This window comes from Streptomyces sp. NPDC107500 (assembly GCF_055582785.1).
Genome location: NZ_JBVJPF010000011.1, coordinates 56,785 through 114,455 on the forward strand (window position 1 = coordinate 56,785; position 57,671 = coordinate 114,455).

A 57,671-nucleotide genomic window follows, 5' to 3' on the forward strand; every position below is an offset into this window, starting at 1 on the left:
CCTGCGCACCGGACGTCCCCTTCGCGCTGCTCCGCCGGGCGGGCGTCGCGGGCGTCTCCTTCGACTTCTCGCTCCTCACCGAGCGTGACGACGACGCGCTCGGCGAGGCGGTCGAGTCGGGCACCCGGCTCTTCGCCGGTGTCGTGCCCGGCACCGACGGCCCGTTGTCAGACCCTGCCGGTAGCGTCATGGGTGTCAGGACGCTGTGGCGCAGGCTGGGGCTGCGACCGGAGCTGCTCGCGGAGGCGGTCACCGTCACCCCGTCGTGCGGACTCGCGGGCGCTTCCCCCGCGTACGCCCGCCGGGCCCTCGCCCAGTGCGTCCGGGCGGCGAGATCCCTCGCGGACAACCCAGAGTAACGGGAGGACATGCCGGTGGCCGGCGACAAGCAAGCGGAGACGACAAGCGTGCCCGCCGAGGCGCGCGAGAAGCACGCGCAACTCGCTGAGCAGATCGAGGAGCACCGCTTCCGGTACTACGTGAAGGACGCCCCCGTCGTCAGCGACGCGGACTTCGACCGGCTGCTGCGCACCCTGGAGGAGCTGGAGGAGCGCCACCCCGAGCTGCGCACCCCCGAGTCCCCCACCCAGAAGGTCGCCGGCTCCTACGAGACCGAGTTCACGGCCGTCGCGCACCCCACGCGCATGCTCTCCCTCGACAACACGTTCAACGACGAGGAGCTGGCCGCCTGGACCGAGCGCATCGCCAGGGAGCTCGGCGAGCAGGAGTACCACTTCCTGTGCGAGCTGAAGGTCGACGGACTCGCCGTCAACCTCACCTACGAGCGTGGCCGCCTCGTCCGCGCGGCCACCCGCGGCGACGGCCGCACCGGCGAGGACATCACGCCCAACGTCCGCACCATCGCCGAGATCCCCGAGCGCCTCAAGGGCGACAAGGTCCCCGACCGCGTGGAGATCCGCGGCGAGGTCTACTTCCCGATGGAGAAGTTCCAGGAACTCAACACCCGGTTGAACGAGGCGGGGGACAAGCCCTTCGCCAACCCCCGCAACGCGGCCGCCGGTTCCCTGCGCCAGAAGGACCCGCGCGTCACCGCCACCCGCCCGCTGCACATGGTGGTCCACGGCATCGGCGTCCTGGAGGGCTACTCGGGCATGACCCGCCTCTCCCAGGCGTACGACCTGCTGAAGACCTGGGGCCTGCCCACCTCCCCGCACAACAGGGTGGTCGACGGCCTGGAGGGCGTCCGCGACTTCATCGCGTACTACGGCGAGAACCGCCACTCCGTGGCGCACGAGATCGACGGGGTCGTCGTCAAGCTCGACGAGATCCGCCTCCAGGGCCGGCTCGGCTCCACCGCCCGCGCCCCCCGCTGGGCCATCGCCTACAAGTACGCGCCGGAGGAGGTCAACACCAAGCTCGTCGACATCAAGGTCGGCGTCGGCCGCACCGGCCGGGTCACGCCCTACGCGCAGGTCAAGCCGGTCACCGTGGCCGGCAGCGAGGTCGAGTTCGCCACGCTGCACAACCAAGAGGTCGTGAAGGCCAAGGGCGTGCTCATCGGCGACACCGTGGTGCTCCGCAAGGCCGGCGACGTCATCCCGGAGATCCTCGGGCCGGTCGCCGACCTCAGGGACGGCAGCGAGCGGGAGTTCGTGATGCCGGCGGAGTGCCCCGAGTGCGGGACGCCGCTGAAGGCGATGAAGGAGGGCGACATCGACCTGCGTTGCCCCAACGCCCGCGCGTGCCCGGCCCAGTTGCGTGAGCGGGTCGCCTACCTCGCGGGCCGGGAGTGCCTGGACATCGACCACTTCGGCGGCGTCGTGGCGGCCGCGCTGACGGGGCCCCTGGAGCCCGCAAAGCCGCCGCTGGTGGACGAGGGGGACCTCTTCGACCTCACCCTCGAACAGCTGCTGCCCATCAAGGCGTACGTCCTCGACCAGGACAGCGGACTGCCCAAGCGCGACCCGAAGACCGGCGAGGAGAAGATCGTCACGGTCTTCGCCAACAAGCAGGGCGAGCCGAAGAAGAACACCCTCGCGCTGCTCCAGCGCATCGAGGAGGCCAAGACCACCCGCCCCCTCGCCCGCTTCCTCAACGGACTCTCCATCCGTCACGTCGGGCCCGTCGCCGCGCAGGCCCTGGCCCGCGAGTTCCGCTCGCTCGACCGCATCGAGCAGGCCACCGAGGCGGAGTTGGCGAACACCGACGGCGTCGGCCCGATCATCGCCACCGCCCTCAAGGAGTGGTTCGCCGAGGAGTGGCACCGCGAGATCGTGCGCAAGTGGAAGGCGGCCGGAGTTCCCCTGGAGGACCGGTCGAGCGGCGAGGACGAGGGCCCGCGCCCCCTCGAAGGGCTCACCGTCGTCGTCACCGGCACCCTGGAGAACTTCACCCGCGACGGCGCCAAGGAGGCCCTCCAGAGCAGGGGCGCCAAGGTGACCGGATCGGTGTCCAAGAAGACGTCGTTCGTCGTGGTCGGTGACAACCCCGGGTCGAAGTACGACAAGGCGATGCAGCTGAAGGTGCCGGTTCTGAACGAGGACGGTTTCACCGTCCTGCTCGAACAAGGAGCCGAAGCGGCGGCCGACGTCGCACTTTCGGCTGAGGAATAGCGGTTGAAGGCCACCCGATCGGCGCATATCAGATGCATAAGGGTGGCCGGGCCGCATTCGGGCAACCGTCGACGACCGGTGCCCCTGGAAGCCTTCCGCGGCCTACTGTTGAGGTGTGCACCTGCCGTGCCCAGCCGCGGTCGGGGCATCCCCCTGCCGCGAGGGACAGGGGCAGGGTCTTCCAACGCGGAGCCGTTGATGGTGGTCGAGGCGAGGACCGCGTGGCGTGGGCACCGCAGGCTGTGAGAGGGACGGGAATGGAACCGACCGAGAGCGCCGCCGCGGGCTCACGGCTGCGCCTGCGCCGCATGACGGACGCGTGGCACGCGGGCCGGTGGGCGGGGCTACGCGCGGATGGTGCCCCCTACCCCGCGGCGGGCGCCCGCGGGTCGGTGCCGCCGGGCCCGGGCCGCGCCCCCGACCCGTCCGGCGCCGAGGGCGAACGGCACCCGTCCTGGCCCGCGTTGCCCGCGGCCGTCGTCGCGACCGCCGCCCTCGTGCTGGGCGCCGGGTTCTTCCAGGCGTTCACCGGCGGTCACGCCCTCTTCCCGGCCGGCACCGCCGGCTGGTCCCTCGCCGTGCTGGCCGGCATCGTCGTCGGCCACCTCGTCATGCTCGGCCGCTCCCGCTGGTGGGGCGGCACCGGCTCCGGCGCCGCCCTCACCCTCGCCGTCCTGCTGCTGTACGGCTGGCTTCCGGCCGGCATGGTCAGCCTCACCGTCGTCGTCCTGGTCGGCATAGCCCGCCGGGGCCGCTGGCGGCAGGGCGTGCTGCACGGCGCGGTGGACATCCTCGGCGTCGCCGCGGGTGCCCTGCTGCTGGGCGTCTGCGGCTCCGTACCGTCGGTGGAGGAGCCCTGGAACCCCGACACCTGGGGCGTGTACGCGGCGCCCAAGGTGGTGCTCGTCGCCGCCGCCTATCTCGCCGTCACCCGCGGCCTGTTGTGGTATCTCCAGACGCCCCGCCCCGGTCTGACCACCGTTGCCCGCACCGTCCTGGTCAGGCACGGCCTGGTCGCCGTCGCCCTGCTCGGCATAGCCCCGCTGATCTGCGTCGTCGCCGTCGCCAAGCCGCTGCTGCTGCCGCTGTTCGCCATCCCGCTGATCGCCCTCGACTCCACCCTGTGGATCGCCCGCGCCCGCGCCGAGGAACAGCTCCGCGACCCCCTCACCGGACTGCCCAACCGGCAGTGGCTCCTGGAGCGGACCTGGACCGCGCTGGACGACGCCGAGCGCATCGGCGCCCGCACCGCCCTGATGCTGATCGACCTCGACCGCTTCCGTTCGGTCAACGACACCCTCGGCCACCTCGCCGGCGACCGGCTGCTGCTCCAGACCGCCGACCGGCTGCGGCAGGCCCTGCCGCGCGGGGCGGAGGCCGCCCGGCTCGGCGGCGACGAGTTCGCCGTCTTACTGCCCGTCGCCGACTCCACCACGTCGGCGACCCGGATCGCCCGGGGACTCGTCGCCGCGCTCAGCTCCCCGATGGACCTGGACGGACTCACCCTCGTCCTGGAGGCCAGCGCCGGCGTCGCCGTCTTCCCCGACCACGCCCTGGACGCCGAAGGACTGCTGCGCCGCGCCGACGTGGCGATGTACCAGGCCAAGCGGGACCGTACGGGTGTGGAGGTCTACGAGTCCAAGCGTGACTCCAACACCCCGGACCGCCTCGGCCTGCTGGGCGATCTGCGCCGGGCCCTGGACGCCCACGAGGTCCAGCTCCACTACCAGCCCAAGGTGCGCTTCGACGGTCAGGTCGCCGGCCTGGAGGCCCTGGTCCGGTGGGTGCACCCCGAGCGCGGCAAGGTCCCGCCGGACGAGTTCATCGCGATCGCCGAGTCCTCCGGGCTGATGCCCCACCTCACCGAGTACGTGCTGGAGACGGCGCTCGAACAGGTCGCCCAGTGGCGCTCGCAGGGACTCTTCGTGCCGGTCGCGGTCAACGTCTCCCCGCGCGACGTCCACACCCCCGGCTTCGCGGGCTCGGTGGCCGCCCGGCTGGCCCGGCACGGAGTCCCCGCGGGAGCGCTCCAACTGGAGATCACCGAGCACGTCCTCCTCGAGGACCCGCAGCGCGCCGCCGACACCCTCAACGCGCTCACCGGACACGGCGTGAAGATGTCCCTGGACGACTTCGGCACCGGCTACTCCTCCCTGGTCCACCTGCGCAGGCTCCCGGTCAGCGAGCTGAAGATCGACCGCTCGTTCGTGGCCCGGCTGGCCGTCGACGCCGAGGACGCGGCCATCGTGCGCTGCACCGTCGACCTCGCCCACTCGCTCGGCCTGCTCGTCGTCGCCGAGGGCGTCGAGGACGACGAGACCTGGGAGGGCCTGCGCGACCTGGGCTGCGACGCCGTACAGGGGTGGCTGGTCGCGGCGGCGATGCCGCCGGAGGAGACGACGGCGTGGCTGCGGGCGCGGGGGTCGCGGGGGTGGCAGCGACCTGCGCCGGCGCTGCCGGCCGCCGCCGGGGAGGACCAGGGGCGGGTCGGGTAGGTGTCACGTACGGCCGCCGACCGTCCGCGGCCTCGTCGTGGCTGGTCGCGCAGTTCCCCGCGCCCCTTCGGGGCGCTGACGGAAACCGTTTAACGACCACCCGCCCGCTCCCCATAGGATTGGGCCAAACCGACTTGCCCGAAGAAACACACTCACCCCAGAGGAACGCTGCATGCCTGGCATCACGCGCGAGGAGGTCGCCCACCTCGCCCGGCTGGCGCGTCTGGAGCTGAAGCCCGAAGAGCTAGAGCACTTCGCGGGACAGCTCGACGACATCATCGGCGCGGTCGCCCGCGTCAGCGAGGTCGCCGACCAAGACGTACCGCCGACCTCGCACCCGCTCCCGCTGACGAACGTCATGCGGCCGGACGAGGTCCGTCCGTCGCTCACGCCCGAGCAGGCGCTCTCCGGCGCCCCGGCCCAGGAGCAGCAGCGTTTCAAGGTGCCGCAGATCCTGGGGGAGGAGTAACCGCCATGAGCGACATCATCAGGCTCACCGCGGCCGAGATCGCCGCGAAGATCGCCGCCGGCGAGCTGACCGCCGTCCAGGTCACCGAGGCGCACCTGGCCCGCATCGAGGCCGTCGACGAGAAGGTGCACGCCTTCCTGCACGTGGACCGCGAGGGCGCGCTGGCCCAGGCCCGCGAGGTCGACGCCAAGCGCGAGCGCGGCGAGAAGCTCGGCCCGCTGGCCGGCGTCCCCCTCGCGCTGAAGGACATCTTCACCACCGAGGGCGTCCCGACCACCGTCGGCTCGAAGATCCTCGAAGGCTGGATCCCGCCGTACGACGCGACCGTCACCAAGCGCCTCAAGGCCGCCGACGTCGTCATCCTCGGCAAGACCAACATGGACGAGTTCGCCATGGGGTCCTCCACCGAGAACAGCGCCTACGGCCCCACCGGCAACCCCTGGGACCTCACCAAGATCCCCGGCGGTTCCGGAGGCGGCTCCTCCGCCGCCCTCGCCGCCTTCCAGGCCCCGCTCGCCATCGGCACCGACACCGGCGGCTCCATCCGCCAGCCCGCGGCCGTCACCGGCACGGTCGGCGTCAAGCCGACCTACGGCGGCGTCTCCCGCTACGGCATGGTGGCCTTCTCCTCCTCCCTCGACCAGGGCGGCCCCTGCGCCCGCACGGTCCTGGACGCGGCCCTGCTGCACGAGGTGATCGCCGGGCACGACCCGATGGACTCCACCTCCGTCGACGCCCCGGTCCCCGCGGTCGTCGAGGCCGCCCGCAACGGCAGCGTCGAGGGCATGCGCGTCGGCGTCGTCAAGCAGTTCCGCGGCGAGGGCTACCAGGCCGGCGTCATCCAGCGCTTCGACGAGTCCGTCGAGCTGCTGAAGTCGCTGGGCGCCGAGATCGTCGAGCTGGACTGCCCGTCCTTCGACCTGGCGCTGTCGGCGTACTACCTGATCGCGCCGTCCGAGTGCTCGTCCAACCTCGCCCGCTTCGACGGCCTGCGCTACGGCCTGCGGACCGGCGACGACGGCACGCACTCCGCCGAGGAGGTCACCTCCCTGACCCGCGAGGCCGGCTTCGGCCCCGAGGTCAAGCGCCGCATCATGCTCGGCACGTACGCCCTGTCGAGCGGGTACTACGACGCCTACTACGGCAGCGCGCAGAAGGTCCGCACCCTCATCAAGCAGGAGTTCGAGCGGGCCTTCGAGCAGGTCGACGTGATCGTCTCCCCGACGACCCCGACCACCGCCTTCCCGATCGGCGAGCGCGCCGACGACCCGATGGCGATGTACCTGGCCGACCTGTGCACCATCCCCACCAACCTGGCGGGCAACGCGGCCATGTCGCTGCCCTGCGGCCTCGCCCCCGAGGACAACCTGCCGGTGGGTCTGCAGATCATCGCCCCCGCCATGAAGGACGACCGCCTGTACAAGGTCGGCGCCGCCGTAGAGGCCGCCTTCGTGGAACAGTGGGGCCACCCGCTGATCGAGGAGGCACCGTCGCTGTGAGCGCACTGACCAAGGCAAAGGGCTTCAAGAAGTCCCGGTCCGGCCTGTACGTCTCGATGGCCACGTCGGCGTTCGGCGCCGTCGGGGTCTACAAGCAGATCAAGAAGGCCCGTGGTGACAACGACACGCTGCGGCTGCTCGACGCCGTCGTCACGGGCGCCGCGGTCGTCACCAACCTCGCCATCCTCTACCGCGAGCTGAAGCGGCTCGGCGACGACGACGTCCTGCTGGGCTGAGAGGGAAGTTTCACCGTGACCACCACGACCGACCTGGTGTCGTACGAGGACGCACTCGCGTCGTACGACCCCGTCATGGGCCTCGAGGTCCATGTCGAACTCGGCACCAAGACCAAGATGTTCTGCGGCTGTTCGACCGCGCTCGGCGCGGACCCGAACACCCAGACCTGCCCCGTCTGCCTCGGCATGCCCGGCGCCCTCCCGGTCGTCAACGCGACCGGCGTCGAGTCGGCGATCCGGATCGGTCTCGCGCTGAACTGCGAGATCGCCGAGTGGTGCCGCTTCGCCCGGAAGAACTACTTCTATCCGGACATGCCGAAGAACTTCCAGACCTCCCAGTACGACGAGCCGATCGCCTTCGACGGCTACCTCGACGTGCAGCTGGAGGACGGCGAGACCTTCCGCGTCCAGATCGAGCGCGCCCACATGGAGGAGGACACCGGCAAGTCGACGCACGTCGGTGGCGCGACGGGCCGTATCCACGGCGCCTCGCACTCCCTGCTCGACTACAACCGCGCCGGCATCCCGCTCATCGAGATCGTCACCAAGCCGATCGAGGGAGCGGGCGAGCGCGCCCCCGAGGTCGCCCGGGCCTACGTCCGTGAGCTGCGCGAGCTGATCCGTGCCCTCGGCGTGTCCGAGGCCCGCATGGAGATGGGCCAGATGCGCTGCGACGTCAACCTGTCGCTGCGCCCGCACGGCCGGGAGAAGTTCGGTACCCGCAGCGAGACCAAGAACGTCAACTCGCTGCGTTCCGTGGAGCGCGCGGCCCGCTTCGAGATCCAGCGGCACGCCGCCGTGCTGAACGACGGCGGCACCATCGTCCAGGAGACCCGCCACTTCCACGAGGACACGGGGTCCACCACCTCGGGCCGCGTGAAGGAGGAGGCCGAGGACTACCGGTACTTCCCGGAGCCCGACCTGGTGCCGGTGGCCCCCTCGCGCGAGTGGGTCGAGGAGATCCGGTCCGCCCTGCCCGAGCTGCCGCTGGTGCGCCGCAACCGGCTCCGCGAGGAGTGGGGCGTCTCCGGCAACGACATGCAGTCCATCCTCAACGCCGGAGCGCTGGACCCGATCGTCGCCACCATCGACGCGGGCGCCGACGCGACCTCCGCCCGCAAGTGGTGGATGGGCGAGCTGGCCCGCAGCGCCAACGAGTCGGGCAAGGCGCTCGACGAGCTGGCGATCACGCCGGTCCAGGTCGCGCGCGTCGCCGAACTGGTGACGAAGGGCGACCTGAACGACAAGCTGGCCCGCCAGGTCATCCTGGGCGTCCTCGCCGGTGAGGGCACGCCGGACGAGGTCGTCGACAAGCGCGGTCTGAAGGTCGTCTCCGACGAGGGCGCGCTGACCGCCGCCGTCGACGACGCCATCGCCGGCAACCCGGGCGTCGCGGACAAGATCCGCGGCGGCAAGGTGGCCGCGGCCGGCGCCCTGGTCGGCGCGGTCATGAAGGCCACCCGGGGTCAGGCGGACGCGGCCCGCGTCAAGGAGCTGATCCTGGAGAAGCTGGGCGTGACCGAGGGCTGAGCACCGCAGCACCGCAACACGCGAGCCCTGGGGGGACGCGCCGGCCACGGCGTGTCCCCCCAGGGCCGTTGTTGTGAATAAGCCCACTAAGTCCGCAAACGATCAATTCTGCCTGCAAGAGTGATTCCGCATTGCTCATGCGTTCTTTGCGGGCCGTTCACACCATGGACGACTGCCCCCGGTCAAAGATCCACAATCAGACACCTGGGAGCACGTTCGTGGCAGCCCTCGCACGCTGGTGTGTTCGACGTCGGCTCATCGCCGTCCTGCTGTGGCTGCTCGCCCTCGGCGGCGTGGCCACGGCCGCCGCCGTCACGGGCTCCGCCTACTCCAACGACTACGCGATCCCCGGCACGGACTCCGACCGCGCCTCCCGGCTGCTCGCCTCCGGCTTCCCAGGCCTCGACGGCGACAGCGACACGGTCGTCTGGCACACCGAGGACGGCACCGTCCGGGACCCCGCCGTCGAACAGGCCATGTCCGGCGCCCTCCAGCGCATCGCGGAACTGCCCGGGGTGGCCGCGGTGACCAACCCCTACGACGACCCCGACTCGCCCCACATCAGCGAGAGCGCCCGTACCGCCTACGCCACGGTGACCTTCGAGGACGCCTCGGGGGACATCGACGCGGCCGAGGCACGTGCCGTGGTGGACACCGCCGAGGCGGCCCGGGCGGACGGGCTCCGCGTCGAGATGGGCGGCGGCGCCGTCGCGCTCACCGAGTCGGCCGGCAGCCACCTCGCCGAGGCCGTCGGCGTGGCCGTGGCCGCGGTCGTGCTGTTCCTCGCCTTCGGCACCGTGGCCGCGGCCCTGCTGCCCATCGCCACCGCGCTGGTCTCCGTCGGCACCGCCTACGCCGGCATCACGCTCCTCGGCCACTTCATGACCGTCGCCGACTTCGCGCCCATGCTGGGCACCCTCATCGGACTCGGCGTGGGGATCGACTACGCCCTGTTCATCGTCACCAGACACCGGCGCGGACTGAAGCGCGGCCTGTCCGTCACCGAGGCCGCCGCCAGTGCCGTGGCGACCACGGGACGCGCCGTCGTCTTCGCGGGTGCGACCGTTTGCATCGCGCTGCTGGGCATGCTGATCCTCCGGCTCAGCTTCCTCAACGGCGTCGCCGTCGCCGCCTCGCTGACCGTGCTCCTCACCGTCGCGGCCTCCGTCACCCTGCTGCCGGCCCTGCTGTCGTACATCGGCCCGCGGGCGCTGAGCCGGCGCGAGCGGCGCCGCCTGGCGGAGCACGGGCCCGAACCCGAGGTGCCCACCGGGTTCGCCGCACGCTGGTCGGCCTTCGTCGAGCGGCACCCCAAGCTGCTCGGCGCCGTCGCCCTCGTCGTCATCACCGTGCTCGCGCTGCCCACCCTCGACCTGCGCCTCGGCACCTCCGACCAGGGCAACGACCCCCGCTCCACGACCACCCGCCAGGCCTACGACCTCCTCGCCGACGGCTTCGGCGCAGGCGTCAACGGCCCGCTCACCCTGGTCACCGAGGTCCGCGGCGCCGAGGACCGCCTCGCACTGGACAACCTCGACGCCACCCTGCGCACCACCGAGGGCGTCTCCTCGGTGACTCCGGTGATGTACAACTCGGCCGGCGACGCCGCGTACCTCAGCGTCGTACCCGAGTCCGCCCCGCAGTCCCGGGACACCAGCGACCTCGTCGAGCGGCTGCGCTCCGAGGTGCTGCCGCGTGCCGAGGCCGGCACCGCGCTCGACGTGCACGTGGGCGGCGTGACGGCCGGCTACGACGACTTCGCCGGGGTCATCGTCGGCAAGCTGCCCCTCTTCGTCGGCGTCGTCGTCGGGCTGGGCTGCGTGCTGCTCCTGCTCGCCTTCCGCTCCGTCGGCATCCCCCTCAAGGCAGCCGTCATGAACGTCGCCGCCGTGGCCGCCGCCTTCGGCGTCGTCGTGGCGATCTTCCAGTGGGGCTGGGGGAGCGAACTGCTCGGCCTCGGCAGCGCGGGACCGATCGAGCCCTTCCTGCCCGTGATCATGGTCTCGGTGCTCTTCGGGCTCTCCATGGACTACCAGGTGTTCCTGGTCAGCCGGATGTACGAGGAGTGGCTGGAGACGGGCGACAACCGCCGTGCGGTCCGGGTCGGGCTCGCCGAGACCGGCCGAGTGATCAACTCCGCCGCCGTCATCATGATCTCGGTCTTCCTCGCCTTCGTACTCAGCGGCGACCGGGTGATCGCCATGTTCGGCATCGCGCTCGCCGCCGCCGTCGCCCTGGACGCCTTCGTCCTGCGCACGCTGCTGGTGCCCGCCCTGATGCACCTCCTGGGCCGCGCCAACTGGTGGCTGCCGCGCCGCCTGGACGCCGTACTGCCGCGCATCAGCATCGAGCCGCCGGAGTGCCGGGACGCCCATGAGAGGCTGGCCGCTGCGACGGACGCCGAGGTGGCGGACGTTCTCGCGGAGGAGGAGCGGCAGCGGCATGTACGCGATATCACTGGGTGACGACGGCGCCGAACTGCGCCCCCTGGAGACCTGGCACGCCGAGGAGTTCCTGGCCCATCTGGACCGGGGCCGGGACTTCATCACCGAGCACATTCCCTTCGGGGCGAAGGCCACCGACGTCGACTCCGCGCGCGAGGTGCTCCAGGCGTACGCCGACCGGCACGCCGCCGACAGCGGCTTCCTGCACGGGCTGTGGCTGGACGGCAAGCTCGTCGGCGGCCTGCTCTACCGCGTCTTCGACGCCGCCACCGGCGTCTGCGAGATCGGCTGCTGGCTGGAGCCCGCCGGAACCGGCCGCGGCCTGGTCACCCGCGGCGCCCGCGTCCTGATCGACTGGGCCTTCGACGAGCGCGGCATGCACCGCGTGGAGTGGCACGCCTCCTCGGCGAACACCCCGAGTGTCAACGCCGCGCGGCGACTCGGCATGATGCGTGAGGGTGTGCTGCGGGAGAGCAACCTCTACCGGGGTGCCCGCCAGGACATGGAGGTGTGGGCGGTGCTCGCGCCCGAGTGGCGTGAAGCACGCGCGCGTGCCGCTCACAGGGATCATTAAGGGACCTCTCAGACAGCGTCCGTACGGTGCGAGGCATGGGAACGAAGACAGTGGACGAGACCGGCGTGAAGACCGAGGACAAGACGGACGCGGTGGCCGAGGCGCCCGAGAGCGCGGAGGCCGAGAGCGCGGAGGCCGAGAGCGCGGAGGCCGAGAACGCGGAGGCCGAGACCGCCGACGCCGTGAACGACGAGGCAGTGGAGGACGACGCCGTCACCGGTGCCACCGACAACGAGGGCCCCACCGGCGTCGGCCAGGGCGCGGGCGCCGTCGTCTCCGCCGGACTGGGCATCGTCTCCCTGACCGGCAGCTGGGTCGGCACCGTGGCCTCCGCGCGCGAGTCGCTGATCGGCCAGCTCCAGTCGACCTCGACCTCCGACGTCGGCGCGCTCATCGAGAAGGGCTACGGCAACGCCTGGCAGGCCACCGCGATGTGGGGCGGCATCTTCGCCCTGGTCGCCCTGATCGTCGGCGTCGTGGTGCTGGCCCGCCCCGCGTTCGGCGCGCCCGGCCGGCCGCAGGCCCCGTGGATCAAGTCGGTCGCCTGGGCGGGCGTCGGCCTCGGCGTCATCGGCCTGCTGCTGGCCGTCCTGAAGTACACGGACGTCCTTCTCGGCCTGCCGTCCGCCGGCTGACCCGGCCGACTGAGGGGTCTTAGGACACCGGCGCGCACCTGGCGCCGTTCCTAAGGCCCCTCACGCACGTCTAAGGCCCCGCCCGGCGCCGAAGATGCGGCACTTACCCGATGTGGCGGACCCCCCTGGGAGACGAAGGTTGAGGCATCGCAGAGAGCGAAGCCGAAACCGGCCTCACACCAGGGAAAAGGGACACACCATGTTCGAGTACGAGATCCACCGGAACCGTTCCGCCGAACTCATCCGCCGCGCCGACGAGGCCCGGCTGGCCCGCGAGGCCGTCCAGGCCCGTCGTGCCGAGCGCCGGGCCCGGCACGCCGCCGCCGAGACGGAGAGCCATACGCCGCGACAGCGCCGGCACGGGTTCGCCCGGGTCGCGTGAACGGGGGGACCGGGGAGGGAGGCCGCACGGCCTCCCTCCCCGCCGTCGTCTCCGAGGCCGTCCCGTCACCGAAAACCGATCCTCCGCCGTCGGACCCGCGTGCGATGCTCTGGTCCGTGGAGACCAGGTCCGTGAGTCCCGTGTTCGTCGGCCGCGCCGGTGAACTGGACACCTTGAAGGACGCGCTCGGGCGCGCCGACGCCGCCGAACCGCAGGCCCTGCTGCTCGGCGGCGAGGCGGGCGTCGGCAAGACCCGCCTCGTCGAGGAGTTCGCCGCCGCCGCCGGCCGGCAGGGCGCCGTCGTCGCGCTGGGCGGCTGCGTCGAGATCGGCGCCGACGGGCTGCCCTTCGCGCCCTTCTCCACCGCGCTGCGCGCCCTGCGCCGCCACCTGCCGACGGAGCTGGCCGCCGCGGCCGCCGGACAGGAGGAGGAGCTGGCCCGGCTGCTGCCCGAACTGGGCGAGGCCACCCCGGGCACCGGCGGCCGGCACGACGAGGAGAGCATGGCCCGCCTCTTCGAACTCACCGCCCGCCTGCTGGAGCGCGTCGCCGCCCGGCACACCGTCCTCCTCGTCCTGGAGGACCTGCACTGGGCCGACGCGTCCACCCGCCACCTGATCGCCTACCTCTTCCGCACCCTGCGCACCGGCCGCCTGGTGGTCCTGGCCACCTACCGCTCCGACGACATCCACCGCCGCCACCCGCTGCGCCCGCTGCTCGCCGAACTCGACCGGCTGCGCACCGTCCGCCGCCTCGAACTGGGCCGCTTCACCCGCGACGAGGTGGGCCGCCAGATCGCCGGCATCCTCGCCCAGGAACCCGACCCGCTCCAGGTCGACGAGATCTTCGAACGCTCCGACGGCAACGCCTTCTTCGTCGAGGAACTCGCCGTGGCCGCCCACGAGGGCAGCTGCGCCGGCCTCACCGACTCCCTGCGAGACCTGCTCCTGGTCCGCGTGGAGGCCCTCCCCGAGAGTGCCCAGCGGGTGGCCCGGATCGTCGCCGAGGGCGGTTCCACCGTCGAGTACCGGCTGCTCGCCGCGGTCGCCCGGCTCGCCGAGGACGACCTCATCGAGGCGCTGCGGTCCGCGGTGAACGCCAACATCCTGCTCCCCGCGCCCGACGGCGACGGCTACCGCTTCCGCCACTCCCTGGTCCGCGAGGCCGTCGGCGACGACCTGCTGCCCGGCGAGCGCTCCCGCCTCAACCGCCGCTACGCCGAGGCCCTGGACGCCGAGCCCACGCTGGTGCCCGCGACGGAGCGCGTGATGCGCCTGGCCAGCTACTGGTACCACGCCCACGACGCGGCGAAGGCCCTGCCCGCCGTCCTCGACGCCTCCGTCGAGGCCCGCCGCCGCCACGCGTACTCCGAACAGCTCCGGCTGCTGGAGCGGGCCATGGAGCTGTGGGACGCCGCCCCCGACGACGTACGCGACACGCTGCGCCCCGTCGACTACACCGAGGTCTACCCGCCCCGCGGCTGCGACCCGGCCACCACGCCCCTGCGCTACCTGGACCTGATGGCCGAGGCGGCCGTCGCCGGACGGCTGTGCGGGGAGCGCGAACGCGCGATGAAGATCACCAAGCGGGCGCTGCGGCTCCTGGAGGACGAGCCGGACACCGTGGCCGGGCCGGGCGCGACCGGCCGCGACCCGCAGCGCGCCGCCTGGTTCTGGACGCAGCGCTCCCTCCTGGTCCAGGCCCAGGGCCGCGGCGACGGCTGGCGCGAGCTGGGCATCGCCCAGGAACTGGTCCGCGGCCTGCCGCCCTCCCAGGTGCACGCCGAGGTCCTCGCCATGGCCGCCAACTGGCAGATGCTGCACAGCCCGGGCCCGGGCGCGGTGACCGCCGCCGAGCGGGCCGTGGAGTACGCGCGCATGGTCGGCGCCGACGACATCGAGCTGAACGCCCGGCTCACCCTCGGCGGCCTGATGGTGGACGCCGGGCACATCGAGGCCGGACTCGCGGAGATGTTCCAGGTCAGAGACTTGGTGGTGGCGCAGGGACGCTCCCCCGCGGTGGCCCGCAGCCACGTCAACCTGCCCTCGACGCTGGAGAGCCTGGGCCGGTCCGAGGACGCCATCGGCATCCTGCGGGAAGGCGTCGACCTCACGCGCCGGATGGGACTGCTGGACTCCGAGGCCTGGGTCTGGGGCAATCTCGCCGAGTCACTGATCTCCCTGGGCCGCTGGGACGAGGCGATGCGGGCCGCGGACATGGCCGCCGCCCCCGGCCGGGGCCCCGCACCCCGCGGCGGCGCCGCCCTGAAGCGGGCCGCCGTCAGCCTCGCCCGCGGCGAGCGTGCCGAGGCCGCCCGGCTGCACGCCGAGGCCCGCGCCGCCTACGGCAGCCACGACCCGATGCCGCAGCACCACCTGCCGCTGGCCGCCCTCACCGTCGGCATCGCCGCCGCCGACGGCCGCCTCCCGGACGCCCGCGCCGAACTCGGCCGCGTCCTGGAGGAGGGCTTCCCGCCCGGCACCCAGCGCTACGGCTGGCCGCTGCTGCTCTCCGCCGCCGAGGCGGAGGCCGACGCCCGCACGCTGCCGGCCGCCGAGGAGGGCCGGGCCGAGGTCCTCGACCGCATCGCGGCCGCCGCCAAGTCCCTGACCACCGGCGTCCCCGTCTGGGAAGCCCACGAGAAGTGGGTCCGCGCCGAACTGCACCGGGCCCGGGCCCGGGACACCCCGCAGACCTGGTCGGAGGCGGTCACCGCCTTCGAGTGCCTGGAGCGGCCCTACGATCTCGCCCGCGTCCGCCACCGGCTGGCCGGCGCCCTCCTGGCCACCGGCGGCGAGGACGAGCGCGCCCGCGCCACGGAGCTGCTCCGCCTGGCCGGCACCGTCGCCGAACACCTCGGCGCCCGCCCGCTGGCCGACGCCGTCGCCCAGCTCGCCCAGCGCGCCCGCCTCACCCTCGGCCACCGCACGGGCCCCGAGACCGCCCCCGCCGATCCGGCCGAGGCCCTGGGCCTCACCGGCCGTGAGCGCGACGTGCTGCGCCTGGTCTCAGACGGCCGCACCAACCGCCAGATAGCCGAGGAGCTGTTCATCTCGCCCAAGACGGCCAGCGTGCACGTCTCCAACATCCTGGCGAAGCTCGGCGTCTCCGGCCGCGGCGAGGCGGCGGCACTGGCCCACCGGCTGGCGCTGTTCCCCGCCGAACGGCTCACGTCCGGTTCGACGGAGTGACGCTTACGCTGTAAGGGACGCCGAACGACGGAGGCACGCGTGTTCAACGCATTCGACGAACTGTTCTCCCCCGGCCGCAAGCACACCCGCGACGAGCAGAACCGCCTGGAGCTGACCCGCGAGGACGTCGGCGACGGCGACCCCGGCCGGGGCCCGATAGACCTCGGCTCGGGCCGGGTCGTCGTCCACCCGCCGCACCCCGAGGAGGCCGCGAAGCCCGCGCCGTCCGAGGAGGAGTGACAGGCCGCCCTAGCTCACCTCCAGCTCCAGGATCCGGTCGTCGCCGCCCTTCGCGTCGCCCCGGCCGTCGGTGTTGCTGGTGACCAGCCACAGCTTGTCGCCGCCCGCCGGGGCCACCGTGCGCAGCCGGCCGTACTCGCCCTCCAGGAACGCCTGCGGGTCTGCCGAGGTCTCCGTGCCCTTCAGCGGAATCCGCCACAGCCGCTCGCCGCGCAGCCCCGCCATCCACACCGAGCCCGCCGCGTACGCGATGCCGCTGGGGGAGGCCTCGTCGGTGCTCCACTGGGTCACCGGGTCGTGGAACCCGGAGCCGCCGCCCTCGCCCTCCGCCTCGGGCCAGCCGTAGTTGTCGCCCGGCTTGATCGCGTTCAGCTCGTCCCAGGTGTCCTGGCCGAACTCCGAGGCGAACAGGCGCTGCTTGCCGTCCCAGGCCAGCCCCTGCACGTTCCGGTGGCCGTAGGAGTACACCGGGGAGTCGGGGGAGGGGTTGCCGGGCGCCGGTTCGCCGTCCGGTGTCATCCGGAGGATCTTGCCGCCGAGGGAGTCCTTGTCCTGCGACAGCCCGGTGTCGCCGCTCTCGCCGGTGCCCGCGTAGAGCATCCTGTCGGGGCCGAACGCGATCCGGCCGCCGTTGTGGATCACGCCCTTGGGAATGCCCCGGAAGACCGTGTCGGGCGCCCCCAGCTGCTCACCGGCCGGCTTCTTCTCGTCGTACAGCATGCGCACGATGCGGTTGTCCGAGGCGGAGGTGTAGTACGCGTAGATCATGTGGTCCGAGGCGTAGTCGGGGGAGAGCGCGATGCCCAGGAGGCCGCCCTCGCCCGACGCGGAGACCCCGGGCACCTCGCCCAGCTCCGTCTTGCCGCCGTTCTTCTCGGAGACGCGCGTGATCGTGGCGTCGTCGCGGGAGGAGACCAGCAGGTCGCCGCCCGGCAGCGGGGCCAGTCCCCAGGGGCTGTCCAGTCCCGTGGCGACCGTACGGAGCACCTTCACGGAGCCCTTCGCCGGGGGCGTCTCCTCGGCGGCCGGTCCGGACGGCGAGGACCGCGCGGTCGTGGTCGCGGAGGAGGCGCCGCCGTCCGTGTCCGACGGGTCCCCGTCGCCGGAGGAGCAGCCGGCCGTCAGCAGGAGGGCGGTGGCGGCCAACACGGCCGACACGGCTCGACGTTGCACGATCATGGTCCCTTCGACGCGGCGGGTTCTTCCCTGTCATACACCGCACGGGCCTTCCGAGTTCCCGATCGCCGCAACCCGAACCCGGGCGGCCCCGGCGCCGGTCAGTCCCAGGAGCCCCGCGCCGCCGGCAGCCCCCGCACCTCGGCCAGGTCCCGCTCGGTCAGCCGCAGCCCGGCCGCCCCGGCGTTCTCGCCCACCCAGCGCTCCCGCTTGGTGCCCGGCACCGGCACCACGTGCGGTCCCTGGGCCAGCACCCACGCCAGCGCCACCTGCGCCGGGGTGACCTCGTCGCCGTGCCGGGCCGCGATCCGGCGCAGGCCGGCCACGATCGGCTGGTTGGCGGCCATCATCTCCGCGGTGAAGCGGGGATGCCGGGCGCGCAGGTCCTCCGGCTCGAAGCCCTGCCCGGGCGTCAGCGTGCCGGTCAGATAGCCGTTGCCCAGCGGCATCGCGGCGAGGAAGCCCACGCCGCGCGAGACGCACCACGGCAGCAGCGTGCGCAGCGCCTCCGGCGACCACACCGACAGCTCGGCCTGCACCGCGCTCACCGGGAAGACCTGCTGCACCCGCTCCAGCTGCCTGATCGTCGCGTCGTGCAGCCGCGCCCCCGGCCGCCGGGCCGACCGCGCGCCGACCGCGCAGAGCCCGAGCGCCCGCACCTTCCCCGCCCGCACCAGGTCGGCCATCGCGCCCCAGGTCTCCTCGACCGGTATCTCGGGGTCGGCCCGGTGCAGTTGGTAGAGGTCGATGACGTCCGTCTGGAGCCGGCGCAGCGAGGCGTCGCAGGCCCGTCGCACATAGCCGGGGCGGCCGTTGGCCACGATGTGCTGCTCGCCCACGAGGAGTCCGACCTTGGTCGACACGAAGGCGTCGGAGCGCCGCTCCCGCAACACCCGCCCCAGCAGCAGCTCGTTGGTGAACGGGCCGTACATGTCCGCCGTGTCCAGCAGGGTGGCGCCCAGGTCGAGGGCCCGGTGCACCGCCCTGACCGACTCGTCACCCCGCTGCCGCGACGTGCTGTACGCCCAGCTCATCGGCATGCATCCCAGTCCGACGGCCCCCACCGCGAGCGCCGTCGCGCCGATCGTCCTGCGCTCCACCTGGTCGTGACCCTCCCTCGTCAGGCCACCCAACCTAACCTCTGCCCCTCCGCCTCCCTGACATAGCCTCCTGACCATGACTGCTGACGTGTGGCTGCCCATCCCGCCGGACGAGATCGAGGGCCTCCCCGAGGGCCCCGTGTACCGCCACTGGAACGGCGAGGAGACCTTCCCCGCCGACCCGGCCGACTGCGCGTACTACGTCGTCCCCTACATGAAGCCCAGCGGGGTCGGGACCCGCCCGCTGCCCGGCATGCGCTCCGTCCAGGTCGTCCAGACGCTCTCCGCGGGCATCGACCACGTGGAGCCCGGACTCCGGCACCTGCCCCCGGGCGTCCGGCTGTGCAACGCCCGCGGCGTGCACGAGGCCAGCACCGCGGAGCTGACCCTGGCCCTGATCCTGGCGTCGCTGCGCGGTGTCCCGGACTTCGTGCGGGCCCAGGACCGGGGCGAGTGGCTCGGCGGGTTCCGGCCGGCGCTCGCCGACCGGAAGGTGATGGTCGTCGGGTACGGGTCGATCGGCGCCGCGATCGAGGACCGGCTCGTGCCCTTCGAGGTCGCGCCGGTCGTGCGCGTCGCGCGCTCCGCTCGCACCACGGCGCGCGGTCCGGTGCACCCACTCACCGACCTGCCCGCCCTGCTCCCGGAGGCCGACGTCGTCATCCTCTCCACGCCGCTCACCGAGACCACCCGCGGGCTCGTCGACGCGGAGTTCCTGGCCCGGATGAAGGACGGCGCCCTGCTCGTCAACGTCGCGCGCGGGCCGGTCGTCGACACGAAGGCGTTGCTCGCCGAACTGGAGAGCGGACGCCTCACCGCCGCCCTCGACGTGACCGATCCCGAACCGCTGCCGCCGGGCCACCCGCTGTGGCATGCTCCCGGCATAGTCATCAGCCCGCACGCCGGCGGGCCGACCTCCGCCTTCCTGCCGCGCGCCAAGCGGCTGCTGGTGGACCAGTTGAACCGTTTCGTGAACCGGGAACCACTGCGCAACGTGATCCTGACGACGGGCGAGTAATCCGTTTCGGGCACCCTCCGCAATCCCCTGGATGCGGTGGGTGCGGGCATATCCGCTGGTCGTCACGGAGCGTAGAGAACCTATGTCCCTGAGTGACGATCCTGGTGTATCGTCCGACAGGGGACGCGCCGCGCACCGTTCGGCGCCGGGGATGGACATCTCAGACTGTGAGGGGGGCGACGGGCGATGCACGGCCTATGGACGAACGACCCGACGCGGCGGAGCCGCCGCCGGCGACCCTGGCGCACGGCCACGACCGCGCGCAGACGGGGCCGGCACAGCCTTCCCGCCCAGTGCGGCCCTCACCTCCGCCGGCCGGGCGGCCGCGGCAGGCCCCGGTGAGCCCGCCGCCCGCGCCCACGCTGGACGGAGCGCTGCGCGCACAGCCGACCCCGGGACCGCTGCTGCCCCGGCCCTCGGCCGCCTCCCGCGGCCCCACGTTCGTCCGCCAGCTCGTGCTGGCCCTGGTCTGCGCGGTCTACGCCGTCGGGTCCGCGCTCGGCTGGGGTTCGGAGTACGCCGCCAAGGTCATGGGCGACTTCGGGCTGAGCGCCGCCGCGGGCGCCGCCGCCGTCTCCTGCTTCCTCTACGCCCGCGGACGCCGCGTCCGCTTCCGGCCGGCGTGGCTGCTCTTCGCCCTCTCCTCGGCCATGGCGTCCCTGGGCAACCTGGTCTGGGGGTGGTACGAGGTCGTCCTGCGGGTGCCCGTGCCCAGTCCCAGCTACGCCGATCTGTTCTTCCTGTGCTTCGCGCCGCCCGCCATCGTGGGGCTGCTGGTCCTGGCCAAACGGCCGGTCACCAAGGCCGGCTGGATCTGCCTGGGCCTGGACGCCTGGCTGATCGGCGGCTCGCTGCTGACGCTGGCCTGGAGCCTCGCGCTCGCCCAGGCGGCCAAGGCCGAGGGCGGGTCCAGCGTGGCCCACTCCGCGCTCTCGGTGGCGTACCCGCTGCTCGACATCGCGCTGGTCAGCATGGTGCTGGCGCTGCACTTCAGGCGCTCGCCCGTCTGCCGCTCGGCCGTCAACACCGCCATCGGCGCGCTCGCCCTGACGGTGATGTGCGACGCCCTCTTCACCTCACCGCTGTTCCACAACAACTACCGCTCCGGCCAGCTGCTCGACGCGGGCTGGTTCGCCGGCTCCCTGCTGCTCGCCTACGCCCCCTGGGCCGCGACCCGGCGCGGACCGGCCCCGGACACGGAGAGCGCCGGCGGGCACACACGCGTGGTGCGCGAGCACGTGCCCGGACAGCGCGGCTCCGGCCACCCGCAGGCGCCACCGCCCGTGCCGGCATCGGGCGGTGAGCGGGGGCGCTATCCGACCGCCCGGCCCATCGCCGGATCCCTGGCCGCGCTCACCCCGTACCTCGCCGCCGCGGTCTGCACCCTGGGCATCCTCTACAACGTGCTCAACGGCCGCAGCGTCGACCGCGTGGTGCTGCTGACCGGCGGCACCGTGGTGCTCGCACTCGTCGTCCGGCAGGGCATCATGCTGCTCGACAACATCGTCCTCACCCAGGAACTGGCCCAGAAGGAGAACCACTTCCGCTCCCTGGTGCAGGGCTCCAGCGACGTCATCATGATCGCCGCGCCCTCCGGCATCCTCCGCTACGTCTCCCCGGCCGCAGCCGGTGTCTACGGCCGCCCCGCGGAGGAACTGGTCGGCAGCGAACTGGCCGGGCTCATCCACCCGGAGGACCTCGGCTGCGTGATGCACGAGGTGCGCAGGTTCCTCGCCGCCAGTCCCGTCGAGGAACCGACCGCGCGCATCGAGTGCCGCTTCCGCTCCGGGGGCGGCGGCTGGCTCAACGTCGAGTCCACCGTCAACCGCCACCACGGCGGCCTCATCTTCAACAGCCGGGACGTCACCGAGCGCGTGCGCCTCCAGGCCCAGCTCCAGCACAACGCCGAGCACGACCCGCTCACCGACCTGCCCAACCGCGCCCTGTTCACCCGGCGCGTCCAGCAGGCGCTCTCGGGCCGGCGTGCCATGGACCGGGGCGCCGCCCTGCGGGGCACCGCGGTGCTCTTCATCGACCTCGACGGCTTCAAGGGCGTCAACGACACCATCGGCCACCAGGCCGGGGACGAACTGCTGGTGCAGGCCGCCCGCAGACTCCACGAGGCCGTCCGCAAGGGGGACACCGCCGCCAGACTGGGCGGCGACGAGTTCGCGGCCCTGATCGTCGGCGACGGGGCCCGGGACCGGGCCGCCCGCGAGGGCCACATGCGGGAACTCGCCGACCGCCTGCGGATGACCCTCTCCCAGCCCTACCTCATCGACGGCAACGATGTCCGTGTCAACGCCTCCATCGGTGTCGCCTTCGCCGAACCCGGCCTCGGCGCAGGCGAGTTGCTGCGCAACGCCGACCTCGCGATGTACCGGGCCAAGGCGAGCGGCAAGGGCCGCGTCGAGCTGTACCGGCCGCAGATGCAACAGGACGTCGTGCGTAAGGCCGAGCTGGCCACCCGGCTGCGGGTCGCGCTGCACGACGGCGAGTTCGCGCTGCTGCACCAGCCCGTGGTCTCCCTGACGGACGGCCGGATCACGTCGGTCTGCGCCCAGGCGCGATGGCGCTCCTCGCAGGGCGTGCTGTTCACCCCCGCCGAGTTCCTGCGGGTCGCCGAGGACGCCGACAAGACCGCCGAACTGGACCGCTGGGTGCTCCAGGAGGCCGTCGAGCAGGCCGCCGAACGCGCGGCGACCGGGCTGCCGGTCACCGTGGCCATACGCATCGGGGCCCGCCGCCTGCTGGACCGCTCGATGCCGCTGGGGTCCGTGGAGGCCCAGCTGACCCGGCACGGACTCCCGCCGGGTTCTCTCCTGATCGAGCTGTCGGACATCGACCCACGGGTCGGCCTGGACGAGCTGGACCGCCGGCTGAACGCGCTGCGCAGGGTGGGTGTCCGGATCGCGCTGGACGGCTTCGGCAGCGGCTACGCGGCGATCACCGCGCTGCGGCGCCTGCCCGTGGACGTGCTCAAGCTCGACCGCGGGCTGATCGAGGGCGTCGTGGAGTCGGCGCGGCTGCACAAGATCACCAGCGGTCTGCTGCGCATCGCCACCGACCTCGGGCTGAAGTCCGTGGCCGACGGGGTGGACCTGCCCGAGCAGATCGTCGCCCTGCGGGCGATGGGCTGCACGCACGGACAGGGCATGGCGTTCTCCGGGCCGCTGGACGAGTACCGGCTGCGCAGAGCGCTGGGCACCGGCCACTACCCGGTGCCGCACGGACCGGCCGAACCGGCCTTCGCGGGCGGCGCCAAGGGGGTGTACGCCAAGAACGTCGGCACCACCGTCACCGGCCAGGTCCCCGGTGGACTTCCGCCGGGACTGCCGGCCGTCCTCGGTGGTGGTACGGCACTGCGCTCACATAATGAGACTCCCGTCCCACCCACTTGACAGTGGGTGCGCGCCGGGGGGAGGGTCAGTGCCATGCGCACCCGAATTCTCGTACTTGGAAAGCGCGTCGGCTGAAGCTGGTGATGTCCGGACCACCCGGACTCCCGGCGACCCACACCCGACGCGCTCCCCTCGCTTGCCTTATGGCACGAGGGGTTTTTTGTTGCACAGGCACCCGCCGAGCAGCAGCCGCAGACCGCACGAAACCTCGCAAAAACCCTCAGCATCGAGAAGAGAATGCCGATGACCGAGCAGGCCACCGGGGCCCATCACCCGCAGCCGCGGCCCCGTTCCGGAGGACAGCAGTCCGCCCCCGAGTCCGTCACGGGTGCGAAGTCCCTCATCCGCTCGCTTGAGGAGGTCGGGGTCGACACCGTATTCGGCATTCCCGGTGGCACGATCCTTCCCGCCTACGACCCGATGATGGACTCCAGCCGGGTGCGCCACGTGCTCGTCCGTCACGAGCAGGGCGCGGGCCACGCGGCCACCGGCTACGCGCAGGCCACCGGCAAGGTCGGCGTCTGCATGGCGACCTCCGGTCCCGGTGCCACCAACCTGGTGACGCCGATCGCGGACGCCAACATGGACTCGGTGCCGCTGGTCGCGATCACCGGCCAGGTCGTCTCCAAGGCGATCGGCACGGACGCCTTCCAGGAGGCGGACATCGTCGGCATCACGATGCCGATCACCAAGCACAGCTTCCTGGTCACCAAGGCCGAGGACATCCCGAAGACGATCGCCGAGGCCTTCCACATCGCCTCGACCGGCCGTCCGGGACCGGTCCTCGTCGACATCCCGAAGGACGTGCTGCAGACGCGGACGACCTTCTCCTGGCCGCCGGCCACCGACCTGCCCGGCTACCGCCCGGTCACCAAGCCGCACGCCAAGCAGATCCGCGAGGCCGCCAAGCTCATCTCCGCCGCGAAGCGCCCCGTGCTCTACGTCGGCGGCGGCGTGCTCAAGGCGCAGGCCACCGCCGAGCTGAAGGTCCTCGCCGAACTCACCGGAGCGCCCGTCACCACCACCCTGATGGCGCTCGGCGCGTTCCCCGACAGCCACCCGCTGCACGTGGGAATGCCGGGCATGCACGGTGCGGTCACCGCCGTCACCGCGCTGCAGAAGGCCGACCTGATCGTCGCCCTCGGAGCCCGCTTCGACGACCGCGTCACCGGCAAGCTGGACAGCTTCGCCCCGTACGCCAAGATCGTCCACGCCGACATCGACCCGGCGGAGATCGGCAAGAACCGCGCCGCCGACGTCCCGATCGTCGGGGACGCCCGCGAGGTCATCGCCGACCTCGTGCAGGCCGTCCAGAAGGAGCACGACGAGGGCAACAAGGGCGACTACACCGCCTGGTGGAAGGACCTGTCCCGCTGGCGCGACACCTACCCCCTCGGCTACGACCAGCCCGAGGACGGTTCGCTCTCCCCGCAGCAGGTCATCGAGCGCATCGGGCAGCTCGCGCCCGAGGGCACGATCTTCGCGGCCGGCGTCGGCCAGCACCAGATGTGGGCCGCCCACTTCGTCCAGTACGAGAAGCCCGCCACCTGGCTCAACTCCGGCGGCGCCGGAACCATGGGCTACGCGGTCCCGGCCGCCATGGGCGCCAAGGCCGGCATGCCCGGCAACGCGGTCTGGGCGATCGACGGCGACGGCTGCTTCCAGATGACCAACCAGGAACTGACCACCTGCGCCCTGAACAACATCCCGATCAAGGTCGCCGTCATCAACAACGGCGCCCTCGGGATGGTCCGCCAGTGGCAGACCCTGTTCTACAACCAGCGGTACTCCAACACCGTGCTCCACTCCGGCCCCGAGGACGTCAACCCGGACGCCCGCGGCACCCGCGTCCCCGACTTCGTGAAGCTGTCGGAGGCCATGGGCTGCTACGCCATCCGCTGCGAGGACCCCGCCGACCTCGACAAGGTCATCGAGGAGGCGAACTCCATCAACGACCGGCCCGTCGTCGTGGACTTCATCGTCCACGAGGACGCGATGGTCTGGCCGATGGTCGCCGCCGGCACCTCCAACGACGAGATCATGGCCGCCCGGGACGTCCGCCCGGACTTCGGCGACAACGAAGACGACTGAGAGCCGTCAGGACTTCAAGCAGAGGAAGCAGACCATGTCCAAGCACACGCTCTCCGTCCTGGTGGAGAACACCCCCGGCGTCCTCGCCCGGATCACCGCCCTCTTCTCCCGCCGCGGCTTCAACATCGACTCGCTCGCCGTCGGCGTCACCGAGCACGCCGACATCTCCCGCATCACCATCGTGGTGAGCGTCGAGGACTTCCCGCTGGAGCAGGTGACGAAGCAGCTCAACAAGCTCGTCAACGTGCTCAAGATCGTCGAGCTGGAGCCGGCCCAGGCCGTCCAGCGTGAACTCGTTCTGGTGAAGGTGCGCTCCGACAACGAGACGCGCTCCCAGATCGTCGAGATCGTCCAGCTGTTCCGCGCCAAGACCGTCGACGTCTCCCCGGAGGCCGTCACCATCGAGGCCACCGGCAGCAGCGACAAGCTGTCCGCCATGCTCAGGATGCTGGAACCGTACGGCATCAAGGAACTCGTCCAGTCCGGCACGATCGCCATCGGCCGCGGCGCCCGTTCGATCACGGACCGCTCGCTGCGCGCACTCGACCGGTCCGCATGACCACGGCGACGGGCGGCCGGCGCGACAGCCGGCCGCCCGTATGCCGAGACCCCGAAACTTCCCTTCCCCCCACCGGCATACGGTGGGACGCAACACCTGCACACAAGGAGAGAACCCAGTGGCCGAGCTGTTCTACGACGCCGACGCCGACCTGTCCATCATCCAGGGCCGCAAGGTCGCGGTCATCGGGTACGGCAGCCAGGGCCACGCCCACGCCCTGTCGCTGCGCGACTCCGGCGTCGACGTGCGCGTCGGTCTGCACGAGGGCTCGAAGTCCAAGGCCAAGGCCGAGGAGCAGGGCCTGCGCGTGGTGAGCCCGTCCGAGGCCGCCGCCGAGGGCGACGTCATCATGATCCTCGTCCCGGACCCGATCCAGGCCGAGGTCTACGAGAAGCACATCAAGGACAACCTGAAGGACGGCGACGCGCTGTTCTTCGGTCACGGCCTCAACATCCGCTACGGCTTCATCAAGCCCCCGGCCGGCGTGGACGTCTGCATGGTCGCCCCCAAGGGCCCGGGCCACCTGGTGCGCCGTCAGTACGAGGAGGGCCGCGGCGTTCCCTGCATCGCCGCCGTCGAGCAGGACGCCACGGGCAGCGCCTTCGCGCTGGCCCTGTCGTACGCGAAGGGCATCGGCGGCACCCGCGCCGGCGTCATCAAGACGACCTTCACCGAGGAGACCGAGACCGACCTCTTCGGCGAGCAGGCCGTCCTGTGCGGTGGCACGGCCGCGCTGGTCAAGGCGGGCTTCGAGACCCTGACCGAGGCCGGTTACCAGCCGGAGATCGCCTACTTCGAGTGCCTGCACGAGCTGAAGCTGATCGTGGACCTCATGTACGAGGGCGGCCTGGAGAAGATGCGCTGGTCGATCTCCGAGACCGCCGAGTGGGGCGACTACGTCACCGGCCCGCGGATCATCACCGACGCCACCAAGGCCGAGATGAAGAAGGTCCTGGCCGAGATCCAGGACGGCACCTTCGCCCAGCAGTGGATGGACGAGTACCACGGCGGTCTGAAGAAGTACAACGAGTACAAGAAGCAGGACTCCGAGCACCTGCTGGAGACCACCGGCAAGGAGCTGCGCAAGCTCATGAGCTGGGTCGACGAAGAGGCGTAGTCCTCACCGCCGGGGGCCGGAGCGACGTCGCTCCGGCCCCTTCGGCGAACCCGGGGTAACGTCGGGTGCACGGCGTTGTCCACCCCGTCCACCCACGGACGGGTGATCCTTCCGCAGAGGCGCGGGACGACGTCCGCCACGCCACTAGACTGCTGAACACATACGCGTCAGGCCCACAGCGTCGTGCGTCTTCCACGCGGCTTAGCGACACCGAATGCGGCCGTCGGGACGGCCGTCCGCATTGGACTTGTGAGGACTCACGTGAGCTCGAAACCTGTCGTACTCATCGCCGAAGAGCTGTCGCCCGCGACCGTGGACGCGCTCGGCCCCGACTTCGAGATCCGCCAGTGCAACGGCGCGGACCGGGCCGAACTGCTCCCCGCCATCGCCGACGTGGACGCGATCCTGGTCCGCTCCGCCACCAAGGTCGACGCCGAGGCCATCGCCGCCGCCAAGAAGCTGAAGGTCGTCGCCCGGGCCGGGGTCGGCCTGGACAACGTCGACGTCTCCGCCGCCACCAAGGCCGGCGTGATGGTCGTCAACGCGCCGACGTCCAACATCGTGACCGCCGCCGAGCTGGCCTGCGGCCTGATCGTCGCCACCGCCCGCAACATCCCGCAGGCCAACGCCGCGCTGAAGAACGGCGAGTGGAAGCGCAGCAAGTACACCGGCGTCGAGCTGGCCGAGAAGACCCTCGGTGTCGTCGGCCTCGGCCGCATCGGCGCCCTCGTCGCGCAGCGCATGTCGGCCTTCGGCATGAAGGTCGTCGCCTACGACCCCTACGTGCAGCCCGCGCGGGCCGCGCAGATGGGCGTCAAGGTGCTGTCGCTGGACGAGCTGCTCGAGGTCTCCGACTTCATCACCGTCCACCTGCCCAAGACCCCCGAGACCCTCGGCCTGATCGGCGACGAGGCGCTGCGCAGGGTCAAGCCGAGCGTTCGCATCGTCAACGCCGCGCGTGGCGGCATCGTCGACGAGGCGGCGCTGTACTCGGCGCTCAAGGAGGGCCGCGTCGCGGGCGCCGGCCTGGACGTGTACGCCAAGGAGCCGTGCACGGACTCGCCGCTGTTCGAGTTCGACCAGGTCGTCGCCACCCCGCACCTCGGCGCCTCCACCGACGAGGCCCAGGAGAAGGCCGGCATCGCGGTCGCCAAGTCGGTGCGGCTCGCCCTCGCCGGTGAGCTGGTCCCGGACGCGGTCAACGTCCAGGGCGGTGTCATCGCCGAGGACGTCAAGCCGGGTCTGCCACTCGCCGAGCGCCTCGGCCGGATCTTCACCGCGCTCGCCGGCGAGGTCGCCGTCCGCCTCGACGTCGAGGTCTACGGCGAGATCACCCAGCACGACGTGAAGGTGCTGGAACTCTCCGCCCTCAAGGGTGTCTTCGAGGACGTCGTCGACGAGACGGTCTCCTACGTCAACGCCCCGCTGTTCGCCCAGGAGCGCGGCGTCGAGGTCCGGCTGACCACCAGCTCGGAGTCCCCGGAGCACCGCAACGTCGTCACGGTGCGCGGCACCCTCGCGGACGGCGAGGAGGTGTCGGTCTCCGGCACGCTGGCCGGCCCGAAGCACCTCCAGAAGATCGTCGCCGTCGGTGAGTACGACGTCGACCTCGCCCTCGCCGACCACATGGTCGTCCTGCGCTACGAGGACCGTCCCGGCGTCGTCGGCACCGTCGGCCGCGTCATCGGCGAGGCCGGCATCAACATCGCCGGCATGCAGGTCGCCCGTGCGACGGTCGGCGGCGAGGCGCTGGCCGTGCTGACCGTCGACGACACGGTGCCCTCCGGGGTGCTGGCGGAGGTCGCGGCGGAGATCGGCGCGACGTCCGCCCGGTCGGTGAACCTCGTCTGAGGTGACCGTCCTCCGGGGGTGGCTGCCGCCCCCGGACCCCCGTTCGCCCTGAACGGGCTCGTCATCGAACGCCGGACGGGCTGAGTCGATCAGCCTGTTCGGCGATTTCCTTGGGCGCCTGCGGACGCACCCGGATGTGCCGCAGGCCCAGTGCCGCCAGCCCCGCCGCCCCGACGAGCAGCAGTGCCGCCGCGATCGAGGCTCCCCGCATCCCGTCGGTGAACGCCTCGCGCGCCGCCAGCGCCAGGGCGTCTCCCGCGCGCCCCGGCAGTTCGGCGGCGACGGCCAGCGCGCCGCCCAGGGTCTCCCGTGCCGGTTCGGGCGCGCTCGACGGCATGCCGTGGCGGTAGAGCGCGGTTCCGATGGAGCCGAGGGCGGCCATCCCCAGCGCGCCGCCGAACTCGGTGCCGGTCTCCAGCAGCGAGGAGGCCGAACCCGCCCTCTCGACCGGGGCCGAACTCAGCGCCAGGTCGGTGAGCTGGGACATGACGACGACGATGCCGGCGGCCAGGACCCCGCAGGCGGCCAGCACCAGCCAGAGCGAGTCGGTGCCGGACAGGGCCAGCAGCCCGTAGCCGGCCGCCGCCGTGCCGAAGCCGGCCGTCACGACGTAGGCGCGCTCCATGCCGCGCTGGACCAACTGGGCGGCGACCGGTGCGGCGACGCCGATGAGCACCGACGGCAGCAGGCTCCACAGCGCGGCCTCCAGCGCGCTCTTGCCCAGGACCGACTGGAGGTACTGGGTGGTGAAGTAGGCGGAGCCCATCATCCCGAAGGCCGACAGGGTGTTGAGGACCAGCGCCGGGGTGAAGCCGTGGCCGCGGAAGAGCACCGGCGCGATCATCGGCGACGCCGCGGTGCGCTGACGGTGCACGAACAGCGCCGCGAACAGCAGGCCGACGGTGATCGAGACGACGTAGCGGACGTTCCAGCCCTCGGAGGGCAGTTCCTTCAGGCCGTAGACCACCGGCAGCACGGCCGCCATCGACAGCGGGACGCTCAGCAGGTCGAAGCGGCCGGGGGAGGGGTCGCGGGACTCGGGGAGCAGCAGCGGGCCGAGGACCAGCAGCAGGACCATGGCCGGCAGGTTGACCAGGAAGACCGAGCCCCACCAGAAGTGCTCGACGAGGACGCCGCTCATCACCGAGCCGAGCGCGATCCCGGCCGTCATCACCCCCGACCACAGGCCGATCGCCTTCGCGCGCTGGGAGGGGTCGGTGAACATCGTGCGGACCAGCGCCATCGTCGACGGCATCAGGGCGGCGCCGCCGATGCCGAGGACCGCGCGGGCGGCGATCAGGGTCTCCGCGGTGTGCGCGTAGGCGGCGAGCAGCGAGGCGGCGCCGAAGGCCGCCGCGCCCAGCAGGAGCAGCCGGCGGCGGCCGATGCGGTCGCCCACCGCTCCCATCGTCATCAGCAGGCCGGCCAGCACGAAGCCGTAGATGTCGAAGATCCACAGCTGCTGGGTGCCGGTCGGGTCCAGGTCCGCGCTGATCTCGGGGATCGCGAAGTAGAGGACCGAGACGTCCATCGAGACCAGCAGCAGCGGCAGCATCAGCACGGTCAGGGCGGTCCACTCACGGCGGCCGGCCCGGGTCGGGTTCGGTGTCATGCCGATGACTGTACGCACGTCTTATACGCCTGTCTAGAACGACTGTGTAAGACGAATGTATAGCGAGACCGGTAAGGTGTGGCCATGGGACACCGTGAGGATCTGCTCGAGGGCGCCAAGCGCTGCCTGCTCGACAAGGGCTTCGTGCGCACGACCGCGCGCGACATCGTCCGGGAGTCGGGGACCAACCTGGCCTCCATCGGCTACCACTACGGGTCGAAGGACGCGCTGCTCGCGCAGGCCTACGTCGCGCTGGTGGAAGGCATGGGCGACGCCTTCGAGGGGGAGGGCGGGCTGGAGGAGACCCCGCCCGGCTCTCTCGAGCGGTTCGAGCGGGTGTGGTCGAACATCGCCGCCACCATGAAGGAGCCCGGGTCGCTGTGGCGGCTCAGCATGGAGGTCGTCGTCCTCGGCGACCGGCTCCCGGAGGTCCGCGCCCATCTGGCGGCGGCCCAGCGCGAGGCCGGACGCGGTCTGATCCCGTTGCTGATGGGCGGCCGGGAGGAGGACGTGACCGACGACGCGGCGGACACCCTCGGCATGTTCTACGTGACCCTGATGACGGGCCTCATCGCCCAGTGGACGTTCGACCCGGAGTCGGCACCCGACGGCGCGGTGCTCGCCGCCGGCCTGCGCCGGGTGATGGAGGCCGCTACAGGCGGTGCGCCTTGAGGGCCATGTGCAGCAGCAGCCGGTCCTCCCCGTCGTCCAGGTCCAGGCCGGTGAGCTGTTCGACGCGGGAGAGTCGGTAGTACAGGGTCTGGCGGTGGATGCCCAGCTCGGCGGCGGCGCGGCCGGCCTGGCCCGCGCGGTCGAGGTAGGTCTCGGCGGTGCGGACCAGCTCCCGGTGGGCGGGGGAGAGCAGGACCCGTAGGGCGGGGTCCTGCGCGGACCGCGGGGGCAACGCGGTCAGCAGGCGGAACGCCCCGATGGACGTCCACTCCGCGACCGGACCGAAGCGGGACTCCGCGCGTGCCGCCCGCGCCGCCGCCGACGCCTCCCACCAGGCCGCGCCCAGCTCCGCCAGTCCCGAGCGCGGCGCGGAGACCCCGGCCGCGGTCCCTTCGCCGCGGGCCCGTTCGAGGAGCCGGGCCGCCGCCGAGGTCGCCGGGGTCGGCACGTCCGCCGAGCGCAGCCGCACCAGCAGGGCCAGCGACTCGCCCGCGGTGCCCCACGGCACCGTGCACAGCGCCGTCGCCGCCGGCACGGTGCGGACCGAGGGCGCGTCCTCGGGACCGGCCGACGGCCAGGGCGCCACGCAGACCACCGCGTGCAGGGCGTCCGCGCGGGCACCCAGCGCGGTGCGCAGCTCCGCCACGGCCATGTCCCGCTGCCAGTCCCGATCCGAGGTCAGCACCGCCCGCAGCTCCCGGCTCAGGTCCGCGCCGTGCTGCGCCTCGTCCGCGAGCAGCGCGCCGATCCGGGTGGTCACCGCCATGGCCGCGGTCAGCTGCCGCTCCGTCGGACCGGGGTCGGTGTCCAGGAGCCACACATAGCCGAGGACCACGCCCCGATGGCGTACCGGCAGACAGGTGCGCCCCCGGTACACACCCGCCTCCGGGGTCGGCGGGATGCGGACCGGGCCGGTGGCGCGGGTGATGCCGAAGCCCTCGAACCAGGCCCGGACGGCGGCGGTGGAGCGGCGGGTCAGGATCGAGCGGGTGCGCACCGGGTCCAGGGCGGAGGGGTCGAGGTCGCCCTCGCTGTCGTAGGCACCGAAGGCGATCAGCTCGAAGTCGCGGTTCTCCAGGGTCGCCGGGGCGCCCAGCAGCTCGGAGATCTCGTCGACCAGCTCCTGGTAGTCACCCTTGGAATCCGTCGTCACCCGGGCATTCTGCCGCATTTGCGCGCCGCTTTCATACACATGTCTGAGATCTGCGGCACGGATGCGTGACAGCTGTCGATGGCCGACGATCGGGGGGATCCTTAGATTTCACGGTGGTTCTCCGTGCCGTCCCCGTCCGTCGGGCTACGGCCTCGTGTTGGTTGGTAAGTGGAGGTGCCCCGTGCTGGGTCCCGTGATTCTCGCCGCGTCGCGCAGCGACCGGATGCGTCGGCTGGTGTCGGCCGCGCCCGTGACCAAGCCGGTCGTCGACCGGTTCATCCCCGGCGAGACGGTCGACGAGATCGTGCCGATCATCCGGGACCTGACCGACCAGGGCCTGGAGCTGACGATGGACGTCGTCGGCGAGGACATCACGACCCCCGAGCAGGCCGAGGCCGCCCGCGACGCCTACCTGGAGCTGATCGACCGGCTGAAGCCGCTGGACCTCGGCACCCGCGCCGAGATGTCGGTCAAGCTGTCGATGTTCGGCCAGGCGCTGGACGGCGGCCACGAGCTGGCCCTGAAGAACGTCCGCCCGGTCGTCGAGGCCGCCGCCGAGATCGGCACCACCGTCACCCTCGACGCCGAGGACCACACCACTCTCGACTCGATGTTCGCCATCCACGACGAGCTGCGGAAGGACGTCCCGCAGACCGGCTGCGTCATCCAGGCGTACCTCTTCCGCACCGAGGCCGACGCGCGCCGCCTCGCCGACAGCGGCTCTCGCGTACGGTTGGTGAAGGGCGCCTACAAGGAGCCCGCAGAGGTCGCGTACCAGCAGCGCCACGAGATCGACAAGGCGTACGTCCGCATCCTGCGCACCCTGATGGAGGGCGAGGGCTACCCGATGATCGGGTCGCACGACCCGCGCCTGATCTCCATCGCCCAGGAGCTGGCCCGCACCGCCGGGCGCAAGCTCGACGAGTACGAGTTCCAGATGCTGTACGGCATCCGCGGCGACGAGCACCTGCGGCTGGCCGCCGAGGGCCACCGCATGCGCGTCTACACCGCCTACGGCACCGACTGGTACGGCTACTTCATGCGCCGTCTGGCGGAGAAGCCGGCGAACCTCCGGTTCTTCGCCCGCTCGATGGTCAGCAAGGGCTGAGCCCGCACCCGCTCGCAAGACCGCTCAGTAAGGAGTAACGGAAACCATGGACGCTGTGACCCAGGTCCCCACCCCCGTCAACGAGCCGGTGCACGGCTACGCCCCCGGCTCGCCCGAGCGTGCCCGTCTGGAGGTCAAGCTCAAGGAGCTGGCCGACAACCCGGTCGACCTGCCCTGCACGATCGGCGGCGTCAAGCGGATGGGCGGCGGTGAGCGCTTCGACGTCGTGCAGCCGCACAACCACAAGTCCCGCCTGGGCACCTACGCCAACGCCACCCAGCAGGACGCCCAGGACGCGATCGACGCCGCCCTGGCCGCGGCCCCCGCGTGGCGCGCGATGTCCTTCGACGACCGCGCGGCGATCATCCTGCGCGCCGCCGAGCTGCTGTCCGGCCCGTGGCGCGAGACCATCGCCGCCTCCACGATGCTCGGCCAGTCCAAGACGGCCCAGCAGGCCGAGATCGACAGCCCCTGCGAGCTGATCGACTTCTGGCGCTTCAACGTCCACTACGCCCGCAACATCCTGGCCGAGCAGCCCCCGGCCAACTCCCAGGGCGTGTGGAACCGCATGGACCACCGCCCGCTGGAGGGCTTCGTCTACGCGATCACGCCGTTCAACTTCAGCGCGATCGCCGCCAACCTGCCCACCGCCCCGGCCCTCATGGGCAACGTGGTGGTCTGGAAGCCGTCCCCGACGCAGACCCACGCCGCCGTGCTGCTGATGCAGCTCCTCGAGGAGGCCGGGCTGCCCAAGGGCGTCATCAACCTGGTCACCGGCGACGGCATCGCGGTCTCCGAGGTCGCCCTGGAGCACCGGGACCTCGCGGGCATCCACTTCACCGGCTCGACCAAGACCTTCCAGCACCTGTGGAAGACGGTCGGCAACAACATCGAGAAGTACCGCACCTACCCGCGCCTGGTCGGCGAGACCGGCGGCAAGGACTTCCTCGTCGCCCACCCGAGCGCCGACCGCGCCGTGCTCAAGACCGCCCTGACCCGCGGTGCCTTCGAGTACCAGGGCCAGAAGTGCAGCGCCACCTCCCGCGCGTACATCCCGGCGTCCATCTGGAACTCGGGCTTCAAGGAGGAGTTCGCCGCCGAGGTCGACTACCTCACCATGGGTGACGTCACCGACCTGTCGAACTTCGTCGGCGCCGTCATCGACGCGCGGTCCTTCGCCAAGAACAAGGCGGCCATCGACCGCGCCAAGGACGACGAGACCTGCACCATCGTCGCGGGCGGCTCCTACGACGACTCGGTCGGCTACTTCGTCCGCCCGACCGTCGTCGAGTGCACCGACCCGGAGAACGAGGTCTTCCGCACCGAGTACTTCGGCCCGTTCCTCGCCGTGCACGTCTACGACGACAGCGTGGACGGCGCGTACGACGAGATGCTCACCCAGATGGAGTCCGTCTCCGACTACGCCCTCACCGGCTCGGTCATCTCCAACGACCGTGCGGCGGCGGCGTACACGATGGAGAAGCTGCGCTACGCGGCCGGCAACTTCTACATCAACGACAAGTCGACCGGCGCCGTGGTCGGCCAGCAGCCCTTCGGCGGCGGCCGTGCCTCCGGCACCAACGACAAGGCGGGCGCCCCGCAGAACCTGATGCGCTGGACGCTGACCCGCGCCATCAAGGAGACGCTGGTCGCGCCGACCGACTACACGTACCCGCACATGGGCTGACGCCCTGTGAGTGACGCCCGGGGGGCCAGGTCGACCGACCTGGCCCCCCGGGCGTTTTCGCAGTTCGGGGGCGTGTGACCGAGGGCACCGTCTCAGATAGTAGGAAGTCCGAGTAATTGTGGAGACAGACGCTCCGCACTCCCTTAGCTTTGTAGGAGCCGAACGTACCGCTCGATCGAGCGGATGGCGGTCGTGAGCCGGGCCCCGCGCAGGCAACCCCTGCGGCACCGCGCTCCCCGCCCCTTCCGGCGTCTCTCCGTACCGCTCGCTCTCCGCGCTCCCTTAGTGCAGAAGGAGTCGATTCCCATGGCCGAGACGACCGTCCGCCGCCGAGTCCGCCACCTCTCCCGCAGCGCCGACTCCGACCGCAAGAACGCCGCGGCCGCCCTCCAGCGCGCCCTCGACCGCCGGGACAACGGCGGGTCCACCGGGCACTGAGCCGCGGGCAGCGGGGCGTCCGTATGCCGGACGCCTCGTGTCATCCCGTGGGACGAGGAGTAGGGTGCCGCACATGTCGGCAAGTTCTCGCAGCCTCAATCTCGCAGTGATTCCCGGTGACGGCATCGGCCAGGAGGTCGTGGCCGAAGGCCTGAAGGTGCTCTCCGCCGTCCTTCCGCAGGATGTGAAGCTGGAGACCAAGGAGTTCGACTTCGGCGCCCGGCGCTACCACGCCACCGGTGAGACCCTCACCGACGCCGACCTCGACGCCCTCAAGGGCCACGACGCCATCCTGCTCGGCGCCATCGGCGACCCGACGGTGCCGTCCGGCGTCCTGGAGCGCGGCTTCCTGCTCAAGCTCCGCTTCGCCTTCGACCACCACGTCAACCTGCGGCCGTCCAAGCTGCTGCCGGGTGTCGCCACCCCGCTCGCCGGCCAGCCGGAGATCGACTTCGTCGTCGTCCGCGAGGGCACCGAAGGCCCGTACACCGGCAACGGCGGCACCATCCGCAAGGGCACCGAGCACGAGGTCGCCACCGAGGTCTCCGTCAACACGGCCTTCGGTGTCGAGCGCGTCGTCCGCGACGCCTTCGCCCGCGCCCAGGCCCGCCCCCGCAAGAAGCTCACGCTGGTCCACAAGAACAACGTGCTGACCTTCGCGGGCCACCTGTGGACCGACGTCTTCAACAAGGTGGCCGCGGAGTACCCCGAGGTCACCACCGACTACATCCACGTCGACGCCGCGACCATCTACCTGGTCACCGACCCGGCGCGCTTCGACGTGATCGTCACCGACAACCTCTTCGGTGACATCATCACCGACCTCGCCGCGGCCGTCTCCGGCGGCATCGGCGTCGCCGCCAGCGGGAACATCAACCCGTCCGGCGACTTCCCCTCGATGTTCGAGCCGGTCCACGGCTCCGCGCCCGACATCGCCGGCCAGGGCAAGGCCGACCCGACCGCCACGGTCCTGTCCGTCGCCCTGCTCCTGCGCCACCTCGGGTACGAGGGCGAGGCGGCCCGCATCGAGGAGGCCGTCTCCACCGACCTCGGCGAGCGCGGCGACCTGCCCGCGCGCAGCACTTCCGAGATCGGCGACGCGCTCGCCGCCCGAGTAGCCGGCTGATCCGGCGCACTCGAAAATCCAACCTTTCGAAGCCGCCGGGTCCGAGAAACAAGGCACCCGGCGGCTTTCTCCTGCGTCCGCCAGGTGCGACCATCAGACCCTGGGCCGCATTCACCCCGTTTCATCCGTCACCGGTCGCGCGCGATAATCGAACGCGAAGCCGTGACATGAGGGAATGCTCGGACGTCCTAGCACCGGCCACCGGCCGTACGGGCGTGACAGCGGCCCGTCACAATCAAACCGGTGAAGGACATCAACCCATGACGACGCGCACGATCGAGCTCAAGCCCTCCGCCAACCCGCTCTCCGACGCGGAGCGGCAGGCGATCCTGGCCAACCCCGGGTTCGGCCGCCACTTCACCGATCACATGGTGACGATCAAGTGGACCGAGGGCCGCGGCTGGCACGACGGTCAGCTCGTCCCGTACGCCCCGCTCTCCCTCGACCCGGCCACCATGGTCCTGCACTACGCGCAGGAGATCTTCGAGGGCCTGAAGGCCTACCGCCGGCCCGACGGGAGCGTCGCCACCTTCCGGCCGGAGAAGAACGGCCGCCGCTTCCAGGCCTCCTCCCGCCGCCTGGGCATGCCCGAGCTGCCGGTGGAGACGTTCATCGAGGCGTGCGACGCGCTGGTCCGCCAGGACCAGGACTGGGTCCCGGCGCACGGCGGTGAGGAATCCCTCTACCTGCGCCCCTTCATGATCGCCACCGAGGTCGGCCTGGGCGTCAAGCCGGCCGGCGAGTACCTCTTCCTGGTCATCGCCTCCCCGGCCGGCGCCTACTTCCCGGGCGGCGTGAAGCCGGTCTCCATCTGGGTCTCCGAGGACCGCGTCCGCGCCGTCCCCGGCGGCATGGGCGACGCCAAGACCGGCGGCAACTACGCCGCGTCGCTGCTCGCGCAGGCGGAGGCGGCGGCCAAGGGCTGCGACCAGGTCTGCTACCTCGACGCGGTCGAGCACCAGTGGGTCGAGGAACTGGGCGGCATGAACCTGTACTTCGTGTACGGCGACAAGATCATCACGCCCTCCCTCACCGGTTCCATCCTGGAGGGCGTCACCCGCGACTCCCTGCTCACCGTCGCCCGTGACCTCGGCTACGAGGCGGAGGAGGGCCGGGTCTCGGTCGAGCAGTGGCAGCGCGACTCGGAGAACGGCACCCTCACCGAGGTCTTCGCCTGCGGCACCGCCGCGGTGATCACGCCGGTCGGCACGGTGAAGCGGGCCGGGGCCCAGTGGCAGCAGAGCGGGGGCGAGCCGGGTGAGGTCACCCAGCGCCTGCGCACCGCCCTGCTGGACATCCAGCGCGGCACCGCCGAGGACAAGCACGGCTGGATGCACCGCCTGGCCTGAGGCACCCCGCGTGGGGGCGGGCCCTGCCGGGGGCTCCGCCCCCGGGACCCCCCGCCTATGCCCGCCCGCCACCCGACTCCGTCGGAGAAGAGGCGGCCGTCGCCAGCTCCGCCCCGCTCGCCGCGGGCGCGACGGCACCCGGTACCGCGATCACGTACACCACCCCGCCCACCAGCCCCGACAGCAGGAAGCTGCAGTCCACCCCGCCCGTCAGGGACAGCAGGGGGCCCTCGTAGGACGGCAGGGACACGGCCAGGACGCCCACCGCCGCGCCCACCGCCCAGGCGACCGTCGCGGGGACGTTCCAGCCGGAGCGGTACCAGTAGATCCCGCCCCGCGCGCGGCGGTTGAAGACCTGGAGCGCGTCGGCGTCGTACACCCCGCCACAGCGGATCGCGCCGATCATCGTGATGACCGCCCACGGCGTGCCGATCGCCGTGAGCAGCAGCACGAACGACGTCATCGCCGACTGCGCGTCCCAGGCGTAGTGCCCGGCGAACACGCAGGCCGTCGCGACGACGGCGACGGCACAGGTGGCGCGGGCGCGGGAGGCGCGCGGCAGGATGGCGTCCAGGTCGAGGCCCATCGAGTAGAGCATCAGCCCCGCGTTGCCCACCGAGCCGGCCGAGGCGGCCAGCAGCAGCGGGACCAGGTACCAGGCGGGGGCGGCGTCGACCAGCGGGCCCGCGTAGTCGAGCGCGGCACGGGCGGCGTACGCCGTGAAGGTGCCGAAGAGCTGCGGCACGAGCAGCCCCAGCAGCAGCCCCAGCCAGGTCGCGTGCAGCACCCGGCGCGAGGAGAAGCGGGCCGGTGAGATGTAGCGGGTGTAGTCGCCGAGCAGCGTGATGAAGGCGATCGGCCCGGACAGTCCCGCGGCCACGGCGGCGAGCAGCCACGTCGGCCAGAAGCCGCCCAGCAGGTAGCCGCCGGCCTCCGGGAGCGCGGCGGTGGTGAAGTCGGGGGCGTAGGCGATCACGCCCAGGACCAGCAGGGCCGTCATGCCGTAGGCCAGCACCTTCGACATGGCGAGCAGCACCCGGTAGCCGTAGACCGCGCCCGCGACGGTCGCCGCGGCGAGCAGGCCGTAGACGACGGCGTACGCGGCCCCGCCCTGCGGGAGTCCGAAGAGGCGGCCGAGCACGCCCATCATCACGTCCCCGCCGATCCATACGGTCAGCGCCGTGTAGCCGAGGGCCAGCAGCAGCCCGACCACCGAGCCCACCAGCCGCCCGCGCACGCCGAACTGGGCGCCGGACGACGTGGACAGGTTGGTGCCGGTGCGCAGCGAGACCAGCGCGAGGGGTGCCGTGAACAGCGTGCCGACGACCGTGCCCGCCACCACCGCGCCGACCGACGCCCACCAGCCGAGGCCGAAGGACGGCGGCAGCCAGCCGAAGACGATCACGCCGAGGCAGAGGTTGGAGCCCAGCAGGATCGAGACGAGATCCCTGGGCCCGCTGGTGCGTTCCTCCTCGGGGATGGTGTCGACTCCGCGCTGTTCGATCGGCATGGCTGGTCTCCTTCGACGGCCGCCTGTTGGTTTAGAGCGACGTTCAATGTGACGCCTGCTTGTGCCGCCCGTCAATGGTTCCGTTCTGGGGATGCTCTGTTTAGAGTGGTGTTCTAACGTCGGGATGGCAAGGAGGTGCCGCGTCGTGAGACTGACCCCCACGGAACGTGACCGGCTGCTGCTCTTCGGGGCGGCCGAGCTGGCCCGGGCCCGCCGGAACCGCGGGCTCCGGCTGAACGTGCCGGAGGCGACCGCGCTGATCGCGGACACCGTGTGCGAGGCCGCTCGCGACGGTGCCCGTCTCGCCGAGGCCGTCGAGCGGGCCCGGTCCGTGCTCGGGCCGGACGACGTGCTGCCCGGTGTCGCGGACGTGGTCACCGAGGTCCATGTGGAGGCCGTCTTCGACGACGGCTCCCGGCTCGCGGTCGTCTCCGACCCGATCGGCGGCGGGGGACTGGGCCCGGCCGGCCCTGGGGCCCTGCTGCCGGGGCCCGACCACGCCGAACCCGAGGCGGCGCTCCGGCTGCCGGTCACCAACACCGCGACCGTGCCGGTCTCCGTGACCTCCCACTTCCACTTCTTCGAGGCCAACCCGCGCCTGGACTTCGACCGCGAGCGGGCCTACGGCATGCGTCTCGCGGTCCCCGCCGGGTCCTCGGTCCGCTTCGGCCCGGGCGAGAGCGCCGAGGTCGGCCTGGTGCCCATCGGCGGGCGGCGGGTCGCGATCGGGTTCGCCGGACTGGTCGACGGGCCGCTGGACGCGCCGGGCGCCAAGGAGGAGGCCCTGCGGCGGGCGGCGGCCTGCGGATACCTGGGCGTGCCCCCCGTAGCAGACGGATCACCGGAAGGAAGCGTGCGATGAGCCGCTCCAAGGGACGCGAGATCAGCGAGTCGATCCACATCGACCCCTACGCCTACGCCGCCACCCACGGCCCCCGTGCGGGCGACCGGCTGCGCCTCGGCGACTCGGGGCTGGTGATCCGCGTCGAGTCCGACGCCCAGCTCCAGGGCGACGAGTTCCTGGCCGGGTTCGGCAAGACCGCCCGCGACGGGCTGCACCTCAAGGCCGCCGCGGTGCGCGAGACCTGCGACGTCGTCATCAGCAACGTCGTCGTCATCGACGCGGTCCAGGGCATCCGCAAGGTGTCGATCGGCATCCGCGAGGGCCGCATCCACGCCATCGGCCGGGCCGGCAACCCCGACACCCTCGACGGCGTCGACGTGGTCGTCGGCACCGGCACGTCCATCGTCTCCGGCGAGGGCCTGATCGCCACCGCCGGAGCCGTCGACACCCACGTCCACCTGCTCTCCCCGCGCATCATGGAGGCGTCGCTCGCCTCCGGCGTGACGACGATCATCGGGCAGGAGTTCGGGCCGGTCTGGGGCGTCGGCGTCAACTCGCCCTGGGCGCTGAAGCACGCGTTCTCCGCCTTCGACGCCTGGCCGGTCAACATCGGGTTCCTGGGCCGGGGTTCCTCGTCCCACGAGGCACCGCTGATCGAGGCGCTGGCCGAGGGCGGCGCGTCCGGCTTCAAGGTGCACGAGGACATGGGCGCCCACACCCGCGCCCTCGACACCGCCCTGCGCGTCGCCGAGGAGCACGACGTCCAGGTCGCCCTGCACAGCGACGGCCTGAACGAGTGCCTCTCCGTCGAGGACACCCTCCGCGTCCTGGAGGGCCGCACCATCCATGCCTTCCACATCGAGGGCTGCGGCGGCGGACACGTCCCCAACGTGCTGAAGATGGCCGGCGTCCCCAACGTCATCGGCTCCTCCACCAACCCCACCCTGCCCTTCGGCCGGGACGCGGTCGCCGAGCACTACGGCATGATCGTCTCCGTCCACGACCTCAAGACCGAGCTGCCGGGCGACGCCGCCATGGCCCGCGACCGCATCCGCGAAGGGACCATGGGCGCCGAGGACGTGCTGCACGACCTGGGCGCCATCGGCATCACCTCCTCCGACGCGCAGGGCATGGGCCGGGCCGGCGAGACGGTCCGCCGCACCTTCGCGATGGCCGGCAAGATGAAGGCCGAGTTCGGCGCCCCCGACGACGACAACGACAACGAGCGCGTCCTGCGCTACATGGCGAAGCTGACCATCAACCCCGCCATCGCCCACGGCCTCGCCCACGAGGTCGGCTCCATCGAGGCCGGCAAGCTCGCCGACATCGTGCTGTGGCGCCCGGAGTACTTCGGTGCCAAGCCCCAGCTCGTCCTCAAGGCGGGGTTCCCGGCGTACGGCGTGGTCGGCGACCCGAACGCGGCCACCGACACCTGCGAACCCCTCGTCCTCGGCCCGCAGTTCGGCGCGCACGGTGCCACGCCCGCCGAGATCTCCGTCGCCTTCGTCGCCCAGGCCGCCGTGGACCAGGGCCACGACACGATGCCCACCCGCCGCCGCCGGGTCGCCGTGCGCGGCACCCGCGGCATCGGCCCGGCCGACCTGCGCCTGAACTCCCGTACCGGACAGGTCGACGTCGACCGGCGGACCGGCCTGGTCACCCTGGACGGCGACCCGCTGCGCTCCGAACCGGCCGACTCCGTCTCCCTCAACCGCCTCTACTTCCTGTGAACCCGCCTCGACGCCCCGTGAAGGTACCCGCCATGACCCCTGCCGCCGACGGTTTCCGCATGCCCGCCGAGTGGGCCCCGCACGAACGCACCTGGATGGCGTGGCCGGGCCCCAACCCCACCTTCGAGGATCCCGGGGACCTGGCCGCCGCGCACATCGCCTGGGCCGGTGTCGCCCGCGCCGTGCGCCGCTTCGAACCGGTGACCGTGGTGTGCGGTCCGGGCCGGTCCGCCGAGGCCCGCGCGCTGCTCGGCGACGGCATCGACACCGTCGAACGCGAGCTGGACGACGCGTGGATGCGGGACATCGGCCCCACCTTCCTCACCGGCCCCGACGGACTGGCGGCCGTCGACTGGACCTTCAACGGCTGGGGCGCCCAGGAGTGGGCCCGCTGGGAGCACGACGCGAAGATCGGCGCGCACGTCGCCGACGTCGCGGGCGCCCGGACCTACGCCTCGCCGCTCGTCAACGAGGGCGGCGGCATCCACGTCGACGGCGAGGGCACGGTGCTGCTCACCGAGACCGTGCAGCTCGGGCCCGAACGCAACCCCGGCTGGACCAAGGAGCGGGTCGAGGCGGAGGTGCACGCCCACCTCGGCACCAGCAAGGCGATCTGGCTGCCCCGCGGGCTCACCGGCGACTACCCGCCCAACGGCTTCGGCACCCTCGGCCACGTCGACATCGTCGCCGCCTTCGCCGCGCCGGGCGTCGTCGTCGCCCACCACCAGCCCGACCCGGCCCACCCCGACCACGAGGTGACCAAGGAGGCCATCGGCGTCCTGCGCGCCGCCACCGACGCCCGGGGCCGCCGGCTGGAGGTCGTCGAGGTGCCCGCCCCGACCGTCCTGGAGGCCGACGGGCACTGGGCCGACTACTCCTACATCAACCACTACCTGTGCAACGGCGGCGTCGTCCTGTGCGCCTTCGACGACCCGCGCGACGAGATCGCGGCCGGCATCTTCCGCCGCCTGCACCCTCGGCGGACGGTGACCCTGGTGGACGCGCGTACGATCTTCGCGGGTGGCGGGGGCATCCACTGCATCACGCAGCAGCAGCCGAGGATCAAGACGACCTAGGAGCGGGACATGGCCGGTGGTGGGCGCAGACAGGCGCCGCCGCGCGAGGACGTGCTCGCCGCCGCCATGGAGATGATCGCCGAGCGCGGCCTGGAGAAGCTGACCATGGCGGCGCTCGGCCGCGAGGTCGGCATGAGCAGCGGCCACCTCCTGTACTACTTCCACTCCAAGGACGAGCTGCTGCTGCGCACCCTGGAGTGGAGCGAGGGCCGCTTGGGCGTGGAACGCGGCCGGCTGCTCACCCGGCCCGGCACCGCCCGTGAACGCCTCCAGGAGTACGTCGACCTCTACGTCCCCGACGGCCACCGCGACCCGCACTGGACGCTGTGGCTGGAGGTGTGGAACCGCTCGCAGAACGCCGAGGACGACGCCCGCGACCGGCAGGCCGCCATCGAGGGCGCCTGGCACCGCGACCTCGTCGCCCTGCTCGCCGAGGGCGTCTCGCGCGGCGAGTTCCGCCCCGTCGACCCCGACCGGTTCGCCGCCCGGCTGCGGGCCCTCCTCGACGGCCTCGCCATCCACGTGGCGATCGGCCTGCGCGGGACCGACCGGGCGCAGGTCCTCGCCCACGCGCGGGAATTCCTGGCGGACTGCCTCCTCACGGACGTCTGACCAGCGCACCGCTCGCATCCTGAGACACCCGGTGAGCGGATGGACGGAATGTGCCAGACTGCCCCCGTGCTCTCGTTCGCCATGATTATTGGCAGCAGGCGCGCCGGTCCGCAGTGACCGCCACGTACGACCAGGTACGGGCGGACACCGTCGTCCTCGACCCGCGCGCAGACCTCTCGCACCCGCGAGGGGTTTTTCGTTTTCCTGGCCCACCCCAAGCCGGGAAGAGAGCGCGAGGGATCATAGACGGACGGTGGAACCGGTCATTCCGGTAGACCGAGATCCCATACAGGAGCCTTCAGATCATGACCGCAACCAGCGAACTCGACGATTCGTTCCACGTCTTCGACACCACCCTGCGCGACGGCGCGCAGCGCGAGGGCATCAACCTCACGGTCGCGGACAAGCTGGCCATCGCACGGCACCTGGACGACTTCGGTGTGGGCTTCATCGAGGGCGGCTGGCCCGGCGCCAACCCGCGCGACACCGAGTTCTTCGCCCGCGCCCAGCAGGAGATCGACTTCCGGCACGCCCAGTTGGTCGCCTTCGGCGCCACCCGCCGTCCGGGCGCGACCGCCGCCGAGGACCACCAGGTCAGGGCGCTGCTGGAGTCCGGCGCCCAGGTGATCACCCTGGTCGCCAAGTCCCACGACCGGCACGTGGAGCTGGCCCTGCGCACCACGCTGGACGAGAACCTGGCGATGGTGGCCGACACGGTCTCCCACCTGAAGGCCCAGGGCCGCCGGGTCTTCGTCGACTGCGAGCACTTCTTCGACGGCTACCGCGCCAACCCCGAGTACGCGAAGGCGGTCGTCCGCACCGCCTCCGAGGCCGGCGCCGACGTCGTCATCCTCTGCGACACCAACGGCGGCATGCTCCCGGCGCAGATCCAGGCCGTGGTCGCCACGGTGCTGGCCGACACCGGCGCCCGGCTCGGCATCCACGCCCAGGACGACACGGGCTGCGCCGTGGCCAACACCCTGGCCGCCGTCGACGCGGGCGCGACCCACGTCCAGTGCACGGCCAACGGCTACGGCGAGCGCGTCGGCAACGCCAACCTGTTCCCGGTCGTGGCCGCGCTGGAGCTGAAGTACGGCAAGCGGGTGCTGCCCGAGGGCCGGCTGCGCGAGATGACCCGGATCTCGCACGCCATCGCCGAGGTCGTGAACCTCACCCCCTCCACCCACCAGCCCTACGTCGGGGTCTCCGCCTTCGCGCACAAGGCCGGCCTGCACGCCTCCGCGATCAAGGTCGATCCCGACCTCTACCAGCACATCGACCCCGAGCTGGTCGGCAACACCATGCGGATGCTGGTCTCCGACATGGCCGGCCGCGCCTCCATCGAGCTGAAGGGCAAGGAGCTCGGCGTCGACCTCGGCGGCGACCGCGAACTGGTCGGCCGGGTCGTCGAGCGGGTCAAGGAGCGCGAGCTGGCCGGCTACACGTACGAGGCCGCCGACGCCAGCTTCGAGCTGCTGCTGCGCGCCGAGGCCGAGGGCAGGCCGCTCAAGTACTTCGAGGTCGAGTCCTGGCGGGCGATCACCGAGGACCGCCCCGACGGCAGCCACGCCAACGAGGCCACCGTCAAGCTCTGGGCCAAGGGCGAGCGCATCGTCGCCACCGCCGAGGGCAACGGCCCGGTCAACGCCCTGGACCGGTCCCTGCGCGTGGCGCTGGAGAAGCTCTACCCGGAGCTGGCCAAGCTGGACCTGGTCGACTACAAGGTCCGCATCCTGGAGGGCGTGCACGGCACCCAGTCCACGACCAGGGTCCTCATCTCCACCAGCGACGGCACGGGGGAGTGGGCCACGGTGGGCGTCGCGGAGAACGTCATCGCCGCCTCCTGGCAGGCCCTGGAGGACGCGTACACGTACGGGCTGCTGCGGGCGGGAGTGACGCCCGCGGCCTGACTCCGTCTTCCGTGGCGAATCTCTAACCCGCACTTATGTCTGATTGAGGCGTGTTCGGGTATTTTCGAAGGTATGAAGGACGCCCGCGCTCAAGTCCTCATACGCCTCCTGATCGCGCCGGTGATCGCCGCGCTGGCGGTGCTGATGGCCGGTGCGCCCGGCGCGCAGGCCGCCACCGACGTCTCCGAGATCGGGGCGGCCCTGCGCGAGAGTCCCGTGTACGTCGACCCGGCCGTCTCCGACCTGCTCTCCGACGCGGACGCCGACGCGCTCGCCGACAAGATCGAGGCCGCGGACGAACCGGTCTTCGTGGCGGTGCTCCCGGCCGGCTACCCGACGGACAACCTCTTCCAGAACCTGCGCACCGAGACCGGCATCACCGGCCTGTACGGCATCCGCCTCGGCGACCGGTTCGACGCCCGCGCCGACAGCAGCGTGCTGAGCCGCCAGGGCGTGAACAACCTGGTCACGGCGGCGCAGGGCGCGGGCGACACCAAGGCCCAGCTCAACGACTTCGTCGACGACGCGCTGCGCAGCGTACGCGGCTCGGCCCCCTCCTCCTGGGACTCCGGCGGCGCCACCGCGCCGACCGGCGCCCTGATCACCGCGGGCGCGGTCGTCGCGGCGGCCGGCGCGGGCGCCTACGCGATCGCCCGGCGCAACCGGCTGCGCCGCGAGGAGGAGCAGCGGGCGGCGCTGGAGAAGCTGCGCGTAGTGGTGGACGAGGACATCACCGCCTACGGCGAGGAACTGGACCGCCTGGACTTCCACCCCGGGGAGCCGGGCGCCGACGACGCGATGCGCGCGGACTACGAACACGGCCTCGACGCGTACGAGCAGGCCAAGACGTTCATGGGCAACGCCCGAAAACCGGAGGACGTGCGGGCGGTCACCCAGTCGCTGGAGGACGGCCGCTTCTCGCTCGCGCGGCTCGCCGCCCGCCGTGAGGGACGGCCGCTGCCCGATCGCCGCCCGCCCTGCTTCTTCGACCCGCGTCACGGCCCGTCCGTCGCCGACGCCACCTGGACCCCGCCGGGCGGCGCCACCCGCGAGGTGCCGGTCTGCGCGGCCGACCAGGCCCGGTTGTCCGACGGCCTGGACCCGATGGTCCGCGAGGTGGACACCGACCAGGGCCGCCGCCCCTACTGGGACGCGGGCCCGGCGTACGGCCCCTGGGCGGGCGGCTACTTCGGCGCCGGCATCCTGCCCGGCCTGCTGGTCGGCACCCTGCTCGGCAGCATGATGGCCGGCCCGGCCTACGGCGCCGGTTACGGCGACGGCTACGGCGACTTCGGCGGCCACACGGGCGGCGACGTCTCCGGCGGCGACTTCGACTCCGGTGACTTCGGGGGCGGGTTCGGCGACTTCGGCGGCGGCGGCGGATTCGGCGGCGGCGACTTCGGCGGCGGTTTCTGAGCGGCGGACCGTGGTCATCGGGAGGACGCCCGCACGGTTGCGCGGTCCACGTCCCGGTGTGTCCCGTCGGTCTCCTCGACCGGTTCCACCATCGCCGCCCGTGAGGGCTTCGCCCCGCGCCGCACGACGACCACCGCCGCGAGGCCGACCGCGAGACCCACGGCCGTCTGAGGACCGAAGTGCTCGCCGAACATCAGGGCGCCCCACACGGCGGTGACCGGAGCCATGAGGAACATCAGGGTGTTCACCTCGGTGACACCGGACCGGCGCATGATCAGCCAGTACAGCCCGTAGCCGCCGAACGTCGGCAGCACCACGAGCCAGGCCGTCGCCAGCCAGAAGGACGAGTCGGCGGGCGGCGCGGCGGCCCCGGCACCGAAGGCCAGGCCCGAGAAGAGGACGGCGCTGGTCACACAGTGGATCGTCAGCGCGGCCCGGGGTGCGACCGGGGCCCGCGAACGGCCCTCCAGGAAGGTGGCCGCCACCAGCGACAGCATGCCGAGGAAGGGCACGAAGTACGCCCACCACGGCACGTCCGCACCGGCCGCGGCGGCATCGGCCGTCGTGACCGTGGCGACGCCGGCCAGTCCCAGCCAGAGTCCGAGCCACTGCCGGCGTGAGACGTACTGCCGCAGCAGCGGACCGGCGAGCGCGCCGGCGACCAGCGGCTGCACGCCGTCGATCAGGGCGGTGGTGCCGCTGGAGACACCGAGCTGGATGGCGTAGTAGACGCTGAGCAGGTAGCCGCTCTGCGACAGGGCGCCGATCGCGACCTGCCGGCCGGCCTCCCGGCGGGTCAGCCCGCGCCACGCCGCGCGTGAGACGGCCGCGACGGCGATCAGGACCAGGGCGAGCGGCACGAAGCGCCACATCAGGAGCGTCGTCGCGTCCGCGGTCCCGGCGCCGAGCTTGGCGCCGATGAAACCGGAGCTCCAGCACAGGACGAAGGCGGCCGAGAGCAGGGCGTTCACGAGGAACCCCACCTTCCCATCTCGATGAGTAGACAGATCGGTTTACTCGTCTCGGGTGCCCACTATACAGATCTGTATACTTCTCGTCATGGAGTCTGTTCAGAAGCCGCACCGCGTCCGCATGACACCCGGTGCGCGACGTGTCCTGGAGGCGGCCGAGCGGTTGTTCTACGAGCGCGGCATCCACGCCGTGGGCGTGGACCTCGTCGCCGCCGAGGCGGGGGTCACCAAGAAGACGCTCTACGACCGGTTCGGCTCGAAGGAGCAGATCGTCGTGGAGTACCTGGCCGGCCGTGACGAGCGCTGGCGGGAACTCCTCGCCGGCCGCCTCGAAGCGGTCGCGGGACAAGGGCCGGACGTACGGGTCCTGGCGGTCTTCGAGGCGTCGCGCGCGTGGGCGGGGGAGTACGGCGCCAAGGGGTGCAGCATGATCAACGCGCACGCCGAGATCAGCGATCCGTCCCATCCGGCGCATCCGGTCATCACCGGGCAGAAGCGGTGGATGCTCGACCTCTTCACCGGTCTCGCCCGGGAGATCGACGCGGCCGGGGCGGACCGGCTGGCGCGCACGCTGATGCTGCTGCACGAGGGCGCGCTGGTCGCACACGGCGTGGGGGTCTTCCCGGACCCGTTCGGCCACGCCCTCGACCGGGTGCGGGAGCTGCTGGGAAATGCGGAGGCGGCCTGAGGTCCCGCGTCGCTACGGTGGGCCCATGCCGCCCCGCAGCGCACTCCTCGTGATCGACATGCAGAACGCCACGGTCGCGATGGCGCACCGGGGCGCCGAGACGGTCGCCGCGATCGCGGGGCTGAGTGAACGCGCCCGCGCCGCCGGGGTGCCGGTGGTGACGGTCCGGCAGCGGGACGAGGGCATGGTCTTCGGCACCGAGGGCTGGCAGGTCGTGCCCGAGCTGGCACCGCGGGCGGGTGAGCCGGTCGTCGACAAGACCACGCCGGACGGTTTCCTGGACACCGGCCTCGACGCGCTCCTGAAGGAACTCGGCGTCACCGAGGTGATCGTGACCGGGTTCGCCACCGAGATCTGCGTGGACACCACGGCACGGCAGGCCCTGAGCCGGGGGTACGACCTGGTCGTCGTCGCCGACGGGCACACCACGTCGGTCCGGGGCCCCGAGGACGACGATCTGATGCCGGCGGACCGTTCCGTCGCCCAGTACAACGCGATCTACCGGACGATCGGCTGGCCCGGCCGGCGTGTCCGCCTCCGGGCCGCCGCGGACGTGGACCTCAGCCCTGCTTGATCGCCGAGATGTCGAAGTTCAGCTTGATCTTGTCGGAGACCAGGACGCCGCCCGTCTCCAGGGTCGCGTTCCAGGTGAGCCCCCACTCCGAGCGCTTGATCTCGGCCTTGCCCTCGAAGCCGACGCGCTCGTTGCCGAAGGGGTCCTTGGCCGCGCCGTTGAACTCCAGGTCGATGGCGAGCGGCTTGGTGGTGCCGAGGATCGTGAGGTCGCCGGTGATGCGGTAGTCGTCGCCGCCGAGGGACTCCGCACCGGTGGAGCGGAAGGTCATCGTCGGGAACTCGTCCGTCTTGAAGAAGTCCGAGCTCTTCAGGTGGCCGTCGCGGTCCGGGGACCCCGTGTCGATGCTGTCCATCGTGACGTCCAGGGACGCCGTGGAGCGGCTCGGGTCGCCGCCGTCCAGGTGTAGCGTGCCGCTGAAGTCGAGAAACTTGCCCTTGACGTTGGTGACCATCGCGTGGCGCGCGGTGAAGCCGATCGTGGTGTGGGCGGGGTCGATCGTGTACTCGCCGGTCAGGGTGGCGAGGTCGGGGGTGCTGCTCATGATGTCCTCCTGGGGGTCCGGACGCTCGATGTTGAATGTTCAACCAATCCAACGGTGACGACTGTAGACCTATTCCATTGAACATTCAACGGATCTGCGCGGCGTGGCGCGCCGGATTCACCCGGACGGCCGCGAGGGACGTAGCGCCGTCGGCGGCGGGGAAGGGTCATGAGCATGACCTCCACGTGGCCGCACGCCCCCCGGCCCGGCGCCGGACCCACCCGACGCTCCCTCCTTCTGACGGCCGCCGTGGCCGCCGCGCTGCCCCCCGCTCTTGGCGCAACGCCCGCCGCGGCCGCCGCCGACCCCTACGACACCCTCCGCCGGCGCTGGCTCGACATCGCCCTCGGCACCGGCTACGACCCGGCCGCCGAGCCGTACGCGTCCCGCCTCGCGGAGACCGGTGAACGCGCCCGCGACCACCGCGCCACCATGGCGCCGACCTCCACCTCCCTGTGGCCCGGCCACCCCTTCGACCCGCCCGCCGGCATCACGTTCGCCTACGGCCGCCTGTGGACGATGACCGAGGCGTACGTGCAGCAGGGCACCGGCTCCACCGGCGACCCCGCGCTCCTCGCCGACATCCTGCGCGGCCTCGACCACCTGTCGGCCACCGTCTACAACCCAGGCACCACCCGCTACGGCAACTGGTGGGAGTGGCAGATCGGCAGCCCGCGCCTCCTGACGGGCATCACGGCCGCCCTGTACGACCACGTGGGCGCCGACCGGGTCGCCGCCGCCTGCGCCGCCGTGGACCATTTCATCCCCGACGCGATGCTCCGCGACTACTCCGGCACTTCCACCGGCGCCAACCGCGTCGACCTCTGCCGCTCCGTCGCCCTGCGCGGCGTCCTGGGCCGCACGCCCGACAGGATCGCCCTGGCCCGCGACGCCCTCTCGCCGGTCTTCCCCCACGTCACCCAGGGAGACGGCCTCTACGCCGACGGCTCGTTCGTGCAGCACACCTGGGTCGCCTACTCGGGTACGTACGGCCAGGTCATGCTGGACGGCCTCGGGCGGCTGTTCACCCTGCTCGCCGGCTCGCAGTGGGAGGTGACCGACCCCGGCAAGCAGATCGTCCTCGACAGCGTCGAGCACGCCTACGCCCCCCTCATCCACGACGGACTGGTGATGGACGCCGTCAACGGCCGTGCCATCAGCCGGGGTTACCTGGCCGGCGACGACCTGCACGTGATGCGCAGCGACCACTTCCACGGGCAGCAGATCATCGCCGCCATGGCCGTCCTCGCGGGCGGCGCGAGCGGGACCGAGCGCGACCGCTGGCACGCGCGGATCAAGGGCTGGATCGAACGGGACACCGTCACGCCCGTCCTCACGGCTCCCCAGTTCCCGGTCGCCGACCTGGCCCGGCTGCACGCGATCGCCGCCGCCCCCGTCGAGGCCGCGCCCGAGCCCACCGGCCACCGCCTCTTCGCCGCCATGGACCGCGCCGTGCACCGCCGCCCGGCCTTCACCGCGGGCCTCGCGATGGCGAGCGACCGCATCTCCTTCTACGAGTGCGGCAACGGAGAGAACCCGCGCGGCTGGCACACCGGCGCGGGCATGCTCAGCTGGTGGGCGAACGGGGCGGAATCCGGCCGGTCCGATCGGTCCGACCAGTACACAGACTGGTTCTGGCCCACCGTCGACTGGTACCGGCTGCCCGGTACCACCGTCTCCACCAAGCGCCTGGCCGACCGGGCCGGCGGCGAGTGGGGCGCCCCCAAGCCCGGCGTGCGCTGGGTCGGCGGCACCACCGACGGCGAGTACGCGGCCGTGGGCCAGCACCTGAAGGGCCTCGGCTCGACCCTGGAGGCCCGCAAGTCCTGGTTCTTCCTCGACGACGAGGTGGTCTGCCTCGGCGCCGGCATCACCTGTACGGACGGGGTCCCGGTCGAGACGGTGGTCGACAACCGGAACCTCGGCGAGGGCGGCACCCAGGCCCTCGTGCGGGGCCGGGACTGGGCCCATCTGGAGGGGCACGGCGGCTGGATCGTGCCCGGGGGCGGCCTGCGGACCCTGCGCGAGGACCGCACCGGAGCCTGGTCCGACATCAACACCACCAGCACCACCGAGCGCCGCACCCGCCGCTGGCAGACCCTCTGGCTGGACCACGGCACCGACCCCGCCGACGCCGGTTACGTCTACGTCCTCATGCCCGGTGCCTCCAGGGGCGCGGTCGCCCGCCGCGCCGCCGACCGCGGCCGGGTGCGGGTCCTCGCCAACGACGACGGGCGGCAGGCGGTCGCCGTCCCCTCGCTCGGCCTCACCGCGGCGAACTTCTGGCGGGCCGGCACGGCGGGCCCGCTCACCGCGACGGCCGGGGCGAGTGTGCTGGTCCGCCGCAGGGGCCGTACCGCTACCCTCTGCGTGAGCGAACCGCCGCGCTCCGGGGAGCCCCTGGAGATCGAATGGGACCACCCGGTGCGGGCCGCGGTGCGGTCCGACGAGACGGTCGAGATCCTGGCCACCGGCCGCCGTCTGCGCCTCCGCGTCACTCCAGGGGTGGTATGTACCACCCATGAATGTGAGGTGGCTCTCAGCTGACGACTTTGTGTGACCCCTACAAGGGAGAGGCCCTCTGAGCAGTCGAAACGGCTGCATGGCGCAGGGGTTCTGTTCGGTGCTACCAGGAAAACACGTCGGAGACTGTACGGAGTCGACGGCTCGCATTCGGCGGTCGGCTTCGTAGAGTCGCTACATGACCGTTTTGGATGAGGCGCCGGGTGAGCCGACGGACGCGCGCGGGCGAGTGGCCGAACTGCACGAGATCCGTGCGCAGGCGCTGGCCGGGCCGAGCGAGAAGGCCACGGCGGCGCAGCACGCCAAGGGCAAGCTGACGGCCCGTGAGCGCATCGAGCTGCTCCTGGACGCCGGCTCCTTCCGCGAGGTCGAGCAGCTGCGCCGGCACCGGGCGACCGGCTTCGGCCTGGAGGCCAAGAAGCCCTACACCGACGGTGTGATCACCGGCTGGGGCACGGTGGAGGGCCGCACGGTCTTCGTCTACGCCCACGACTTCCGCATCTTCGGCGGCGCCCTGGGCGAGGCCCACGCCACGAAGATCCACAAGATCATGGACATGGCCATCGCGGCCGGTGCCCCGCTGGTCTCCCTCAACGACGGCGCCGGCGCCCGCATCCAGGAGGGCGTGTCCGCGCTCGCCGGGTACGGCGGCATCTTCCAGCGCAACACGCGGGCGTCCGGTGTCATCCCGCAGATCAGCGTGATGCTCGGCCCGTGCGCGGGCGGCGCGGCCTACAGCCCCGCCCTCACCGACTTCGTGTTCATGGTCCGCGACACCTCGCAGATGTTCATCACCGGCCCGGACGTGGTCAAGGCCGTCACCGGCGAGGAGATCACCCAGAACGGCCTGGGCGGCGCCGACGTGCACGCCGAGACCAGCGGCGTGGCCCACTTCGCGTACGACGACGAGGAGACCTGCCTCGGCGAGGTCCGCTACCTCCTCTCGCTGCTCCCGCAGAACAACCGCGAGAACCCGCCGCGCCACGACTCCTCGGATCCGGTGGACCGCCGCTCGGACGTCCTGCTCGACCTGGTCCCGGCGGACGGCAACCGTCCGTACGACATGACCAAGGTCATCGAGGAGATCGTCGACGACGGCGAGTACCTGGAGGTCCACGAGCGCTGGGCCCGCAACATCATCTGCGCGCTGGCCCGCCTCGACGGCCAGGTCGTGGGCATCGTCGCCAACCAGCCGCAGGCCCTGGCCGGGGTCCTGGACATCGAGGCCTCCGAGAAGGCCGCCCGCTTCGTCCAGATGTGCGACGCCTTCAACATCCCGATCGTCACCCTTCTGGACGTACCCGGCTTCCTGCCCGGCGTCGACCAGGAGCACGGCGGCATCATCCGCCACGGCGCCAAGCTGCTCTACGCGTACTGCAACGCGACCGTGCCCCGGATCTCGCTCATCCTGCGCAAGGCGTACGGAGGTGCTTACATCGTCATGGACTCGCAGTCCATCGGCGCCGACCTCACCTACGCCTGGCCGACCAACGAGATCGCCGTCATGGGCGCGGAAGGTGCCGCGGGCGTCATCTTCCGCCGCCAGATCGCCGGTGCCGAGGACCCCGAGGCCATGCGGGCCCGCATGGTCAAGGAGTACAAGGCCGAGCTGATGCACCCCTACTACGCGGCCGAGCGCGGCCTGGTCGACGACGTCATCGACCCCGCCGAGACCCGCGAGGTGCTCGCCCGTTCCCTGGCGATGCTCCACACCAAGCACGCCGACCTGCCCTCCCGCAAGCACGGCAACCCGCCGCAGTGACCCGAGGAGCCACCCCCATGTCCACTCCCGACATCCGCGTCGAGAAGGGCCACGCCGAGCCCGAGGAGGTCGCCGCCATCACGGCCCTCCTCCTCGCCCGCGCCGCCGCCCGCCCCGCCGAGATCCCGCCGACCCACGGCGGCGGCCGCGTCCGCGCGGGCTGGCGCCGCCTGGAGCGCGAGCCGGGCTTCCGCGCCCCGCACAGCTGGCGCTGACGCCGAGACACACGTAGAGGCCCCCTCCGTCCAGGAGGGGGCCTCTACGCATGACGCGGGCCGGGGCAGCCCACCCAGGGGCGCGGGGAACTGCGCGACCAGCCGACAACTACCCGCACCCGGCAACGGAACAGCCCCCGGCAGCACGGTGGCCGCAGGGGGCGTGTCGCAACCCGGCGCAACGGGCTGCCGCCTGCGCCCACCCGTGCCGCCCCAGGCGGCACGCATGCCCGCAGGCTCGGCGTGGTTCAGCGAAGGCGAGCCATCAGCGCGTGCTCGACCAGGGTGATCAGCGCCGACTTCGCGTCGGCGCGGTGCCGCGCGTCCGTCGTGATGATCGGCGTGTCCGGCCCGATCTGCAACGCCTCCCGGACCTCGTCCGGGTTGTACGGCTGCTGCCCGTCGAACCCGTTCAGCGCGATGACGAACGGCAGCCCCGAGTTCTCGAAGTAGTCGACGGCGGGGAAGCAGTCGGCGAGCCGCCTCGTGTCGACCAGCACGATCGCACCGATGGCGCCGCGCACCAGGTCGTCCCACATGAACCAGAACCGGTCCTGGCCCGGCGTACCGAAGAGGTACAGGATCAGGTCCTGGTCGAGCGTGATACGGCCGAAGTCCATGGCGACCGTGGTGGTCGTCTTGTCCCCCGTGTGGGTGAGGTCGTCGATACCCGCGGACGCGGATGTCATGACGGCCTCGGTGCGCAGCGGGTTGATCTCCGAGACAGCGCCGACGAACGTGGTCTTGCCCACGCCGAAGCCGCCCGCCACCACGATCTTCGCGGAAGTGGTGGAGCGGGAAGGACCGCCGCTAGAGCTTGCGAAGTCCACTGAGCACCCTTTCGAGCAGTGTCACGTCTGGCTGGCCGCCGGCGTTCTCGTCGCCGCCGGGCTGATGGATGGCGACCAGTCCCGCCTCCGCCAAGTCGGCGACGAGGATCCTGGCCACGCCGAGAGGGATCGTCAGGAGGGCCGAGATCTCGGCCACCGACTTGATCTCCCGGCAGAGGTTGCAGATCCGCTGATGCTCGGGCAGCTGGCCCTGCATCTGGTGCGGCTGCGCGGTCGTGTGCACCAGCGCCTCGATGGCGAGCTGGTAGCGCGGCCTGGTGCGGCCGCCCGTCATGGCGTACGGGCGCACCAGGGGGTTGTTCGACGCCCCCGCGGGCGCCGGCTCAGGGGTGCGGCGCTGCGGCTGCACGGGCTGGATGCGCGGAGCCTGCGGCTGGTCGTACGGCGAAGGGCCGGGGCCCTGCGGCGCGTACGGCTGCCGGTGACTCGGCACGGAGGGGTAGCCGTATCCGTTCGCCGAGCCGTCGTTCTGGCCCTGACCAGGGCCGTACGACCAGTTGCCCGAAGACGGACCGCCTGGGGGTGTTGCCACTTTTTCCTCCTCCGACTGTGCCTGGCATCCAACGCTGTGGAGCCGCGTCCCGAAACTTTACGGCCACGGGACGCCAAAACGCACCGTCTGTCCTTTAGTTGAGAAGGCTGCCTTGGAGCTCAGCCCGCAGATCGGGCGTCAGAACCGTGCCCGCACGGTCCACCAGAAGGGCCATCTCGTACCCAATGAGGCCGATGTCCGCCTCGGGGTGTGCAAGAACGGCGAGGGACGAGCCGTCGGAAATGGACATGATGAACAGGAATCCCCGCTCCATCTCCACAACCGTCTGGTTCACGCTGCCGCCCTCGAAGATGCGCGAGGCACCGGCGGTCAGCGAGGTCAGACCGGAGGCGACGGCCGCGAGCTGGTCGGCACGGTCGCGCGGGAACCCCTCGGACATCGCCAGAAGGAGTCCGTCGGCGGAGACCACCACCGTGTGGGACACCCCCGGGGTGTTGTCCACGAAGTTGGTGATCAACCAGTTGAGGTTCTGCGCCGCCTGGCTCATCGGGCTCACACTAACGCTCCTGGTTGTAGGTGCTGTCAGGACCACGGTGTTCATTCCTTGTGTCCTGGCCGTTCGTTTCACTGCCTGCGTTGCGGCCTCGCTCGACACCGCGCCGCAGGTTGCTCAGCCTGCCCCGGACGTCCTCCGGAGCGCGGGAGACCTGGGGGCCTCCCTGTGGAGTGGTTTCGGCGGCGCCCTCGACCAGGTTGGCCTTGGGTACCCGCCGCGGCAGGCCCGACGAGGTCACCCCGCCCGCCTTGGGCTTGCGCAGCGAGGAAGCCTGCTGCCAGCGGTCGTCGTTGGCCGACCGCCAGTTGTCCCGGCCGTTCGCCCCCGGAGCGGCGGCGGCCGGCGTCTCGTGACCCGCAGGCCCCGCATCGCCCGCGCCGCTCGCGGTGGATCCGCGGCGGGGAAGACCGGCGTTGGTCATCTCGTGGGCGGCGGAGGGGGCCGGGCCCGGACGGTCGAAGCCTACGCGGTCCGGCTGGTTCACGTCAGCGGCCTGCACGGATTGCGCCTCGGGAGCACCCGTGGAGTACTGCTCGGGATAGCCACCCCGGTAGTCGTCCTGCTGCGGCCAGTCGTCCTGGGCACGGCGCTGCTCGAAGGGCGCGTACGTGTCCGCGGCGCCGGCCTGCTGCTGCCCGCCGTGGCCCTGCTCGGCGTACGACGACGGGTCGCCGTAGCCGCCGCCCTGCGGGTAGCCCTCGTCCTGCTGCGGGCCGCCGTTCGGCGCGTAGTACCGCTCGTCGTACGACGCCTGCTGCGGTTCCTGGTACGCCTGCTGCTGGTCGGTGTAGGCCTGCTGCTGGTCGTAGGCGCCGCTCTGCTGATCCGCGTACGCCTCGCGGGCTGCGTCGTAGCCCGGCTGCTGGGACTGCTGGGGCTGCTGACCGGTGAACTGGTCCTGGAACCCGGGCGTCCCGCCGTTTCCGGCGCCGTCGGGGCCCGCCGGGCCGGGCAGCTCGGGGTGCGACTGGGCCTCCAGGGCCGCCCTGCGCTCCTCGCGCATCAGCGAGCGGCCGACGGGGTCCAGCTCCCGTATGTCGTCGGGGACCTCGGAGTACCGGCTGTCGTCGAAGCCCAGTTCGGCGGCGGTGCGCATGGGCTGACCGGGCTGGGAGAAGTTCTCGCCCCGGAAGTTCTGCTCCGGGATGATCTGCGAGACGGTGAACTCGGTGCGCTGCTGGTCGCCGCCGCCACCGTGGGTGATGGCGTCCGGGAGCATGACCAGCGAGGTGGTGCCCGCCTGCTCGCCGGAGGGGCGCAGCTGGACCCGGATCCCGTGCCGGTCGGACAGCCGCCCGACCACGAACAGGCCCATGCGCTGCGAGATCGCGGCGTCCACGGTCGGCGGGTTGGCCAGCTTGTGGTTGATGTCGGCGAAGTCCTCGGCGGTCAGGCCGATGCCCTTGTCGTGGATCTCCACCATCACGCGGCCGTCGGGCAGCCGGGTCGCGGTGACGCGGACCTTGGTCTGCGGGGAGGAGAACGTGGTCGCGTTCTCCAGCAGCTCGGCGAGCAGGTGCACGAGGTCGGTCACGGCGCGGCCGTGGATCTCGGCCTCCGGCACGCCGGACAGCTCGATGCGCTCGTACTGCTCCACCTCGGAGGAGGCGGCGCGCAACACGTCGACCAGCGGGACCGGCTGGTCCCAGCGGCGGCCGGGCTCCTCGCCG

Annotated in this window: 47 protein-coding genes (2 of these 47 only partly in view); 36 read left to right on the forward strand and 11 right to left on the reverse strand. The window is 71.9% G+C overall.

Annotation, left to right across the window (positions count from 1 at the left end; translation table 11 throughout):
- The 13 genes from ACZ67M_RS35600 to ACZ67M_RS35660 form a co-directional block, all read left to right on the forward strand.
- On the forward strand, positions 1-359 hold the final stretch of the coding sequence (locus ACZ67M_RS35600; protein ID WP_361366926.1) for a methionine synthase. 649 nt of this gene lie to the left of the window's left edge; 359 of the gene's 1,008 nt are visible here — the last part of the coding sequence; the start codon falls outside the window, past its left edge; its stop codon occupies positions 357-359.
- Between the two features lie 9 nt (positions 360-368).
- Positions 369-2,573: an NAD-dependent DNA ligase LigA gene (gene ligA, locus ACZ67M_RS35605; protein ID WP_469854129.1), complete on the forward strand. Its 2,205-nt coding sequence runs from the start codon at positions 369-371 to the stop codon at positions 2,571-2,573.
- Between the two features lie 257 nt (positions 2,574-2,830).
- Entirely contained in the window at positions 2,831-5,068 is a 2,238-nt protein-coding gene (locus ACZ67M_RS35610) for a putative bifunctional diguanylate cyclase/phosphodiesterase (protein ID WP_469854130.1), read from the forward strand.
- A gap of 172 nt (positions 5,069-5,240) precedes the next feature.
- A complete protein-coding gene (gatC, locus tag ACZ67M_RS35615; RefSeq protein WP_003973500.1) occupies positions 5,241-5,537 on the forward strand; it encodes an Asp-tRNA(Asn)/Glu-tRNA(Gln) amidotransferase subunit GatC in 297 nt (98 codons plus the stop codon).
- 5 nt (positions 5,538-5,542) lie between these two features.
- The gene (gene gatA, locus ACZ67M_RS35620) at positions 5,543-7,036 is read left to right on the forward strand and encodes an Asp-tRNA(Asn)/Glu-tRNA(Gln) amidotransferase subunit GatA (RefSeq protein ID WP_361366934.1); all 1,494 of its coding nucleotides are present in this window, start codon (positions 5,543-5,545) and stop codon (positions 7,034-7,036) included.
- The gene (locus ACZ67M_RS35625; protein WP_055421828.1) at positions 7,033-7,272 is read left to right on the forward strand and encodes a hypothetical protein; all 240 of its coding nucleotides are present in this window, start codon (positions 7,033-7,035) and stop codon (positions 7,270-7,272) included. The genes gatA and ACZ67M_RS35625 overlap by 4 nt, the downstream gene beginning before the upstream one ends.
- A gap of 15 nt (positions 7,273-7,287) precedes the next feature.
- Positions 7,288-8,802, forward strand: coding sequence for an Asp-tRNA(Asn)/Glu-tRNA(Gln) amidotransferase subunit GatB (gene gatB / locus ACZ67M_RS35630; protein WP_385799909.1), 1,515 nt, complete (start codon positions 7,288-7,290; stop codon positions 8,800-8,802).
- Positions 8,803-9,020: 218 nt separating this feature from the next.
- Positions 9,021-11,267, forward strand: a complete 2,247-nt coding sequence (locus tag ACZ67M_RS35635) for an MMPL family transporter (RefSeq protein WP_361366938.1) — start codon at positions 9,021-9,023, stop codon at positions 11,265-11,267.
- Positions 11,245-11,820: a GNAT family N-acetyltransferase gene (locus ACZ67M_RS35640; RefSeq protein ID WP_469854131.1), complete on the forward strand. Its 576-nt coding sequence runs from the start codon at positions 11,245-11,247 to the stop codon at positions 11,818-11,820. The genes ACZ67M_RS35635 and ACZ67M_RS35640 overlap by 23 nt, the downstream gene beginning before the upstream one ends.
- A gap of 35 nt (positions 11,821-11,855) precedes the next feature.
- The gene (locus ACZ67M_RS35645) at positions 11,856-12,455 is read left to right on the forward strand and encodes a hypothetical protein (RefSeq protein ID WP_469854132.1); all 600 of its coding nucleotides are present in this window, start codon (positions 11,856-11,858) and stop codon (positions 12,453-12,455) included.
- Positions 12,456-12,654: 199 nt separating this feature from the next.
- Positions 12,655-12,837 (forward strand): hypothetical protein, encoded by a 183-nt coding sequence (locus ACZ67M_RS35650; protein ID WP_361366945.1) that lies wholly within the window; start codon positions 12,655-12,657, stop codon positions 12,835-12,837.
- 104 nt (positions 12,838-12,941) lie between these two features.
- Positions 12,942-16,028 carry a helix-turn-helix transcriptional regulator gene (locus ACZ67M_RS35655; protein ID WP_469854133.1) on the forward strand — a complete coding sequence of 1,029 codons (3,087 nt, stop codon included), beginning with the start codon at positions 12,942-12,944 and terminating at the stop codon, positions 16,026-16,028.
- 39 nt (positions 16,029-16,067) lie between these two features.
- Positions 16,068-16,268 carry a DUF6191 domain-containing protein gene (locus ACZ67M_RS35660; RefSeq protein WP_385799917.1) on the forward strand — a complete coding sequence of 67 codons (201 nt, stop codon included), beginning with the start codon at positions 16,068-16,070 and terminating at the stop codon, positions 16,266-16,268.
- Between the two features lie 9 nt (positions 16,269-16,277).
- Here the strand turns inward: ACZ67M_RS35660 and ACZ67M_RS35665 are convergent, their stop codons facing one another.
- Positions 16,278-17,447: a PQQ-dependent sugar dehydrogenase gene (locus ACZ67M_RS35665; protein ID WP_469854134.1), complete on the reverse strand. Its 1,170-nt coding sequence runs from the start codon at positions 17,445-17,447 to the stop codon at positions 16,278-16,280.
- A gap of 98 nt (positions 17,448-17,545) precedes the next feature.
- Complete coding sequence (locus ACZ67M_RS35670) at positions 17,546-18,544, reverse strand: aldo/keto reductase (protein WP_450733909.1); 999 nt, start codon at positions 18,542-18,544, stop codon at positions 17,546-17,548.
- 76 nt (positions 18,545-18,620) lie between these two features.
- Here ACZ67M_RS35670 and ACZ67M_RS35675 point away from each other — a divergent pair, with 76 nt between their 5' ends.
- The 6 genes from ACZ67M_RS35675 to serA all read left to right on the forward strand — a co-directional run bounded on the left by ACZ67M_RS35675 (position 18,621) and on the right by serA (position 28,581).
- On the forward strand, positions 18,621-19,562 hold the full coding sequence (locus tag ACZ67M_RS35675) for a 2-hydroxyacid dehydrogenase (protein ID WP_392103944.1): 942 nt from the start codon (positions 18,621-18,623) through the stop codon (positions 19,560-19,562).
- A 338-nt stretch (positions 19,563-19,900) separates the two neighbouring features.
- Positions 19,901-22,963, forward strand: coding sequence for an EAL domain-containing protein (locus ACZ67M_RS35680; protein ID WP_469854135.1), 3,063 nt, complete (start codon positions 19,901-19,903; stop codon positions 22,961-22,963).
- Between the two features lie 243 nt (positions 22,964-23,206).
- Positions 23,207-25,054 carry an acetolactate synthase large subunit gene (locus ACZ67M_RS35685; protein WP_361366962.1) on the forward strand — a complete coding sequence of 616 codons (1,848 nt, stop codon included), beginning with the start codon at positions 23,207-23,209 and terminating at the stop codon, positions 25,052-25,054.
- Between the two features lie 34 nt (positions 25,055-25,088).
- On the forward strand, positions 25,089-25,613 hold the full coding sequence (ilvN, locus tag ACZ67M_RS35690) for an acetolactate synthase small subunit (RefSeq protein WP_122617626.1): 525 nt from the start codon (positions 25,089-25,091) through the stop codon (positions 25,611-25,613).
- A gap of 118 nt (positions 25,614-25,731) precedes the next feature.
- The gene (gene ilvC / locus ACZ67M_RS35695) at positions 25,732-26,730 is read left to right on the forward strand and encodes a ketol-acid reductoisomerase (protein ID WP_361366966.1); all 999 of its coding nucleotides are present in this window, start codon (positions 25,732-25,734) and stop codon (positions 26,728-26,730) included.
- A 261-nt stretch (positions 26,731-26,991) separates the two neighbouring features.
- The gene (gene serA, locus ACZ67M_RS35700) at positions 26,992-28,581 is read left to right on the forward strand and encodes a phosphoglycerate dehydrogenase (RefSeq protein ID WP_307015237.1); all 1,590 of its coding nucleotides are present in this window, start codon (positions 26,992-26,994) and stop codon (positions 28,579-28,581) included.
- Positions 28,582-28,642: 61 nt separating this feature from the next.
- Here the strand turns inward: serA and ACZ67M_RS35705 are convergent, their stop codons facing one another.
- Positions 28,643-30,193, reverse strand: a complete 1,551-nt coding sequence (locus ACZ67M_RS35705) for an MFS transporter (protein WP_469854136.1) — start codon at positions 30,191-30,193, stop codon at positions 28,643-28,645.
- Positions 30,194-30,277: 84 nt separating this feature from the next.
- On the opposite strand from ACZ67M_RS35705, the gene ACZ67M_RS35710 reads away from it, so the two are divergent.
- Positions 30,278-30,865, forward strand: coding sequence for a TetR/AcrR family transcriptional regulator (locus ACZ67M_RS35710; RefSeq protein ID WP_361366972.1), 588 nt, complete (start codon positions 30,278-30,280; stop codon positions 30,863-30,865).
- On the opposite strand, the gene ACZ67M_RS35715 is transcribed toward ACZ67M_RS35710, so the two are convergent.
- Positions 30,846-32,036 (reverse strand): PucR family transcriptional regulator, encoded by a 1,191-nt coding sequence (locus ACZ67M_RS35715; protein WP_451854788.1) that lies wholly within the window; start codon positions 32,034-32,036, stop codon positions 30,846-30,848. The two genes, ACZ67M_RS35710 and ACZ67M_RS35715, sit on opposite strands and share 20 nt — an antisense overlap.
- 163 nt (positions 32,037-32,199) lie before the next feature.
- Here ACZ67M_RS35715 and ACZ67M_RS35720 point away from each other — a divergent pair, with 163 nt between their 5' ends.
- From ACZ67M_RS35720 to ACZ67M_RS35740, 5 genes are all read left to right on the forward strand, one after another.
- Positions 32,200-33,126 carry a proline dehydrogenase family protein gene (locus ACZ67M_RS35720; RefSeq protein ID WP_226486848.1) on the forward strand — a complete coding sequence of 309 codons (927 nt, stop codon included), beginning with the start codon at positions 32,200-32,202 and terminating at the stop codon, positions 33,124-33,126.
- A 46-nt stretch (positions 33,127-33,172) separates the two neighbouring features.
- Positions 33,173-34,813 (forward strand): L-glutamate gamma-semialdehyde dehydrogenase, encoded by a 1,641-nt coding sequence (gene pruA / locus ACZ67M_RS35725; protein WP_469854137.1) that lies wholly within the window; start codon positions 33,173-33,175, stop codon positions 34,811-34,813.
- 306 nt (positions 34,814-35,119) lie between these two features.
- The gene (locus tag ACZ67M_RS35730; RefSeq protein ID WP_107420291.1) at positions 35,120-35,251 is read left to right on the forward strand and encodes a hypothetical protein; all 132 of its coding nucleotides are present in this window, start codon (positions 35,120-35,122) and stop codon (positions 35,249-35,251) included.
- Positions 35,252-35,324: 73 nt separating this feature from the next.
- Entirely contained in the window at positions 35,325-36,377 is a 1,053-nt protein-coding gene (locus tag ACZ67M_RS35735; RefSeq protein WP_385799931.1) for a 3-isopropylmalate dehydrogenase, read from the forward strand.
- Between the two features lie 260 nt (positions 36,378-36,637).
- Positions 36,638-37,726 (forward strand): branched-chain amino acid aminotransferase, encoded by a 1,089-nt coding sequence (locus ACZ67M_RS35740; RefSeq protein ID WP_361366983.1) that lies wholly within the window; start codon positions 36,638-36,640, stop codon positions 37,724-37,726.
- A gap of 55 nt (positions 37,727-37,781) precedes the next feature.
- Here ACZ67M_RS35740 and ACZ67M_RS35745 read toward each other — a convergent pair whose 3' ends face one another.
- Entirely contained in the window at positions 37,782-39,236 is a 1,455-nt protein-coding gene (locus ACZ67M_RS35745) for a cytosine permease (protein ID WP_469854138.1), read from the reverse strand.
- Positions 39,237-39,381: 145 nt separating this feature from the next.
- Between ACZ67M_RS35745 and ureA the strand changes: the two genes are divergently transcribed.
- The 6 genes from ureA to ACZ67M_RS35775 all read left to right on the forward strand — a co-directional run bounded on the left by ureA (position 39,382) and on the right by ACZ67M_RS35775 (position 46,824).
- Positions 39,382-40,098, forward strand: a complete 717-nt coding sequence (ureA, locus tag ACZ67M_RS35750; RefSeq protein WP_469854139.1) for an urease subunit gamma — start codon at positions 39,382-39,384, stop codon at positions 40,096-40,098.
- Positions 40,095-41,810: an urease subunit alpha gene (locus ACZ67M_RS35755; protein ID WP_385799936.1), complete on the forward strand. Its 1,716-nt coding sequence runs from the start codon at positions 40,095-40,097 to the stop codon at positions 41,808-41,810. Before ureA ends, ACZ67M_RS35755 begins: the two co-directional genes overlap by 4 nt.
- Before the next feature lie 32 nt (positions 41,811-41,842).
- Positions 41,843-42,886, forward strand: a complete 1,044-nt coding sequence (locus ACZ67M_RS35760; RefSeq protein WP_469854140.1) for an agmatine deiminase family protein — start codon at positions 41,843-41,845, stop codon at positions 42,884-42,886.
- 9 nt (positions 42,887-42,895) lie between these two features.
- Positions 42,896-43,498, forward strand: coding sequence for a TetR/AcrR family transcriptional regulator (locus tag ACZ67M_RS35765; RefSeq protein ID WP_361366997.1), 603 nt, complete (start codon positions 42,896-42,898; stop codon positions 43,496-43,498).
- A 305-nt stretch (positions 43,499-43,803) separates the two neighbouring features.
- Positions 43,804-45,408: a citramalate synthase gene (cimA, locus tag ACZ67M_RS35770; RefSeq protein ID WP_392016574.1), complete on the forward strand. Its 1,605-nt coding sequence runs from the start codon at positions 43,804-43,806 to the stop codon at positions 45,406-45,408.
- A 72-nt stretch (positions 45,409-45,480) separates the two neighbouring features.
- Positions 45,481-46,824 carry a hypothetical protein gene (locus tag ACZ67M_RS35775; protein WP_469854141.1) on the forward strand — a complete coding sequence of 448 codons (1,344 nt, stop codon included), beginning with the start codon at positions 45,481-45,483 and terminating at the stop codon, positions 46,822-46,824.
- A 14-nt stretch (positions 46,825-46,838) separates the two neighbouring features.
- Here the strand turns inward: ACZ67M_RS35775 and ACZ67M_RS35780 are convergent, their stop codons facing one another.
- A complete protein-coding gene (locus ACZ67M_RS35780; protein ID WP_361367004.1) occupies positions 46,839-47,795 on the reverse strand; it encodes a DMT family transporter in 957 nt (318 codons plus the stop codon).
- Positions 47,796-47,883: 88 nt separating this feature from the next.
- Here ACZ67M_RS35780 and ACZ67M_RS35785 point away from each other — a divergent pair, with 88 nt between their 5' ends.
- Both ACZ67M_RS35785 and ACZ67M_RS35790 read left to right on the forward strand, forming a co-directional pair.
- Positions 47,884-48,483: a TetR/AcrR family transcriptional regulator gene (locus tag ACZ67M_RS35785; RefSeq protein WP_469854142.1), complete on the forward strand. Its 600-nt coding sequence runs from the start codon at positions 47,884-47,886 to the stop codon at positions 48,481-48,483.
- A 25-nt stretch (positions 48,484-48,508) separates the two neighbouring features.
- Entirely contained in the window at positions 48,509-49,057 is a 549-nt protein-coding gene (locus tag ACZ67M_RS35790; RefSeq protein WP_361367010.1) for a cysteine hydrolase family protein, read from the forward strand.
- Here the strand turns inward: ACZ67M_RS35790 and ACZ67M_RS35795 are convergent.
- Entirely contained in the window at positions 49,044-49,601 is a 558-nt protein-coding gene (locus ACZ67M_RS35795; RefSeq protein WP_361367013.1) for a YceI family protein, read from the reverse strand. The two genes, ACZ67M_RS35790 and ACZ67M_RS35795, sit on opposite strands and share 14 nt — an antisense overlap.
- Positions 49,602-49,775: 174 nt before the next feature.
- Here ACZ67M_RS35795 and ACZ67M_RS35800 point away from each other — a divergent pair, with 174 nt between their 5' ends.
- The 3 genes from ACZ67M_RS35800 to ACZ67M_RS35810 all read left to right on the forward strand — a co-directional run bounded on the left by ACZ67M_RS35800 (position 49,776) and on the right by ACZ67M_RS35810 (position 54,101).
- Entirely contained in the window at positions 49,776-52,148 is a 2,373-nt protein-coding gene (locus ACZ67M_RS35800; RefSeq protein WP_469854194.1) for a polysaccharide lyase 8 family protein, read from the forward strand.
- A 154-nt stretch (positions 52,149-52,302) separates the two neighbouring features.
- Complete coding sequence (locus ACZ67M_RS35805; RefSeq protein WP_361367016.1) at positions 52,303-53,886, forward strand: acyl-CoA carboxylase subunit beta; 1,584 nt, start codon at positions 52,303-52,305, stop codon at positions 53,884-53,886.
- 17 nt (positions 53,887-53,903) lie between these two features.
- Positions 53,904-54,101: an acyl-CoA carboxylase epsilon subunit gene (locus tag ACZ67M_RS35810; protein WP_064729996.1), complete on the forward strand. Its 198-nt coding sequence runs from the start codon at positions 53,904-53,906 to the stop codon at positions 54,099-54,101.
- 248 nt (positions 54,102-54,349) lie between these two features.
- Here the strand turns inward: ACZ67M_RS35810 and ACZ67M_RS35815 are convergent, their stop codons facing one another.
- The 4 genes from ACZ67M_RS35815 to ACZ67M_RS35830 form a co-directional block, all read right to left on the reverse strand.
- On the reverse strand, positions 54,350-54,931 hold the full coding sequence (locus ACZ67M_RS35815; protein ID WP_009314218.1) for a GTP-binding protein: 582 nt from the start codon (positions 54,929-54,931) through the stop codon (positions 54,350-54,352).
- Positions 54,912-55,484 carry a DUF742 domain-containing protein gene (locus ACZ67M_RS35820; RefSeq protein WP_161330911.1) on the reverse strand — a complete coding sequence of 191 codons (573 nt, stop codon included), beginning with the start codon at positions 55,482-55,484 and terminating at the stop codon, positions 54,912-54,914. The genes ACZ67M_RS35815 and ACZ67M_RS35820 overlap by 20 nt, the downstream gene beginning before the upstream one ends.
- 94 nt (positions 55,485-55,578) lie before the next feature.
- Entirely contained in the window at positions 55,579-55,992 is a 414-nt protein-coding gene (locus tag ACZ67M_RS35825; RefSeq protein ID WP_004983065.1) for a roadblock/LC7 domain-containing protein, read from the reverse strand.
- A 10-nt stretch (positions 55,993-56,002) separates the two neighbouring features.
- On the reverse strand, positions 56,003-57,671 hold the 3' portion of the coding sequence (locus tag ACZ67M_RS35830; protein WP_392016591.1) for a nitrate- and nitrite sensing domain-containing protein. Its footprint extends 1,622 nt past the window's final position; the window shows 1,669 of its 3,291 coding nt (coding positions 1,623-3,291); the start codon falls outside the window, past its right edge — the gene reads right to left on this strand; it ends in the stop codon at positions 56,003-56,005.

Bases quoted from the DNA above. Each gene is read 5' to 3' on its own strand.
- ligA (WP_469854129.1), top strand. From the start codon at position 369: ATGCCGGTGGCCGGCGACAAGCAAGCGGAGACGACAAGCGTGCCCGCC.
- ACZ67M_RS35610 (WP_469854130.1), top strand. From the start codon at position 2,831: ATGGAACCGACCGAGAGCGCCGCCGCGGGCTCACGGCTGCGCCTGCGC.
- gatC (WP_003973500.1), top strand. From the start codon at position 5,241: ATGCCTGGCATCACGCGCGAGGAGGTCGCCCACCTCGCCCGGCTGGCG.
- gatA (WP_361366934.1), top strand. From the start codon at position 5,543: ATGAGCGACATCATCAGGCTCACCGCGGCCGAGATCGCCGCGAAGATC.
- ACZ67M_RS35640 (WP_469854131.1), top strand. From the start codon at position 11,245: ATGTACGCGATATCACTGGGTGACGACGGCGCCGAACTGCGCCCCCTG.
- ACZ67M_RS35645 (WP_469854132.1), top strand. From the start codon at position 11,856: ATGGGAACGAAGACAGTGGACGAGACCGGCGTGAAGACCGAGGACAAG.
- ACZ67M_RS35650 (WP_361366945.1), top strand. From the start codon at position 12,655: ATGTTCGAGTACGAGATCCACCGGAACCGTTCCGCCGAACTCATCCGC.
- ACZ67M_RS35655 (WP_469854133.1), top strand. From the start codon at position 12,942: ATGCTCTGGTCCGTGGAGACCAGGTCCGTGAGTCCCGTGTTCGTCGGC.
- ACZ67M_RS35665 (WP_469854134.1), bottom strand. From the start codon at position 17,447: ATGATCGTGCAACGTCGAGCCGTGTCGGCCGTGTTGGCCGCCACCGCC.
- ACZ67M_RS35675 (WP_392103944.1), top strand. From the start codon at position 18,621: ATGACTGCTGACGTGTGGCTGCCCATCCCGCCGGACGAGATCGAGGGC.
- ACZ67M_RS35685 (WP_361366962.1), top strand. From the start codon at position 23,207: ATGACCGAGCAGGCCACCGGGGCCCATCACCCGCAGCCGCGGCCCCGT.
- ilvN (WP_122617626.1), top strand. From the start codon at position 25,089: ATGTCCAAGCACACGCTCTCCGTCCTGGTGGAGAACACCCCCGGCGTC.
- ACZ67M_RS35705 (WP_469854136.1), bottom strand. From the start codon at position 30,193: ATGACACCGAACCCGACCCGGGCCGGCCGCCGTGAGTGGACCGCCCTG.
- ACZ67M_RS35710 (WP_361366972.1), top strand. From the start codon at position 30,278: ATGGGACACCGTGAGGATCTGCTCGAGGGCGCCAAGCGCTGCCTGCTC.
- ACZ67M_RS35715 (WP_451854788.1), bottom strand. From the start codon at position 32,036: ATGCGGCAGAATGCCCGGGTGACGACGGATTCCAAGGGTGACTACCAG.
- pruA (WP_469854137.1), top strand. From the start codon at position 33,173: ATGGACGCTGTGACCCAGGTCCCCACCCCCGTCAACGAGCCGGTGCAC.
- ACZ67M_RS35730 (WP_107420291.1), top strand. From the start codon at position 35,120: ATGGCCGAGACGACCGTCCGCCGCCGAGTCCGCCACCTCTCCCGCAGC.
- ACZ67M_RS35735 (WP_385799931.1), top strand. From the start codon at position 35,325: ATGTCGGCAAGTTCTCGCAGCCTCAATCTCGCAGTGATTCCCGGTGAC.
- ACZ67M_RS35740 (WP_361366983.1), top strand. From the start codon at position 36,638: ATGACGACGCGCACGATCGAGCTCAAGCCCTCCGCCAACCCGCTCTCC.
- ACZ67M_RS35745 (WP_469854138.1), bottom strand. From the start codon at position 39,236: ATGCCGATCGAACAGCGCGGAGTCGACACCATCCCCGAGGAGGAACGC.
- ACZ67M_RS35755 (WP_385799936.1), top strand. From the start codon at position 40,095: ATGAGCCGCTCCAAGGGACGCGAGATCAGCGAGTCGATCCACATCGAC.
- ACZ67M_RS35760 (WP_469854140.1), top strand. From the start codon at position 41,843: ATGACCCCTGCCGCCGACGGTTTCCGCATGCCCGCCGAGTGGGCCCCG.
- ACZ67M_RS35765 (WP_361366997.1), top strand. From the start codon at position 42,896: ATGGCCGGTGGTGGGCGCAGACAGGCGCCGCCGCGCGAGGACGTGCTC.
- cimA (WP_392016574.1), top strand. From the start codon at position 43,804: ATGACCGCAACCAGCGAACTCGACGATTCGTTCCACGTCTTCGACACC.
- ACZ67M_RS35775 (WP_469854141.1), top strand. From the start codon at position 45,481: ATGAAGGACGCCCGCGCTCAAGTCCTCATACGCCTCCTGATCGCGCCG.
- ACZ67M_RS35785 (WP_469854142.1), top strand. From the start codon at position 47,884: ATGGAGTCTGTTCAGAAGCCGCACCGCGTCCGCATGACACCCGGTGCG.
- ACZ67M_RS35790 (WP_361367010.1), top strand. From the start codon at position 48,509: ATGCCGCCCCGCAGCGCACTCCTCGTGATCGACATGCAGAACGCCACG.
- ACZ67M_RS35795 (WP_361367013.1), bottom strand. From the start codon at position 49,601: ATGAGCAGCACCCCCGACCTCGCCACCCTGACCGGCGAGTACACGATC.
- ACZ67M_RS35800 (WP_469854194.1), top strand. From the start codon at position 49,776: ATGACCTCCACGTGGCCGCACGCCCCCCGGCCCGGCGCCGGACCCACC.
- ACZ67M_RS35805 (WP_361367016.1), top strand. From the start codon at position 52,303: ATGACCGTTTTGGATGAGGCGCCGGGTGAGCCGACGGACGCGCGCGGG.
- ACZ67M_RS35810 (WP_064729996.1), top strand. From the start codon at position 53,904: ATGTCCACTCCCGACATCCGCGTCGAGAAGGGCCACGCCGAGCCCGAG.
- ACZ67M_RS35825 (WP_004983065.1), bottom strand. From the start codon at position 55,992: ATGAGCCAGGCGGCGCAGAACCTCAACTGGTTGATCACCAACTTCGTG.